Annotated in this window: 50 protein-coding genes, 1 tRNA gene and 1 pseudogene (2 of these 52 running past the window's edge); 29 read left to right on the top strand and 23 right to left on the bottom strand. The window is 42.9% G+C overall.

Annotated elements, in window-relative coordinates; all coding sequences use genetic code 11:
- A protein-coding gene (locus MKY99_RS01330) for a sugar isomerase (protein WP_339268240.1) crosses the window boundary here: on the top strand, nt 1-521 show its end. The gene continues 1,027 nt to the left of window position 1, outside the view; 521 of the gene's 1,548 nt are visible here — the last part of the coding sequence; the start codon falls outside the window, past its left edge; the stop codon is at nt 519-521.
- Nucleotides 522-540: 19 nt separating this feature from the next.
- Entirely contained in the window at nt 541-1,857 is a 1,317-nt protein-coding gene (locus MKY99_RS01325; protein ID WP_339268238.1) for a glycosyltransferase family A protein, read from the top strand.
- Here MKY99_RS01325 and MKY99_RS01320 read toward each other — a convergent pair.
- Nucleotides 1,831-2,943 carry a beta-eliminating lyase-related protein gene (locus tag MKY99_RS01320; RefSeq protein ID WP_339268237.1) on the bottom strand — a complete coding sequence of 371 codons (1,113 nt, stop codon included), beginning with the start codon at nt 2,941-2,943 and terminating at the stop codon, nt 1,831-1,833. The genes MKY99_RS01325 and MKY99_RS01320 overlap by 27 nt on opposite strands.
- Nucleotides 2,944-3,100: 157 nt before the next feature.
- Between MKY99_RS01320 and udk the strand changes: the two genes are divergently transcribed.
- The 5 genes from udk (at nt 3,101) to MKY99_RS01295 (ending at nt 8,072) form a co-directional block, all read left to right on the top strand.
- Nucleotides 3,101-3,727, top strand: a complete 627-nt coding sequence (udk, locus tag MKY99_RS01315) for a uridine kinase (RefSeq protein ID WP_042184138.1) — start codon at nt 3,101-3,103, stop codon at nt 3,725-3,727.
- A 160-nt stretch (nt 3,728-3,887) separates the two neighbouring features.
- Nucleotides 3,888-5,480: a spore germination protein gene (locus MKY99_RS01310; protein ID WP_339268235.1), complete on the top strand. Its 1,593-nt coding sequence runs from the start codon at nt 3,888-3,890 to the stop codon at nt 5,478-5,480.
- Nucleotides 5,481-5,483: 3 nt separating this feature from the next.
- Nucleotides 5,484-6,683, top strand: a complete 1,200-nt coding sequence (locus MKY99_RS01305; protein ID WP_042184136.1) for a Ger(x)C family spore germination protein — start codon at nt 5,484-5,486, stop codon at nt 6,681-6,683.
- Nucleotides 6,684-6,704: 21 nt separating this feature from the next.
- Entirely contained in the window at nt 6,705-7,817 is a 1,113-nt protein-coding gene (locus MKY99_RS01300) for an endospore germination permease (RefSeq protein WP_339268232.1), read from the top strand.
- Nucleotides 7,818-7,841: 24 nt separating this feature from the next.
- A complete protein-coding gene (locus MKY99_RS01295; protein ID WP_339268230.1) occupies nt 7,842-8,072 on the top strand; it encodes a hypothetical protein in 231 nt (76 codons plus the stop codon).
- Between the two features lie 164 nt (nt 8,073-8,236).
- Here MKY99_RS01295 and MKY99_RS01290 read toward each other — a convergent pair whose 3' ends face one another.
- The 4 genes from MKY99_RS01290 to MKY99_RS01275 all read right to left on the bottom strand — a co-directional run bounded on the left by MKY99_RS01290 (nt 8,237) and on the right by MKY99_RS01275 (nt 12,583).
- A complete protein-coding gene (locus tag MKY99_RS01290; protein WP_042184130.1) occupies nt 8,237-9,268 on the bottom strand; it encodes a LacI family DNA-binding transcriptional regulator in 1,032 nt (343 codons plus the stop codon).
- 100 nt (nt 9,269-9,368) lie between these two features.
- A complete protein-coding gene (locus MKY99_RS01285; RefSeq protein WP_042184128.1) occupies nt 9,369-10,202 on the bottom strand; it encodes a carbohydrate ABC transporter permease in 834 nt (277 codons plus the stop codon).
- Complete coding sequence (locus tag MKY99_RS01280; RefSeq protein WP_042184126.1) at nt 10,202-11,044, bottom strand: sugar ABC transporter permease; 843 nt, start codon at nt 11,042-11,044, stop codon at nt 10,202-10,204. The genes MKY99_RS01285 and MKY99_RS01280 overlap by 1 nt, the downstream gene beginning before the upstream one ends.
- Nucleotides 11,045-11,200: 156 nt before the next feature.
- Nucleotides 11,201-12,583, bottom strand: coding sequence for an ABC transporter substrate-binding protein (locus tag MKY99_RS01275; protein WP_339268228.1), 1,383 nt, complete (start codon nt 12,581-12,583; stop codon nt 11,201-11,203).
- Between the two features lie 286 nt (nt 12,584-12,869).
- Here MKY99_RS01275 and MKY99_RS01270 point away from each other — a divergent pair, with 286 nt between their 5' ends.
- Genes MKY99_RS01270 through MKY99_RS01260 form a run of 3 tightly spaced genes read left to right on the top strand, consistent with a single transcriptional unit; the run spans nt 12,870 to nt 15,998 of the window.
- Nucleotides 12,870-13,520: a hypothetical protein gene (locus tag MKY99_RS01270; protein WP_339268227.1), complete on the top strand. Its 651-nt coding sequence runs from the start codon at nt 12,870-12,872 to the stop codon at nt 13,518-13,520.
- Nucleotides 13,513-14,634 carry a hypothetical protein gene (locus MKY99_RS01265; protein ID WP_339268226.1) on the top strand — a complete coding sequence of 374 codons (1,122 nt, stop codon included), beginning with the start codon at nt 13,513-13,515 and terminating at the stop codon, nt 14,632-14,634. Before MKY99_RS01270 ends, MKY99_RS01265 begins: the two co-directional genes overlap by 8 nt.
- A gap of 14 nt (nt 14,635-14,648) precedes the next feature.
- A complete protein-coding gene (locus MKY99_RS01260; protein ID WP_339268225.1) occupies nt 14,649-15,998 on the top strand; it encodes a Mur ligase family protein in 1,350 nt (449 codons plus the stop codon).
- On the opposite strand, the gene MKY99_RS01255 is transcribed toward MKY99_RS01260, so the two are convergent.
- Nucleotides 15,993-16,790 (bottom strand): hypothetical protein, encoded by a 798-nt coding sequence (locus MKY99_RS01255; protein WP_339268223.1) that lies wholly within the window; start codon nt 16,788-16,790, stop codon nt 15,993-15,995. The two genes, MKY99_RS01260 and MKY99_RS01255, sit on opposite strands and share 6 nt — an antisense overlap.
- Nucleotides 16,791-17,150: 360 nt before the next feature.
- On the opposite strand from MKY99_RS01255, the gene MKY99_RS01250 reads away from it, so the two are divergent.
- The 8 genes from MKY99_RS01250 (at nt 17,151) to MKY99_RS01215 (ending at nt 26,137) form a co-directional block, all read left to right on the top strand.
- Nucleotides 17,151-18,044 (top strand): sugar ABC transporter permease, encoded by an 894-nt coding sequence (locus MKY99_RS01250; RefSeq protein ID WP_042184117.1) that lies wholly within the window; start codon nt 17,151-17,153, stop codon nt 18,042-18,044.
- On the top strand, nt 18,041-18,919 hold the full coding sequence (locus tag MKY99_RS01245; RefSeq protein ID WP_042184115.1) for a carbohydrate ABC transporter permease: 879 nt from the start codon (nt 18,041-18,043) through the stop codon (nt 18,917-18,919). The genes MKY99_RS01250 and MKY99_RS01245 overlap by 4 nt, the downstream gene beginning before the upstream one ends.
- 53 nt (nt 18,920-18,972) lie before the next feature.
- Nucleotides 18,973-20,358 carry a sugar ABC transporter substrate-binding protein gene (locus MKY99_RS01240; RefSeq protein ID WP_339268221.1) on the top strand — a complete coding sequence of 462 codons (1,386 nt, stop codon included), beginning with the start codon at nt 18,973-18,975 and terminating at the stop codon, nt 20,356-20,358.
- A 133-nt stretch (nt 20,359-20,491) separates the two neighbouring features.
- On the top strand, nt 20,492-21,481 hold the full coding sequence (locus MKY99_RS01235) for a LacI family DNA-binding transcriptional regulator (RefSeq protein ID WP_042184112.1): 990 nt from the start codon (nt 20,492-20,494) through the stop codon (nt 21,479-21,481).
- A gap of 30 nt (nt 21,482-21,511) precedes the next feature.
- Nucleotides 21,512-22,525, top strand: a complete 1,014-nt coding sequence (locus MKY99_RS01230; RefSeq protein ID WP_339268219.1) for a BadF/BadG/BcrA/BcrD ATPase family protein — start codon at nt 21,512-21,514, stop codon at nt 22,523-22,525.
- Nucleotides 22,473-23,819, top strand: a complete 1,347-nt coding sequence (locus tag MKY99_RS01225) for a 6-phospho-beta-glucosidase (RefSeq protein WP_339268217.1) — start codon at nt 22,473-22,475, stop codon at nt 23,817-23,819. The genes MKY99_RS01230 and MKY99_RS01225 overlap by 53 nt, the downstream gene beginning before the upstream one ends.
- A gap of 21 nt (nt 23,820-23,840) precedes the next feature.
- Nucleotides 23,841-24,938 (top strand): polysaccharide deacetylase family protein, encoded by a 1,098-nt coding sequence (locus tag MKY99_RS01220; RefSeq protein WP_339268216.1) that lies wholly within the window; start codon nt 23,841-23,843, stop codon nt 24,936-24,938.
- A gap of 224 nt (nt 24,939-25,162) precedes the next feature.
- Entirely contained in the window at nt 25,163-26,137 is a 975-nt protein-coding gene (locus MKY99_RS01215) for a MerR family transcriptional regulator (protein WP_256716338.1), read from the top strand.
- Here the strand turns inward: MKY99_RS01215 and MKY99_RS01210 are convergent.
- Complete coding sequence (locus MKY99_RS01210) at nt 26,119-27,597, bottom strand: acetylhydrolase (protein WP_339268214.1); 1,479 nt, start codon at nt 27,595-27,597, stop codon at nt 26,119-26,121. The two genes, MKY99_RS01215 and MKY99_RS01210, sit on opposite strands and share 19 nt — an antisense overlap.
- Before the next feature lie 230 nt (nt 27,598-27,827).
- Nucleotides 27,828-29,171 (bottom strand): PLP-dependent aminotransferase family protein, encoded by a 1,344-nt coding sequence (locus MKY99_RS01205; protein WP_339271447.1) that lies wholly within the window; start codon nt 29,169-29,171, stop codon nt 27,828-27,830.
- A 140-nt stretch (nt 29,172-29,311) separates the two neighbouring features.
- On the opposite strand from MKY99_RS01205, the gene MKY99_RS01200 reads away from it, so the two are divergent.
- A complete protein-coding gene (locus tag MKY99_RS01200) occupies nt 29,312-30,250 on the top strand; it encodes a DMT family transporter (RefSeq protein ID WP_042184104.1) in 939 nt (312 codons plus the stop codon).
- A 94-nt stretch (nt 30,251-30,344) separates the two neighbouring features.
- Here the strand turns inward: MKY99_RS01200 and MKY99_RS01195 are convergent, their stop codons facing one another.
- Nucleotides 30,345-31,007 carry a hypothetical protein gene (locus MKY99_RS01195; protein WP_076286669.1) on the bottom strand — a complete coding sequence of 221 codons (663 nt, stop codon included), beginning with the start codon at nt 31,005-31,007 and terminating at the stop codon, nt 30,345-30,347.
- A 158-nt stretch (nt 31,008-31,165) separates the two neighbouring features.
- Between MKY99_RS01195 and MKY99_RS01190 the strand changes: the two genes are divergently transcribed.
- The 3 genes from MKY99_RS01190 to MKY99_RS01180 all read left to right on the top strand — a co-directional run bounded on the left by MKY99_RS01190 (nt 31,166) and on the right by MKY99_RS01180 (nt 34,842).
- Nucleotides 31,166-31,906: a response regulator transcription factor gene (locus MKY99_RS01190; RefSeq protein ID WP_339244313.1), complete on the top strand. Its 741-nt coding sequence runs from the start codon at nt 31,166-31,168 to the stop codon at nt 31,904-31,906.
- Nucleotides 31,884-33,251 (top strand): HAMP domain-containing sensor histidine kinase, encoded by a 1,368-nt coding sequence (locus tag MKY99_RS01185; RefSeq protein WP_339268211.1) that lies wholly within the window; start codon nt 31,884-31,886, stop codon nt 33,249-33,251. Before MKY99_RS01190 ends, MKY99_RS01185 begins: the two co-directional genes overlap by 23 nt.
- Before the next feature lie 250 nt (nt 33,252-33,501).
- Nucleotides 33,502-34,842: an FAD-dependent oxidoreductase gene (locus tag MKY99_RS01180; protein WP_339268209.1), complete on the top strand. Its 1,341-nt coding sequence runs from the start codon at nt 33,502-33,504 to the stop codon at nt 34,840-34,842.
- A gap of 54 nt (nt 34,843-34,896) precedes the next feature.
- Here the strand turns inward: MKY99_RS01180 and MKY99_RS01175 are convergent, their stop codons facing one another.
- From MKY99_RS01175 to MKY99_RS01160, 4 genes are all read right to left on the bottom strand, one after another.
- Complete coding sequence (locus tag MKY99_RS01175) at nt 34,897-36,291, bottom strand: MATE family efflux transporter (RefSeq protein WP_042184093.1); 1,395 nt, start codon at nt 36,289-36,291, stop codon at nt 34,897-34,899.
- 120 nt (nt 36,292-36,411) lie between these two features.
- A tRNA-Leu gene (locus MKY99_RS01170) sits at nt 36,412-36,495 on the bottom strand.
- A 138-nt stretch (nt 36,496-36,633) separates the two neighbouring features.
- Nucleotides 36,634-40,956, bottom strand: coding sequence for a bifunctional 2',3'-cyclic-nucleotide 2'-phosphodiesterase/3'-nucleotidase (locus MKY99_RS01165; RefSeq protein WP_339268206.1), 4,323 nt, complete (start codon nt 40,954-40,956; stop codon nt 36,634-36,636).
- 263 nt (nt 40,957-41,219) lie between these two features.
- Nucleotides 41,220-41,597: a hypothetical protein gene (locus tag MKY99_RS01160; RefSeq protein WP_339268204.1), complete on the bottom strand. Its 378-nt coding sequence runs from the start codon at nt 41,595-41,597 to the stop codon at nt 41,220-41,222.
- A 227-nt stretch (nt 41,598-41,824) separates the two neighbouring features.
- Here MKY99_RS01160 and MKY99_RS01155 point away from each other — a divergent pair, with 227 nt between their 5' ends.
- Complete coding sequence (locus MKY99_RS01155) at nt 41,825-42,244, top strand: hypothetical protein (RefSeq protein WP_339244304.1); 420 nt, start codon at nt 41,825-41,827, stop codon at nt 42,242-42,244.
- 37 nt (nt 42,245-42,281) lie between these two features.
- On the opposite strand, the gene MKY99_RS01150 is transcribed toward MKY99_RS01155, so the two are convergent.
- From MKY99_RS01150 to MKY99_RS01130, 5 genes are all read right to left on the bottom strand, one after another.
- Entirely contained in the window at nt 42,282-43,196 is a 915-nt protein-coding gene (locus tag MKY99_RS01150) for a polysaccharide deacetylase family protein (RefSeq protein ID WP_042184085.1), read from the bottom strand.
- Nucleotides 43,168-44,490 carry an MFS transporter gene (locus tag MKY99_RS01145; protein ID WP_339268202.1) on the bottom strand — a complete coding sequence of 441 codons (1,323 nt, stop codon included), beginning with the start codon at nt 44,488-44,490 and terminating at the stop codon, nt 43,168-43,170. The genes MKY99_RS01150 and MKY99_RS01145 overlap by 29 nt, the downstream gene beginning before the upstream one ends.
- A 183-nt stretch (nt 44,491-44,673) precedes the next feature.
- The gene (locus tag MKY99_RS01140; protein WP_339268200.1) at nt 44,674-45,213 is read right to left on the bottom strand and encodes a DUF1854 domain-containing protein; all 540 of its coding nucleotides are present in this window, start codon (nt 45,211-45,213) and stop codon (nt 44,674-44,676) included.
- Nucleotides 45,206-47,401 (bottom strand): ABC transporter ATP-binding protein, encoded by a 2,196-nt coding sequence (locus MKY99_RS01135; RefSeq protein ID WP_339268198.1) that lies wholly within the window; start codon nt 47,399-47,401, stop codon nt 45,206-45,208. The genes MKY99_RS01140 and MKY99_RS01135 overlap by 8 nt, the downstream gene beginning before the upstream one ends.
- Before the next feature lie 275 nt (nt 47,402-47,676).
- Nucleotides 47,677-47,865, bottom strand: coding sequence for a hypothetical protein (locus MKY99_RS01130; protein WP_042184077.1), 189 nt, complete (start codon nt 47,863-47,865; stop codon nt 47,677-47,679).
- Between the two features lie 234 nt (nt 47,866-48,099).
- On the opposite strand from MKY99_RS01130, the gene guaD reads away from it, so the two are divergent.
- The gene (guaD, locus tag MKY99_RS01125; RefSeq protein WP_339268196.1) at nt 48,100-49,464 is read left to right on the top strand and encodes a guanine deaminase; all 1,365 of its coding nucleotides are present in this window, start codon (nt 48,100-48,102) and stop codon (nt 49,462-49,464) included.
- A 38-nt stretch (nt 49,465-49,502) separates the two neighbouring features.
- Nucleotides 49,503-50,855, top strand: coding sequence for a solute carrier family 23 protein (locus MKY99_RS01120; protein WP_339268193.1), 1,353 nt, complete (start codon nt 49,503-49,505; stop codon nt 50,853-50,855).
- A 52-nt stretch (nt 50,856-50,907) separates the two neighbouring features.
- Here the strand turns inward: MKY99_RS01120 and MKY99_RS01115 are convergent, their stop codons facing one another.
- Nucleotides 50,908-51,249, bottom strand: a complete 342-nt coding sequence (locus MKY99_RS01115) for a nitrous oxide-stimulated promoter family protein (protein WP_076299956.1) — start codon at nt 51,247-51,249, stop codon at nt 50,908-50,910.
- 196 nt (nt 51,250-51,445) lie between these two features.
- On the opposite strand from MKY99_RS01115, the gene MKY99_RS01110 reads away from it, so the two are divergent.
- Together MKY99_RS01110 and MKY99_RS01105 are read left to right on the top strand one after the other, a co-directional pair.
- On the top strand, nt 51,446-51,928 hold the full coding sequence (locus tag MKY99_RS01110; RefSeq protein ID WP_042184069.1) for a sigma-70 family RNA polymerase sigma factor: 483 nt from the start codon (nt 51,446-51,448) through the stop codon (nt 51,926-51,928).
- The gene (locus MKY99_RS01105) at nt 51,925-52,533 is read left to right on the top strand and encodes a zf-HC2 domain-containing protein (protein WP_076286684.1); all 609 of its coding nucleotides are present in this window, start codon (nt 51,925-51,927) and stop codon (nt 52,531-52,533) included. The genes MKY99_RS01110 and MKY99_RS01105 overlap by 4 nt, the downstream gene beginning before the upstream one ends.
- Before the next feature lie 81 nt (nt 52,534-52,614).
- Here MKY99_RS01105 and MKY99_RS01100 read toward each other — a convergent pair whose 3' ends face one another.
- The 3 genes from MKY99_RS01100 to MKY99_RS01090 form a co-directional block, all read right to left on the bottom strand.
- Nucleotides 52,615-53,274 (bottom strand): 2OG-Fe(II) oxygenase, encoded by a 660-nt coding sequence (locus MKY99_RS01100; RefSeq protein ID WP_042184065.1) that lies wholly within the window; start codon nt 53,272-53,274, stop codon nt 52,615-52,617.
- Nucleotides 53,275-53,374: 100 nt separating this feature from the next.
- Entirely contained in the window at nt 53,375-54,262 is an 888-nt protein-coding gene (locus MKY99_RS01095; RefSeq protein ID WP_339271445.1) for a DMT family transporter, read from the bottom strand.
- A gap of 213 nt (nt 54,263-54,475) precedes the next feature.
- Entirely contained in the window at nt 54,476-55,864 is a 1,389-nt protein-coding gene (locus tag MKY99_RS01090; RefSeq protein WP_339268191.1) for an MFS transporter, read from the bottom strand.
- Nucleotides 55,865-56,127: 263 nt separating this feature from the next.
- On the opposite strand from MKY99_RS01090, the gene MKY99_RS01085 reads away from it, so the two are divergent.
- Entirely contained in the window at nt 56,128-56,598 is a 471-nt protein-coding gene (locus MKY99_RS01085; RefSeq protein WP_076286808.1) for a MarR family transcriptional regulator, read from the top strand.
- Between the two features lie 32 nt (nt 56,599-56,630).
- Nucleotides 56,631-56,878 (top strand): annotated as a pseudogene (locus MKY99_RS01080) (hypothetical protein); the annotation flags it as partial.
- Nucleotides 56,879-56,944: 66 nt separating this feature from the next.
- Here the strand turns inward: MKY99_RS01080 and MKY99_RS01075 are convergent.
- On the bottom strand, nt 56,945-57,671 hold the 3' portion of the coding sequence (locus MKY99_RS01075; RefSeq protein WP_339268189.1) for a cyclic nucleotide-binding domain-containing protein. The gene runs 1,094 nt beyond the window's last position; only the last 727 of its 1,821 coding nucleotides appear in the window; its start codon lies off the right edge, out of view; the stop codon is at nt 56,945-56,947.

The following is a 57,671-nucleotide window of genomic DNA, read 5'->3' as shown; positions in this document are numbered from 1 at the left end:
TGTTCGTAGTCATCAAATTATTAACCAATGCCAGAGCTTCTTCTAATAATGTGATTACGATCGCCGGACATTTCAAGAACACACAGAACCGTTCCATTCTAGAATCCGCTATCAATCTAGTCGCTTCTATTGTCTTCGTTATCTTTATGGGGATTTACGGTGTATTGATGGGGACGATAGCCGCTCTCTTGTACCGTTCCATAGATATCGTGGTCTATGCTAGCAGACATCTGCTGGATCGGAGCCCTTGGGTCACTTTTAGAAGATGGCTAACGAATGCAGTAGTTTTTGTGGGCATTATTCTGGTCTCCAGCGCCATCGACATCCCTATCCATTCCTATGCAGGAATTATGTTGTGGGGTGTACTGTTAGGGCTTGTGATCCTGCCCGTATATTTCGTAATTGCCTCCTTAATGGAACGGGAAGTATTCCTATATACATGGGGGCATCTCAAAACGTATCGATATAAACTCAAAAGTAAAATTGCAGCTAGACCTAAGGTAAGTGGTTTATCCAAATAACACAGCAGGAGGCCCCCAAATGGATCATAGCGAGGTTTTGCAGCAAGCCTGTTACGTCTTTCTAAATGACCTTAATGATGAAATCAACCATTCATCTGCCCTTCAATTGGATGATCAAGAGATATTCCAACGATGCCGCATGATCATAGATAAAGAACAAAATCCGCAAGTTAAAACCTATCTAGAAATCTTATCTGAGGTGATCCGTGCTTATCTCACAGGGAGAGCTTCAGAAGATGCATTAAGGTTCTATCTGTCAGAGCAATTCAGTATTGTGAACGAAGAAATTGACGGGTTAATCCATGGGATCGTTGCAATCAAACATCAGTCCTCCCATACGGATACTTCACACTCAGCACTCCTTTCCTTTGCCGATTATCCCAAGGTTAGTGTCATTATCACTACTTACAATAGAAAGGCATTTCTATATCAAGCGATCCAAAGCATCTTAAAGCAAGACTATCCTTATATAGAGATCACAGTTATTGATGATTGCTCTACAGATGGCACGGAAGAGTTAATGCATCAAAGCTTCGGAGGCGAGTCACGGGTAATCTACATGCAGAACGAAAAGAATAGCGGGCCGGGAAATAATCGCCGTAAGGCTTTTGCTGCTCATGGTGATGGTGAGTATGTTCTTTTTCTCGATGATGATGACTATCTGATTGACATGAATTATTTAAGTAAGGCTGTGGACTTTCACAATCACCATCCCGAAATAGCATTCGTGGCTGCTAATGTGTTTCTTGAATTTTCAAAGGCCAAGCAACTGAAGATCAGTAGCCTACAGCTAAGCAGGATTATTAAGAAGCAGGATTATTTCATGAATTTCGAGAAAAAAGGATATCCGAAGCCCTCCTCCACCTTAACAACTGTCTTTAAGCGTGAGGCTTTAATGGCTATGGATATCCTGAATATGAACATGGTTAACGATGCTTCTATTTATCTGCGTTCCTTGCTCATCGGTGATGCTGGCTTCATAGATACCCTTGCCGGTGTGTACAGATTACACGGGGACAACATTACTTTTAATTTGAGTCAGCGATTCTTAATTGAGAATCTGGAGGAGAAGCTGTTAATTAAGAATATGGCCGTTCAGAAATATGGCTATCACGAGCAGGAAATGACGGAATGGTTTAACCATAATGCATATGATACGATCTCATACTATTTATTAAATTCTGCGAAAGACGCCACAGACTTTAAATTCATGTATCATTGGGCCCTTAACCATTGCCCGCCGATCTACAATCAATTAAGAAATGAATTCCGTACAAAGCTTATTAAAAAACAATTATTACGGATCTCATTACTTCGAACGCTGCTCGGAAGATGATTCACGCATTAGCTTATCGAGCAGCAGTAAAAATCCTTTTACCTCTTCTTTAGGGATGTCTGCGTACTTGTCTCCAATACTGATCTCGCAATAAGAACTATGTTCTCCCGTTGGTCTTATCGCTGCGCTTAAACCGATTCCTGTTGCCTCATATGCAGAAGACAGGATCGGTTCAATGCTCTCCCTAGACATTTGAAAATGCATATGAAACATGTTGGAGACAGGCTCAGCAGGTAACGTAGTCACCGCATGACATTGATTAACTAAAGCAGCAAGCTCTTTAGCCCCTTCATAATACTGCTGCATCTTATCTACTCTTTGCTGGTAGTAATAATCAGAGGAAATAATGTATGGATACAGACTGATTAGGTCGCCACCATGCCGCCGTTTCCATATCTTCGATTGCTTCGTAAACTCCTCACTGCCTGCAAGAATCGCGCCAGCAATTCCTCCGATTCCTTTATACAGTGAGATATAGACACTATCAAAGAGGGCGCAGATCTCAGCAGCTGTCTTTTCATAATAGGGAAGCGTCTCAAGCAATCTTGCGCCATCCAAATGCAGCTTAATTCCCCGAGCACGGCAATGTGCAGAAATCGCTTCAAGCTCCTGATACTCTGGTAACTGTCCGCCAATCTCACGCTGTGGCAATTCAAGCAGCAGACAAGCAATATCATCCTTCATTTGTAATACATCATCCAAGGTAATTAGTCGATTCTTATCCGCAAGTAGGACAGGCTCGATATGATGCAATTCCTTCAACCCATCCTGCTCATGGATCTCTAAATGACATAAAGGGTGATAGGCGACGCTCATGAGTCCTTTTTCATCACACCATATTCTTAAAGCGATTTGCTGTGCCATCGTTCCACTCGGAAAGAAGACTGCTGTTTCTTTTCCCAAAAGCTTCGCCATTTCCGACTGGAAATCCTCAATCACCTTTCCCGATCCATAAATATCAGATGGTGTACTATTCTCTACAGCTTCAAAGGCTTCCTTCAAGACTTGAACATCTCGATCCCCATGTCCTACGATTCGATAAGTCGTTTCATTAAACGCCTCTTGCACTGATTTTTTTCCGTTCATTGGTAGAATTGCCCCTTCCGTGTTTGCCTTGTCCCTAATATAGACGAATTTCAAAAAATCCCATCTTAATTTTACCCGATCTAAGGTGAAAAAACATGAGCGCTGTGCTACAATATTGGAATTGCAACGGCAATCTTAGGGAGGGTTATTGAATCACATGCTCATCATTGGTATCGCCGGCGGCACCGGCTCGGGAAAAACAACCGTAGCCCGCTCCGTCATTGACCGTCTTGGAACGGGAAAGGTAACTTTCATATCTCAAGATAACTACTATAAAGATCATTCACACCTCAGCTTCGCTGAACGTGAATCCATCAATTACGATCATCCTTTCGCTTTCGATAACGAGCTGCTTATTGAGCATCTTAAATGTCTGCGAGAAGATCAGACTGCATATGCACCGGTGTATGACTTTACAGTTCATGCCCGCTCCACTACGGAGACTGTAGAACTGAAACCCAACAATATTGTAATCATCGAGGGACTCCATGTTCTATCCGACGAAAACCTCCGCGATATGCTTGATATCAAAGTCTTTGTTGATGCTGATCCTGATGTACGCATCCTCCGCCGGGTACTCCGCGATATCGAGGAACGCGGTCGGAGCATTCAATCGATCCATCATCAATATTTGAGCACGGTTAAACCGATGCACGAAGCTTTTATTGAGCCATCCAAAAAATACGCCGATTTGATCATCCCTGAAGGTGGCCATAATGAGGTCGGTATCCAGTTGTTGTCCATCCTAACTGAGAAACATTTATATAACGACTGGACGTCCTAAAGTTCTTAAATACCTAGTTCTAACCCTAGCTGTCGAGATTCTCTCGACGGCTTTTTTGCATGTTCATCCCCAAACCTGCAGTTGACTATTCAAAGAATAATCCCACCGCATTTTGGTAATAGCTAATTTCACAGCAGTTTGCGGAAGAGGGATAACAACTATGGGATTTCTAAACAGAACAATAACTAAAATATTCAAAAACCCTACATTAGGGCACCCCAACCCCACTAGAGAATTACCTAAAGAACCTCTCAAAGAAAACCTTCAAGATAATATTGAACATATAAAAAAGACGCTCGGCAATAGCACAGACCTTGTGGTCAGAGATTTCTTCATTGGCTCCAAACATAAGATTAAAGCCGCTATTTTCTATACGGATGGACTTGCTGACAGTAAAGCTATTCAGGATTTCATTCTGGAGTCTCTTGTCTTAGAAATTCCAGATTTGAGCTTAGTACCTGAGAATGACAACTATTCCTTATTAAAAAATCACATGCTTACCGTAGGTGATATCAAAGATGCGACCGAGTTCCATTCTTTGTTAACCTCCTTATTATCCGGAGATGTGATCCTTTTACTAGATGGATACGCTAAGGGTTTCACGATTGGCATGCGTGGATGGAAAGATCGAGGTGTATCAGAAAGTGCCACCGAAACGGTGATCCGCGGACCTAAGGAAGCCTTCACAGAAAGCTTGCGTACCAACACTGCATTAATCCGGCGGAAAATAAAAGATCCAAATCTGTGGTTAGAAACACAACAAATCGGACGTATGACCCAAACCGATGTATCCATTATGTATATCAAAGGAATTGTAGATGATGGGATTGTACAAGAAGTACATACACGTTTAGATCGAATCGACATCGATGGCATCTTGGAGAGTGGTTATATCGAGGAATTAATCGAGGATGAAACCTATACTCCATTTCCAACGATCCATCATACCGAACGACCTGATGTTATTGCAGCTGCGCTAATGGAAGGAAAAGTAGCTATTTTAGTAGATGGAACGCCTATAGTCATGACGGTTCCTACTACATTCGTTTCCTTCATGCAGACCGCTGAGGATTACTACCAACGTGCAGATGTTGGTACCTTAGTTCGGATGCTCCGTTATTTCTGTATATTCATTTCTCTTCTAGCCCCATCCTTATATGTAGCTATTACTACTTTCCATCAAGAGATGTTGCCTACAACCCTACTTATTAGCTTAGCTGCTCAACGGGAAGGCGTACCGCTTCCAGCATTTATTGAAGCCCTCTTAATGGAGCTTGCTTTTGAGATTCTAAGAGAAGCTAGTGTACGCATGCCCCAAACCATAGCCCAATCTGTCTCTATAGTAGGAACGCTAGTCATTGGAACAGCTGCAGTAGATGCTGGCATTGTTTCTGCCGCCATGCTCATTGTCGTTGCTGTTACGGCGATCTCCAGCTTTGTTCTGCCGGCCTTTGATCTCGCCTTGACGGTCAGAATGCTTCGTTTCCCAATGATGTTTCTAGCGGCTTCCTTTGGATTGTTCGGTATCATCATTGGTGTTATCGCAATAGTGCTTCACATGTGTAGCTTGCGCTCCTTTGGAGTTCCTTATATGAGCCCCTTTGCTCCGTTTAATCTTGCTGATCAAAAGGACACCTTTTTCCGAATGCCCCGTTGGGCTATGTTTACCCGCCCTAAGCTGATCAATCAAAAAAATATGGTTCGGGTAAAGAGTACACCACCGGAAAAACCGGGAGATCTAACGGAGGAATAAACTATGAAACGAAGAGCACTTCTGCTGTGTGTAGTTATACTTATACAACTATTCGTAACAGGCTGCTGGAGTCGCCGGGAATTAAACGATCTTGCGATTGCTGTAGGAATCGGAATCGACAAAATCGGAGATCAATATCAAGTTTCTGCTCAAGTCGTATTACCCAGTCAAATCGCAGGCTCAAAGGGTGGTTCTCCTCAATCACCCGTAAACCTTTATAAGGCAACCGGAAATACCGTATATGAAGCTCTTAGGAAAATCACGACCCTTAGTCCACGTAAAATTTACATCTCTCATCTGCGAATCTTGGTCCTCGGCGAAGATTTGGCTAAAGAGGGAATCAGCAGTGTTCTTGATTTCATGTCAAGAGATACCGATACGCGAAACGATTACTTTATTGTGGTGGCAAAGGATACCAAAGCAGAAGACACTCTGAAAATATTAACCAGCCTTGAAAAGATTCCTGCTGTGCGATTGTTTTCTAGTCTGGAAACATCGGAGAAGCAATGGGCACCCACCTCTACTGTGACATTAGGAACACTAATTACAGAACTTGTGAGTAAGGGTAAGAATCCAGTCTTAACAGGGGTTGTCATCAATGGAAATGTAGATGTAGGACAAACCCAGAAGAATGTTGAAACGGTAGACTCTCCAACAGAATTGAAATACTCCGGATTGGCTGTATTCAAAGAGGACAAATTAATTGGTTGGCTAAATCCAGAGGAATCAAAAGTGTATAACTATTTAACCAATAAGGTAAAGAGCACCGTTTTCTATATCCAATGTCCCGAAGGAAAAAAGGTTTCGCTTGATGTATTTGAAGCCCATTCCAAAATAAAAGGCAGCATGCATAATGACAACCCAGAAATCAGTATTGAGCAACATATAGAATCAGATATAGGAGAGGTTCAATGTAGAAATCTAGACCTGACCAATCCAAAGACCATCACCGAATTAGAACAAATCGCTAACCAGAAAGTAGTACATTTATTCGAAACTACGATTAAAAAAGTACAACAAGAATTCAAATCCGATATTTTTGGCTTCGGTGAGGTCATACATCGCTCAAACCCACAGGCATGGAAGAAACTGAAAGACAATTGGGATCAAACCTTTGTAAACCTGCCTGTAAGCGTAAAGACGGACATTAAGATTCGCCAATTAGGGAAAGTGACTAACTCTTTCTTAGAAGAGATGAAGTGATACATTGGAGGGAACGAAGCTATGCTCGAAAAAGGTAAACTAAGTACTCGTCAGCTAACCATATTGGTTATGCTTCTTACCATCGGGGATTCCATTCTCGTAATCCCCCCTTCCACTACACACTACGCCAGACAAAATGCTTGGATTTCCACTTTAATTGGGATGGTAATAGGTTTGCTAGCCATCTATATGTACAGTAGGTTCATAAAGTTATATCCCAAATTAACGCTTATTGAGGCTATTCAAAAGGCTTTTGGAAAATGGCTAGGTACGGTTCTATCGCTTATGACTTTAATGTTTTTTCTTATCGTTACCGTTGGAAGTATGCGTGAGGTCAGTGATTTTGTGATTGCAGAAATGTTGCCAGGAACCCCTATTCCGCCCATTTTAACCCTATTTATACTTATCGTGATTATGGCAACACGACTTGGTATTGAGGTCTTAGGACGAACTGGTGAGATCTTTACTCCAATGATTATTATCCTATTCCTGATCCTGACGGTCGCAATTGTTCCTCAGATGAATATTGTCAGAATCCTGCCCATTTTGGAGGACGGAATAAAACCAGTACTGAGAGGATCTATCTCCATTACGGCTTACACCTTTTTAGAACCGGTTGTCTTTCTAATGGTACTCCCTTATGTAAGCCAACAACAGAAGATAACAAAAGGCTTACTACTGGGCTGTTTACTAGGTGGTACTATCATCTTCCTGACACTGACTGTTTCCATATTAGTGCTAGGTCCGGATCTGACGACCAGAGATATATATCCCAGCTACAACATAGCAAGACGTATATCCATTGGTGGGTTTTTCGAGCGGGTGGAAGCCCTGATAGCTCTACAGTGGATGTTAACCCTATTTATAAAAGTAACTTTGTTCTTCTATGCTTTCATTCTGGGTTTATCCCAATTATTAAAATTAAAAGAGTATCGCGTGTTAACCTTACCCACAGGGTTGATTTTGGTGTCACTAGCGCCTATTATTGCCCCCAATTTCACATATTACAACACAGTTTTCGATAATTATTGGGTGTATTATGTTATAACCTTCGGGTTAGTTCTACCCTTGGTGTTGTTAGGTGTGGCAATGTTTCGAAGAGCACTGAGTAAGGACTTGAAATCTCAAAACTAAAGATGGTTTGGGAGGTCGTAAATATTGGATTTAGTAGTGATCCTCATCGTTGTGGCTGTTATTATAGCTGTTGAAGTACCCCTTATGTGGAGGAAAAAATTATTCAAGGAGCTGTGGGTGTTCTCATTTCTTCTGTTGTTGGGAACCTTTTTTGGCGTAATTAACGCATTCCATATCCCAGTCTCTAACCCTTTAGGCTGGATGATATTTATCTATAAACCCGTAGCCGACATGGTAAATGCCTGGTTAACTTAACAATGAGACTAAACCCATTTAACATATCAATCCGAATCCGAGTAGGGTCACCGAATGCGGCGAGAAACCGTGTGATGTTGCTGATTCATTAAGTTTAATCTCTTGCGGCTCTATCTCCCCACCCCGATTCGTAAATAAACATAAACCTATAAAATTTTTTGACACTACAATATAGATCTCGTAGATTCTCTAACGATTAATTCTGCAGGGAAAATCTGATGCGCATGATTTACCTTCTTATTAATGAGATCAAACAAAATCTTAATCGACGCTTCCGCAATTTCTACTACTGGCTGTTTGATGGTAGTAATAGAAGGATTATAATAGAAGGAAATATCCAGTCCGTCATAACCTGCCACAGAGTAATCTTCAGGAACTCGCTTGCCTGCTTCAAATATGGCTTTACAAGCACCGATGGCCATACTATCCGACAAGGTGAAAATAGCAGTAAACTCTTCCCCTGACTCTAGCAACTCTTTTGTAACCGCATATCCATTTTCCATACTATAGCTGTCAATATTCTCTTTCATCCGCCGTACTAGCCGTTCATTATAAGCTATTCCATGATCAGAAAGAGCCTTTTTATATCCTTCATATCTTAATTTACCGATACTCACATCATCTTCAGGCGCGGTAATAACTGCTATTTTTTCATGTCCCAAATTACATAAATAGTCTACAATTTTATAGCTCTCATTAAAGTCATCTACAGATACGGAGGAATAGTTACTTAGATCAAACTCTTCCGTCATCCCAATCGTGCTGAGGACAAATGGAACCGTCAATTGCTGTAATTTTTCCTGAGAGTGTGAGAATAATCCCCCCAGGAACACAATTCCCTTCAGGCGCTTTTCTTTCTCCAGCTCAATTGCCACTTCGATCTCATCTTGATTCTCATCGACTCGCTGTAGGATAAAGGAGTATTTCTTTCGCTGGATCTCTTTTTCAAATACTTTAATCATCGGGCTGAAAAATGGATTTGATATCCCTTTGATCAATACTGCAATCGTTTTCGAATCGGAACGTTTTAAATTTCTGGCACTGTTATTCGGTACATAATGGTTTTCTTTGATGACCTTCATAACCATCGCTTTTGTTTCTTCATTAATATCCGGATGATTATTTATAGCTCTAGATACTGTAGTCACGCCAACCCCACATAATTTGGCGATATCTATGATAGTCAATCTCTCCATTTCTACCTTTCCTTTACACGTTAAATAAGAAAGTAGGGGATTCTTGAAGAGAAGACTCCACAAGAAAAGCACCCTACTCGCTTCTACATACATATTCTATTTAACCCTTAACGGCTCCTGCAACGACACCTTCGATAATATATTTTTGGCAGGTGAGGTAGAAAATGATGATGGGTACAATAGCTAGAACTAGCATCGCCATCATAGCTCCCATATCAATCGATCCGTATCCACCTTTTAGGTACTGTATCGCAATAGGAATGGTTTTGTATTCAGTACCGATCAAAAGGTCAGGCAACAGGAAGTCGTTCCATACCCACATTACATTAAGAATCGCTACGGTTACAGCTATAGGCTTAAGGATGGGCAATACCACTTTAAAGAACGCCTGCGGTGGATTACATCCATCAATCATAACCGCCTCTTCAACCTCCAGTGGGATGGACTTCACAAATCCACTAAACATAAATACCGATAGCCCTGATCCAAATCCCAGATAGATCAAGATAATCCCAATCGGATTGTCGAGATGCAGTACATTGGCTGTCTTAGTCATTGTGAACATAACCATTTGGAACGGTACGATCATCGAGAACACAAATGCGTAATACATCAAGTTCGTGAATTTTGATTTCACCCGAGTAATATACCATGCGGTCATGGAAGTGAATAACACGATTACAGCAACAGAACACACCGTGATAAACAAGGACATTCCAAAAGCACTGAAGAAATCAATCTTCGCTATACCGCTAGTATAGTTCTTCAAACCAACAAAAGTAGTTCCATTAGGGAATAAGAAAGGCGTATCACTAATGTAGAACTTCCCTTTAAAGGAGTTCATCAGAACAATAAAGATCGGAGATAAGAACGCAATGGCCAAGACCAACAAAATGGTGAATATGGAATAGTCTTTTGCTCTAGTCTGTTGCATTAGTTCTCAACCTCCTTTCTTCTAGTAATGACAAGTTGCACTAAGGCGATTAAGGCTACCAGTGCAAAGAATACGACGGCTTTCGCTTGACCGACACCTTCCCATCCTGTTTTTCCGTAGAAGGTATTGTAGATATCCAGTGCTAACATCGAGGTCTGCTTAGAAGGAGCACCAGCGGTCAACGCTAAGTTTTGGTCAAACAATTTGAATGAATTCGATAACGTTAAGAATAAACAAATGGTAATGGATGGCATTACGAGTGGAATCGTCACATTACGTAAAATCTTTGAACGTGAAGCTCCATCAATTCTTGCGGCTTCTACTATATCCTTAGGCACATTTTGAATACCTGCAACATAGATAATCATCATGTAACCTATCAATTGCCAATTCATAAGGATGATTAATCCCCAAAATCCATAAGTTGCGTCAGAGGTCAAAGTAACTCCAAATTTATACAGAATCCCATTAAAGATCAGCTGCCAGATATACCCTAATACGATACCGCCTATCAAGTTAGGCATGAAAAAAATAGTTCTAAATACGTTAGTCCCTTTTAGCTTTCTAGTTAACAACATCGCCAGTATGAAGGCGAATACATTAATCGTAAGAACAGATAGAACTGTAAACTTAACAGTAAAGCCTAGTGCATTTAGAAATTCTTGATTTGAAAATGCTTTAATGTAATTGCCAAACCCTATCCATTTTGCATCATTAACGGTAGTAAACTCTGTAAAGGATAAATATATACCTAGCAGAAAAGGTACAACAAATGCGATCCCAAAGGCTATTATGGTCGGTAATGCAAAAAGAGCAAAATATTTTCTTATCGATTTTTCCATGGAGTCTTCTCCTATCTCAGGATGGAAAATGATGAAACAGATGAATTCACTCGAATTGTTGCTTAGTGCCACTGAAATTCCAACGGGAATCCAGCAGCACTAAGCTTTTATCTTTATAACAACTGAGAGTTATTCAATCATTTTTCCATGCATTTATTATTTTGCCTTTTCAGCCTTCCAAGTGTCCTTAAAGATGGTTACAACTTCATCCCAGGTTTTATTGCCTTGAGCATACTGCAAGAGCGCATCACCAAAGACATTTTTGAACTCTTCACTTGGGAATGCCGCAAATGTCCAAGCTACGGAAGTCAGATCTTTTTCCATCCAAGCGGATACTTCTTTAGCCAGTGGATCTGCTGGTTTTTCGCTGTCTTCAAACGTGTTGAATGGAGCGATGAAACCTAAGTCGTTCGTTACATAAGCTTTACCTTTTTCACTGGAGAACAACCATTCCAAGAATGCGATAGAAGCTTGTTGGTTCTCAGCAGAGGCTTTGCTGTTGATTGCCAAATAGTTTTCTGTACCTACAGCCAGACCTTGTTTTTCTTCGCCTTCCATACCTGTGTAGATAGGCAAGAATTTGATGTCCTCAGCTTTAACTACGTTACCATCTACATCATTGATTTGTGACCAAGCCCAGTTACCGTTTTGAACCATTGCTGCGTTACCCAGTGCGAATTCAGCCATGGAGTCCGCTACAGATTTACTACCCAGAAGGGATTCTTTAGTCACAGAGTTTTTGATGTAAAGATCAAATATGTTTTTGAATTTATCGTTATATTTGAATTCAACTTCCTTAGAAGCTAGACCTGCAAGAACTGTGTTATCAAACTCAGTGTTGTCTTTGAATTCATAGTACAGTGGCAAGTTAGCCAAGTGAGTCTGCCATCTCCATTGTTCACCCGCAGCGAGGGAAGTCGAGGCGAATACACCTTTGATGCCCAGTTGATCTTTTTTAGCGGTCATATCTTCTACTACTGCTTTCAAAGTCTCGAAATTATTGATTTCAGTTGTGGACGAGATCGAAACAGCTTTGTCAGCTAAAGCAAAGTATTTCTTCATAATGGCGTCGTTGTAGATAATACCGTATCCTTCAACTACGTAAGGGATACCATACACGCCTTCGCCTTCAGTTACAGCCAAGCTTTTGTCGGACAAGTAGCTGTATAGCTTAGTATCCTTCAAATCCAAGGTGTAATCTTTCCAAGCTTGGAAACCAACAGGTCCATTAATTTGGAAGATCGTAGGTGCATCGGACTTAGAAATTTCGGATTTCAATTTGGTTTCGTACGTACCTGCTGCAGCTGTTACGACTTTTACTTTAACGCCTGTCTCCGCTTCGTAATCCTTAGCGATTTTTTCATATATCTCTGCAATTTCAGGCTTGAAGTTTAAAAAGTAAACCGATCCATTTTTACCAGATGAAGCGTTTCCATTATTGGTTGCTGTATTGTTCTCTTTATTCCCACACCCTGCTGCCAAGACTACAACCATAGACATTACCAACATGAGCCCTAGATATTTTTTAATATTCTTCATTTTTCTTCCCCCTCGAACTTTTTATTAAATTACTTCTCTTAAAGACGTCTCCGAGCTTGCTCACCGAGAATAATGTCAGCGTTTTCATTTCACTTAAATATTCTCCGCTTTTTTCCGGTATCCTTATCGGTAACGTTTTCAATTGAAATATTAGCACACCGTTTGGAACATTTCAATAACCATTTTATTGCAGAAACTCGCCATTACAAATCTTCAAACGTTATAATAGACAAGTATAAACGCCTTCGACTTTCTTATATTTTTTAAAATAACTATGAATAGGTGATTGCATATCTTATCTCTGATCGAAAAGTATGAGTTACAATTCTCTAATAATAATTATTTTGGCGATATCGGGGTAGAGCCCTCTTACTCCATTGTAAAAGGTACTCTTCCTGTCCTTGTGTCCGCTCCGCATACCATTAACCACTATAGAGAGCATGCAGTAAAACCTGCGGACATGTATACAGGTTCTCTTGCGCTGCTGTTACAAAAGCTCACCAATTGCTACTGTATCTATTCCAATAGCTTCTCCAAAGAAGACCCCAATTACATCCTTGGCGGAGAATATAAAGCTGCACTTGGAACAATTGTCAAAGAACATCAAATTAACTTTGTTATAGACTTGCATGGTGCCTCTAAGGATAGGGAATTTGATATTGATTTAGGTACATTACACGGAACTTCCATACAAGAAAATAACATAAATGAAGTCGTACGTATTTTTTTCAATAATGGTATTACCAATGTTCATCAAAACCATACATTTTCTGCATCTCATCTGGGAACGGTCACATCGTATTCCGCCAAAGAGCTGTTAGTTCAAAGTATTCAAATTGAAATTAATCGAAATTATCGTAACCCGAAATCATTTGATTTATTCCAAAAAACCATTCATTCCCTCGAACAAATCATCAATCAATTGGGAGGTGCCTAACATAAATATCGAGCAGACCTTCACCCTATTGGACAAACAAAGCTATACTGCCCGGGAAGAACTCACGATGAACCCCGATGAGCTGGCTGAATTAGGCTTAGTCCACCATATCTTTGTCGAGCTTAAAGCAGAGAATGATGCTCAGGTTAGCTGTTTGCTTTTATCTAAAAGTGATATCCCTAGAGGCAGTATTCAATTATCTAAAAGAGCAAAGGACAAGCTAGGAGATTGCCCCATAACAGGATTAACCATTACTAAACCTGAGTACAACACGATTTTTCGGGGAATTCCTAAAGTGGACGAGATTGCCAAACCTTATGTCAAAGCTTGTCCAACGCTCGTCCGCAAATATTCGAACCATGTAGAGCTGATTAATCCTAAGAATGGCTTTCGGGTAAACTTAACGTTAAAAGAGGATGACACAGCCAAGCCGAATGCACTATATTTCAACAGATATATCATGTTGTTACTTGAGACTCATGCCACTGAGGATGATCAACTAATTATTACCCGTGCAAGAACAAGTCCTCAGTCCAAGCCAGGCATACATAAACTTATACATATGGGAATCAAACATCCCTTAACCGCATTAGGAAATCTTTTTATTGGCAAAAGAGAGCTTACGCTAAGAGTAGGACATCCCTACCCTTTTGATGAGCACCAAAATCTATGCCGAATTCACCCCAATGTTAGAAAGCTACTGGGCATGGAAGAGACCGATAAAATCGTCATCACCTATAACAACAAAGAAATCACCGTCCCCATCTTAGATATAGACACTGAGCATATTGCCCAGTTGATCAAGCTAAATGAGGAGGATGATCAGCTCAAATTTATCGACAGCCACTTATTTATTGGAATCACCGCTTTGTCACGAAATGAACTAGAAATCCCCAGTATCGGCACATCGGTTACCGTAAAGAGAAGCATGAACTCCCTATTCTTAAAACACTTAAATAAGCTGGTCTTGCCTGTAATTGCTCTATTGTTTACAGTAGTACAGCTGTATAAGGATTTGAGCTGGAGCATCGCTCTGACCGTTGCTATTTCTCTGATGCTACTTCCGATAATCATCTACACGACGCTATCTGAAGAACGAGCAAAAATTAACTAAATGGAGCGATGATCGTGGAATTCACTTCACAAGCCCAGGTAGAAGATATGATCTACAGCTCTTATCTAAGAGCCATTAACAACATCACAGAAACTTTGGATGGACAAGTTAGACGACCGGAATTAACCAGAGAATTGCTGGATCTAGTCGGAAATCCGGATCGAGATCAACAATACATACTAGTCACAGGCAGTAAAGGTAAGGGCTCCACCTCAAGGTTTATCTCTTCTTTGTTAAGTCACCTAGGCTATAAAGTGGGCTTGTTTACCTCCCCTCATCTGGTTGATTTCAACGAAAGAATACGGATTGACGGGCGGGCCATATCCACAGAGGATTTTGTACGATTAGGAAATGTGGTTCGCGAGGGATTTCAAACGATTGAAGATCAGCTTGCCGCTGATGAGTATCAAGGTCCTGTTGGGGTGGGTCTGGCGATTGCGACGTTGTACTTCAAGGAGAATCATACCGATTTCAATGTAATTGAATGTGGAAGAGGCGGAAGGTTTGATGACACGAATGTCCTGAAGAATGATTGGGCTGTCATTACTCCGATTATGGAGGAACATGTAGCTAATTTGGGACCTGACCTGAACAGCATTACACTACATAAACTGGGTATCGTCAAAAACAAGGCTACTAACGTCTATATTAGCAAACAGAAATCGAGCGTACTTGCGACTATAAAAGCGAACCTCACTTCCAACGCTGTGCAGTATTATGAGGAGCAGTTCTGGGCTGACTCTATTGCAATAACACCCGTTGGAACTACTTTTAATGTTCAGACAAATCAAGCGGTTTACCCGTCCTTAACGATTCCGTTATTGGGGCAATTTCAAGCTCTAAATGCAGCCACTGCAGTCGCACTATGTGAGGATATTACAAGTGGTCCTCTGAATAGGGAACTCGTTCTCAAATGCTTTGCACAATTACAATGGCCGGGTCGCTGTGAAGTGATCTGCCATGATCCATTAACAATAATTGACGGAGCAATTCATAAAGAGTCGGCAGGCTATTTGGCTGAGCTTATTCAACTGGTGAATCCTGACCGCAGCCGAGCTGTAACTTCAATTATCGGTGTCCCTAAAGATAAAGATTACCCAGGGGTTATCGAAGTGATGAGTTCGGTCTCGGATCAATTAATCATCACAAAGCCCGATATTAGTCATCTTTCTTTTCCTACAGATGCACTCCATGTTGCCAAACGTTTTATCGAACAAAGTTACGAGTTCCCCTATTTAGAGGACGCTCTAACGCACATACAAACTGGCTCGTCTTCCGAGATTATTGTAATTGTCGGCACGCAAACCTTTATCGGAAATGCCAAAAGATTATTCGGGCAATCGCTGCTCGATATCGGCTTATAGCTTCTCAAAGCGCTGGAGAATGACTTCCTGATAAAGATCAGATAGAGCTGGCACTTCACTTGGATTCTGCTTACAATACTCATCTAGCATAACCTTATGATTCACTTCGATCACCCTGAGGCCTTGATCTGTCTCCAAAATATCCACGGAGCAGAAATCAAGGCCCATCGCTTTAGAGGTCTCGGAAGCAAGCGCCGCAAGCGCCGCTCGTTTGGCCTGATCGCTAACCTCAATAGCAACAGCCCCGTTAATCAAATTGTGCTTCCAAGAGCGAACTCTTTTTTTGCCAAGGAATACACGCGCCTGGTGATTAAAAGTTACGATTCTATACTCAATCTCCGCTTCATAATAGGGACCTATTGCCCCATTAAGCTGTAAAGAAAATAATAAATCCAGCTTTTCGTGCAGATCGGCTATCTCATTAATTTTGTACACATGATTTCCCTGCGCCCCGTTATCCTGCTTCATAACTACCACCCCATTAAGCGTTTGGAAATAACGTTCAGCGAATGAATAAGGATTCAAGTTGTTAAATTTGGAGTCAGGATGTGGCAAATAGATATGTTCTACCGCGGAGATATTCGCCTTATGCAAAACGTCATAAGTTAGAGATTTACTCATAGCAATGATCGTAGAAGCACTGTTGTTTAGTCCGATCTCAGCGTCTACCATCACAAATGATTTCAATCCATCCGTAGCTCTATATACGAAATTCGGTGTAACTTCCTCAAAGGTAATCCCTGAGGTTGTAACAGAATGCTGGATCATTTTTAAGTAAGGTCTAGTCGTCATTCAGTTTCCTCATTTCTAACAAAATATGACCAAACCTAATCATAGCATGAGAAATATCAATCGAAAATAACATTAACATGTTATAATTACTATCACAAAAACCTTAGAAATCTTGTTCGAGGGACTTTCCCAAAAAAATAACAGGGTTAATGTTATGTTTAATGACTGATAGCGCTTTTATAGTTAAAAATAAGTATTGATTATTTAGTGATCATCCTCTATGATAATCTTATCAAGCGAACCAAAAAGTTAAAGCGGTTAAACTTTAATACCAAGGTATCTATTATTATTGCTTCTTAATAGTATTAGCACGACCAAAAGTTAAAGCGCTTATACTTTAAAATGAGAGGTTGGTGTGTCATGATCAATCGCGAGAACAGGCGGCAGACTTTCTACATGTATCTGTTCATTTCTCCTTGGATTATCGGCTTCCTAGTATTCGCCCTTTATCCTATCTTATCATCGCTTTACTTCAGCTTTACTGATTATGACATCATACACCCGCCTAAGTTTATCGGGCTCGCTAACTACACAGAGATGTTTCACAATGACCTATTCTGGAAATCGGTGGTTGTCACGCTGAGATATACCTTCATCGGTGTACCTATCCAGCTTGTTCTCGGTCTTGGATTTGCGCTATTGCTTCACCAGACCATTCCTCTGCGCGGCTTTTTCCGAACGGCCATGTATTTTCCAAGCATGGTATCCGGCGTGGCCATGTCCCTCCTATGGTACTGGATCTTCAACCCGCAGATCGGGCTCTTCAATTACATCCTTTCCTGGTTCGGTATTCATGGACCGGCTTGGCTGATGAACCCGGACACTGCACTATATGCCTTGATCATCATGACCTTCTGGACAGCAGGCTCAGGAATGATTTTATTCCTCGCAGGTCTGCAAGGCGTACCGGCTAGCTTGATCGAAGCCGCTAACCTTGACGGTGCCGGACGCTTCAGAATTTTCTTGAACATTACCTTGCCGATGATCTCTCCCGTGCTGCTTTTTCAACTAATTATGGGACTGATTGATTCCTTCCAAGTCTTTACCCAAGCTTTTGTTATGACTCAAGGAGGTCCGAATTACTCTACCTGGTTCTATGTCTATAATCTCTACACCAGTGCTTTCAAAGAATATCGTGCCGGTTATTCCTCAGCCTTGGCATGGGTGCTCCTCATCGTAGTTATGCTGTGCACCGCACTAATTATGAAATTGTCTAACCGTTATGTTCACTACGAAGGAGGCGGACGCAAATGAGTACAGTCAGAGCGCTAAGCCCCCAGACTAAAGGAACCAAACGCCGCCGGAAAGTGGAGCCTGTTAAGATTTTTAGCTTTATTACTTTAGTAGTTACAACATTTCTGATGCTGCTTCCTTTGTTCTTCATGGTCTCCACTTCACTTAAGTCCAAACGTGAGATGCTGAAGTTCCCACCCACCTTTCTTCCAGAGAGCTGGCAGTGGAGCAATTACACAGAAATATTTGATACCCTGCAGTTCGGTACGCTTTACAAAAATAGTTTGATTATTGCCGGCCTCAGCGTTGTAGGCACCTTGATTTCTTCAGCACTGGTCGCCTATGGATTCGCCAGATTTAGAGGTAGAGGAAATCAGATATGGTTCATCCTATTGTTGAGCACAATGATGTTGCCTTATCCAGCCATTATGATTCCGCAATTCGTACTCTTTTCGCAAATGAACTGGATCGACACCTTCCTACCCTTGATTGTGCCTGCTTTTTTCGGCTCAGCTTATAACATTTTCCTGCTGCGCCAATTCTTCTCCACGTTGCCTGAAGAGCTGTTTGATGCCGGACGCATTGATGGATGCGGCGAAATACGGATGTGGGCTACTATAGCACTCCCACTCTCCAAACCCGCCCTTGCAACTGTAGCTATCTTTGCTTTTATCTACAACTGGAACGATCTGCTTACACCGGTGCTTTACCTAAGCTCGTCAGAGAAGTTCACGCTACCGGTCGGGATGGCTTCTCTCACCTCATCGAGATTCCGCATTCCACCTTGGCATTTGCTGATGGTCGCTTCGGTTCTAGCTATGGTTCCTATCGTTACGCTGTTTGCTGTAGCACAGAAACAGTTCGTCGAAGGGATTGTACTTACAGGGATTAAGTAATAATCCGCCACCCGGGCGGCCAAATATACTTGAAATCATGGAGGGTTTAGCTAATGAACAAGAACAGGAAAAGTAGTGCGCTTTTACTTGCAACAACCATGCTTGTTGTTCTGGCATTGTCAGGCTGTGGCGGCGGCAAATCGGCGGGTAACACTCTATCTGAAGGAACTGGTGGCTCGACTAATTCAGGAGGCAAAGCAGAAACGGTAACCATCACCCATTACACAATAGATTCAGAAGACCGGACATTTGTTGAGAAATTAATTCCCGATTTCGAAAAGCAGCACCCGAACATTAAAGTAAAAGTGGAAAAAGCACCTTATGAGCAGTTCGACAGCAAGCTGCAAACGCTAATTGCCGGTGGCAAATCACCCGATGTGACAAGTCACTGGGGTTATGGAGGTTTCGCAGAATACTACAACAAGGATATGCTGCTCGATTTGACCGACCTTTTAAAAGAGGATGGTTTCAAGGCAGCGGATTACAACATCCCGGAGAACCTGATGAACATTTATAAGGTTAAAGATCACACATATGGTATCCCAGTTAATATGTATGTCACCTTGATGCTCTATAACAAAGACATGTTTGATGCTGCCAAACTGACTTACCCAACAAGCGATTATGAAGATAAGAGCTGGACGTTTGAAAAGATGGTCGACCAGGCTAAACAAATGACTCTCGTCTCCGATGATATTGCCAAAACACAATATGGCGTAGACTTCACCTGGTCTGAACGCGATATGCGGCCATTATATTTTGGAGCGCAGCCTTATTCAGAGGATACATGGACGAATGGCGGCGTGCCTTCTGAGACTTATTTTGATTCCCCTGAAGTGATTGCTGCCTACAACAAACTCTTTGATCTCGTCTTCAAAGATAAAGTCTCTCCTTCCTCCGAGTGGAGCAAAAGCGTAGCCGGACAGAACGGCGATCCCTTTGTTGCAGGTAAAATCGGGATGTCTATCGGTGGCTCATGGAACCTTGCAGGTGCGAATGACTTTCCCTTCAAAATCGGTGTAGCCGCTGTGCCATGGGGAGGCAACGATAAGGTACGCAGCACACTTTACGTCGATCCGCTGCTGATCTTGAAGGACTCCAAACATCCGAAGGAAGCTTTGGAATGGATCAAATATTTGATCACTACCGAAGTGCAGGAGAAATCCATTGAGCTTAGTGGCGGTAACCCGCCAGTCAACACCGAAGCTGCTGAAGCTTACTATAAACATTTTGATGGCATCGATCCACAAGATATCAAAAATGTCTACGAGGGTGCTGTGAACTATGGCTTCGAATCCTACAACCATTTGATCACCAACTACTCGCAAATTAATGACATGTTCATTAATGAATTGCAACCAGTAGAAACTGGACATAAGACGGTGGAAGAGGTGATGACGACGATTCAGAAAAAAGTTACGGAGATCATTCATCGTTAATATTTGGCAGATATGCCGTCCCTTTAGGGACGGTATACCTGTTTGAAATCATACGTTTAGCGGACAGTCTGCCAACCCTGTATACTAAAGGTAGAAAACAGGATCGGAAAATCTGCCGCGAGGAGAACTAGAGATGAAAGTGAGTATTTTTGATGTAGCCAAAAAATCAGGATTATCGGTTGTAACCGTATCCCGGGTCTTAAATGGGGCCGAATCGGTACGCGAGAATAATCGCCAGAAGGTGCTGGAGGCCATTAAAGAGCTGGATTATCGCCCTAATGCAGCTGCACGCAGTCTGGCAAGCGGTAAGACGGGAATTATCGGGATTATTGTCACGACCCTGCAGGATTCTTTTTTTGACGCAGTGGTCAAAGAGCTGAATGAAGTCTTAGCGATGCATGGTTATTTTTTGGCCATCTCCATCTCAGCAGGCATCGAATCGGATGATAGCCATTATTTAATCCAGGAGGATCGTGTAGACGGTTTGTTTCTACTCTCTCCGATGGAAGAGGATAATTATATTGTGGAATTAAAACGGCGCGGCATTCCCTATGTGCTGATTGATAACCAAAAGCCCGAGAATGACACCTACTCTATCACGATTGACAACTTCAAAGGTGGCTACATGGCTACCAGTCATCTGTTAGCGCTCGGTCATACGTCAATTGCTCATCTATGTGGACAGGAGATGTTCCGTAGTACGCGGGAGCGGCGTGCCGGATTCCTACAAGCGCTTGAGGAAAAAGGTCTTACTCCATTTGAGATTGTACATGGTGATTTCGAAATTGGAATGGGATACGAAACCTGCAAGCGTTGGCTGAACGAAGGACAATTACCTACTGCGGTATTCGCTGGCGATGACAATATCGCCCTTGGCGTCATCAACGCGTTAATGGAAGCTGGCATTCGGGTACCCGAACAAGTAGCTGTAATTGGCTATGATGATCATTATATTGCTTCACAGCTTCATCCATATTTAACAACGATCCGTCAGCCTTCGGACAAAATTGGATTAGCAGCTGCCGAAATGCTCTTAAAGCGTATCTCTGGAAAGATGAAGCGCGGAGCTGGAGTAAAGATTGACCCAGAGTTAATTGTACGGGAATCTACTACTTCCAATTAATTAAATCATATAAACAAGGAGTGACAACCATTGACTTACTACTTGGGGATCGATGGTGGAGGCACCAAAACCTATGCTCTGCTATGCGATGAACATGGCAATGTTCTTGGTAAGGGCAGGAGCGGTAACGGCAACCACCAGACAGGCGCACTTGAGGCAGCCAACAGCATTCGAGAGGCCACATTCGGGGCACTAGATGAGGCTGGACTCCGATTGGAGGACATCCAACATACCTATCTTGGGCTTGCCGGTGCTGACCGAGAGGCCGATTATCTCATTCTCCATCCAATGATTCGCGAGATCGGATTTATCAATTACACCATTAACTGTGACACCATGATCGGATTACGTGCAGGGACGACTCGCCCTTATGGAGTTGCACTAATCTGCGGCACAGGCACCAATTCGGCAGGCAGAAACACGCAAGGAGAGCACTATCAGTGTGGTGGCTTTGACTACATGTACGGTGACTTCGGCGGTGGCGGTGCACTCAACATTGAAGTCTTTCGTTCTGTCATAAGAGCTTGGGATGGACGGGAGCAACCTACCCTCTTGACCGGACTTCTACTCAACTTGCTAGGTTATGAGGAAGTTGCAGATATGTTTAATGATTTCCTCAATCATTGGAAAAGGGTCCCTGTTCATGCTGCTCGTTTGCTTTTCGAAGCAGCAGCTGAAGGAGATGCTGTAGCCTTAGAGATTCTAAATCGGCAAGGCGTTGAGTTAGGGAAGTCCGCTGCTGCAGTCATCCACAAGCTTGGGATGGAGCAGGACACCTTCGATGTGGTTCTGGCGGGAAGTCTGCTAACCCGTGGGGATCGCGGCTGGATTCGCGGACCTATTGAGAAAGCTGTACAAGCCGCAGCTCCACAAGCAACTGTGGTGACTCTTGCCACAGAGCCTGTAGTAGGTGCCGTATGGTCCGCGATGGATCAAGATGGTTTGACCCTTAGTAATGAAGCGTATGAGACCATGCGGCAATTTCAAGATTATGAATCGATCCAACAAACAAAAAAGACAGGAGTGGTTGATCTTGGCAACTAATCAAGGATTAAAGATCGCAGTTATCGGTGGGGGTTCTTCGTATACACCCGAATTGGTAGAGGGATTTATTCTTCATTACAAGGAGCTTCCTGTTCGTGAACTATGGCTCGTAGACATCGAACCTGGACTTCGCAAGCTGAATATCGTTGGAAATCTCGCTAAACGCATGGTTGAGAAATCCGGGCTTCCGATTGAAGTTCATCTTACAACAGACCGCCGGAAGGCTATCGAAGGTGCAGACTTCGTCAGCACTCAGATGCGTGTCGGTATGCTTGACGCCCGCGCACGTGATGAATCGATTCCTCTTAAATATGGTGTCATTGGTCAAGAAACGACAGGTCCTGGCGGAATGATGAAAGCACTGCGTACGATCCCTGTCATTCTGGATGTATGCCGGGATATCGAAGAGCTGGCTCCTAACGCATGGCTGCTCAATTTCACCAATCCTGCAGGAATGGTCACTGAGGCTGTTCTGAAATACTCCAAAGTAAAGAGTATCGGTCTCTGTAATGCACCTATCGGTCTGATCAAACAAGTATCCTCCAAATATAACGTAGCTGCCGACCGTGTTTATGCCGAATTCGTTGGTCTGAATCACTTACACTGGATTACTCGAATCGACGTTGAAGGTGAAGATAAGCTGGATGATATGCTCACAGAGGGCTACAGTGCCAAGAACGTGCCAGCCCGAGAGTGGAATCCAGAATTCCTAAAATCTCTTCGCGCCGTGCCTTCCTACTATTTGAAATATTTCTATATGACGGATGCCATGCTCGAAGAGCAGATGGAATCGTTTAAGCAAGGTATCAACCGTGCTGAAGTCGTCAAACGCGTAGAAGAAGAGCTATTTGAGCTATACGCCAACTTAGAGCTGAGTGAGAAACCGAAACAGCTAGAACAACGCGGTGGTGCTTTCTATTCAGAAGCAGCAGTTAATCTCATGAGATCGCTCTATAACGGTTCAAACGACATCCAGACCTTGAATGTTGCTAACCGTGGCATACTGGACTTCTTGCCAGATGATGCAAGCATTGAAGTGAACTGTGTTGTCACCAAGAACGGACCACTACCTCTACCACTGACTAAGATTCCACCGATGGCCAAAGGGCTTATTCATGCTGTCAAAACCTACGAGCAGCTGGCCATTGATGCCGCTGTGACCGGTGACCGTGCGCTTGCCCTTCAGGCAATGGTGCATCATCCACTCGTTCCATCTGTAGATGTGGCGGTTCGTATGCTGGATGAAATGCTGGAAGCCAATAAAGAGTTCTTGCCGAACTTTTTTACTAAATAACCATAGAGATGAGGCGTCAATATGTCAGCTAAAGCGGTTTGGAAAGGCGATGTGAACCAAGCCATCTGCGCGTTTACATTTGATGATGGGCCTTCCCAGCTTCCCGTTGAATTATGGCTTGATGTTTTGGAGGAGGAAGGTGCTGTCGGCACCTTTTTCTTCACTGGGGAATGGATGGATCGCTATCCAGAGAAGGCGAGATTGATCCTGTCCCGTGGTCATGTGCTTGCTCCGCATACGTACCATCATCGGCGAATGGCCCAAGTGCCAAAGGCAGTATTCTTAGAGCAATTGAAGCTGACTGAGCTGGCCTATCAGGACGCAACGGGTCTCCCTTCTCCCAATTTCATGCGTTTTCCATATTGCTCATTCCGGGAAGAAAATTTCGAGTGGTTGACAGAATGGGGCGATTATCTAGATATTGAAGGCGTTGACTGCGGAGATTGGTCTGGTATTTCTGCTGAAGAGATCGTTGCCAGAGTTGAACCTACGCTTGAGAATGGAACCATTGTAGTCATGCATAGTAATGATGTTGCAAAAGGTTCACCGGATGCACTGAGAGCACTTATTCGGATCGCCAAGCAAAGAGGCTTGGAAAGTGTCGGCGTGCCTGAGATCCTTGGGTCCATTGGCGTAGAAGTAAACCACAGACCCTGGAAAATAGTCGTAGACGTTCCCGCAGAGTTAGATCATCCCTTGGAAAATTGGATCCCTTTAGAAAATAGTAAGCAGCTTGCCGACCTCGCGACCCAGACAACTGAGTGGAACATTCCGCAATATACACTACATTTCACTTCTGAAAAGGAGTGGCTGGAGCATCTGGAGAGTCCACTAGAAGAGGTTGGAGTGACAGAGGATCGCGAGTTGTTTACCGTACGGCAATTTGATGGCAGCTATTGGGGATATGTACGCGCCGGTGTCGTAGACAATACCCTTGTATTATTAGATTATGCGGCTAAAGAAGCGCAGGCTGATACATCGGTGTACTTACTTCGCTGGGCTGCGGATACTTCGATCAGATTGGGACTAACCAAGATTGAAGCCAGACTCAATATTCGTAAAATGAGCGAGATGGGCAGACAGTTAGGCTGGCAGTCAGAGATAGTAGAAGATCAATAAGAGACATCATCTATACTGATAAATAGTTGCGGTAAAAAACAGCGCTCCCCCGTTATTGGTGGATCGCTGTTTTGCGTTATGAGAATGGTAAACATCCCAGCAGTAAACGCCGTAATCCCAGTTTGCTCTACTATCATCCAAATGCAAGCGCTAATTGAAAGCTGTTGTTCCTTTCGGTACAATCAATTGCAACATCGTATTATTCCATCAGAAGGGGTGATTTCTTGCGTAAAGATACCAAAACCATCGGCGAGGTGGCTAAGCTGCTGGGCACAACCATTAAAACCATCCGCTATTATGACGACATTGATCTTTTGAAACCATCGAGTCACAGCGAAGGTGGACACCGGTTATATACTCCCGAAGATATTTCCCGCCTGCGGCTGATCACAACACTGCGTTATTTGGACTTTGGCATTGACGAGATCCGCCAAGTCATCGCTGGAGAGATTCAGCTCAATACAGCACTCAACTGGCAAATCGAAGCACTGGAGACGCAGGTTAATACGCTGACTAATATGATTTCGATTCTGCGCCAAGCCCAAGCGCATGATTCATCAGGCAATTCCATGGATTACATGAATGAGCTGGCTGACTCCTTGTCCATGAATACCGCTAAACGAAACGAGTTCATCTCCAGCAAAATAGAAGAAATACAACCGTTCAGTCAATTGCCATCCGAATGGCAGAATACTTTTTTATATTTGTTCAATAAATATATTATCAATGAAGTCAAAGTGACAGCTGGGCAAACCGTAGCTTGGAATGAGCTACAAGCGCTAATGAATGATGCGCAGTACATGGAGGAGCTTGTCCGATTCGAACTGCCCTTCCTCAATATGGTCAGACACCCTCGTGTTCCCGCTGCGTCCTGGATCAGAACGCTGGAGAGTATCCGAGTCCGGGTGGAAGCAGCCCTGCAACACAAATTATCAGCAGACAGCGCTGTTGTACAGGCTATTGTTGAAGATTTTGTGATGCTGTATGCAGATCCAGAGCAGTTCCGCGATAAAGCTGCCTTTTTCCGTCAATATGCTCAATGCATGCACACTGCTCCTACCGAACGGATAGAACGCTTTAATAAACTGTGCTTGCTTCTCAATCCCAAATGGGATGTTATTGTAGAAGGAAATACCTTGCTGATGCAAGGATTACAATGGAAACTCGGGCAGGAGAACTCTCACTCTGCGCCTTGTTGAAGTGTGAACTTCGGATGGTCTCCCAGGTTGATGTTCAAATATTGCAAGGGCTGCCCTTTTAAATAATGGTCAAAAAAATCAAGCGTGTACTCATTAATCAGCTCATGCGTTCCGCTCACATCCACACCCTCCATCCATTTAAACAACGGGGTGAGCAGATATAGATCGGAGAAGCTCATATGAGTGCTTTTTTTGAATGTCATCCAATAGTTTCCACCTGCGGTTACCGGCTCATAACGGGCAAACAGCTCATTATAGTAGGCTGTAATTTCTTCTCTGTTCGTCCCAAGCGCGGTGATTTCTGCATCATTGGTTTGGTCTACTCCTTTTAATGTGTCATCGGCACTCATGAGCAGAAAAGGCTTCTTTAGGCCGTCTGTAGGAATCCGCTTTTCACCGTAAAGTACCCCATCCATATCGATGCCTGCTTGTATTCTCTGATCATCCAGCAGCATTTGCACCGTCGTGGCTCCCCCAAAGGAATGCCCGAACATGCCCATATGTTCAAGATCGATCCGGTCAGTAAACAGACCACTAGGGTCGTTCGCAGACAAGGCCTCCATTCGATCAAGCACAAACTTCGCATCTTCTACCCAAACTTCATTACGCCGATCCATAAAAGAATACTTCATTTGCTCATAGCCCATTTTTCCTTCTGAATCAAACTTCACCACAGGCTTATCTGGAAATACCGAAGCCACGCTGCTATAAGCATGTTCAATCCCTACGACAATATAGCCGTGACTTGCCAATTGCTCGACTTGAAACATGTTCTGATTCTTGTAGCCCATAAATCCATGCGAAAATAGAAGCACAGGATATTTAGATTCTGTATCCGCTAATCCGGCATTCGCAATAGCATGGGTGTTGACCAGCTTAAACCCTGAGAATAAAAACTCCGGCAGGTGCAAAAATTCATGCAATCCCTCTATATAGGGAGCAGGATCAGATAAATAGGGCGCCTTTTTTCCAGTAGCCTCCGAACTTGCCGGATACCAGATTTGCACCGCTAATTCGCGGGAATCACCGGATGTTTTCGTAAATTTTTCTTCTCTTGCAGAATCGGTCCAATGGTAGGTAATGGTTCCTATCTTGTAAGGACCTGTGGGCTCCGCAAAAGAAAATACAGGGAATAGGAGCGGCAGCGCAATGGACACAGCAGCATAAACCACTCCAACTCCTCCAATAATTAGTGTCTTCCAGCGCTGTCGCGACTTTCTTTCTATCCTTGCTGTGGATCGGAAGAAAGGTCTTACCCCTCCTACAATCGCCCATAGTGTGACCAGATACATTGGGATCATCGGCCACCGCAATCCTTCCACGAAAGCGTGGACAAGCAGTAAAACAGTAGAAATTCCGCCGCCTATCAGCCACCCGCGTTGTGATTTAGGGCGTCCTAGCATTAACCCACCCAACATCCATACATTAAATAAGACAAGCATGATCTCAATCCATCTCATAATCTATAATCCTCCTTGGATTTCTCTTCTGGCCGCCGACCTGAACCAAGTATAAAACCTCCTGTTAGAGGAGAATCAAACACCTATTTAATTCACTGAATGGAGGATAGAGAAAAACTATGGGTTACGAGAAATGAGGATTGGGGCATAATTGAGGGGAAGATAACAGCTTGGAGGTCGCCTCTCAACTGATGGATCTTATTAAGATAGAACATTCATAAGATGCTACTTCAGCGTATTTCTCGAATCACCTGTGCAATGCCAGAAGAAATATCAGGCTCTTTTACACTAGATACATTGAGCTTTAGAATTCTCTCTTTTTTCGCAAAATAGGGAAGGTAACCGCTATCCGCCATCTCCACTCGAATGAACTTTTTTTGCAGCCGTTTGATCATCTGCTCTGCTCTAAAGTTATCCTCCAATTTCAGATACGTATGCACACCTAGCTGACTGGCAGGAACATAGGAATAATGCTCTTCAGATGCTGCATTTGCCTCCCTCATAATCGAATCATGGAGGAGCATGGATCTTTTTCCGTAGCAGGAACGCATCTTTTTTCGGTGGCGCTCGAACATTCCACTTTTCAAATACAACTCCAAGGCAGCTTGTGACAGCATAGAACTATCTATATCCATCAGTCTTTTGAATCGGTTAAAGGACTCACAGAGCACCTCAGGAAGTACAGCCACACCAACGCGCAGACCTGGGAATATAATCTTGGAGAAGCTTTTTAAATAGATAACGTGTGATGTATTGTCATAGGCATAAATCGGATCTTGCTTCGTATCCTGCTCCAGATCTGCCATGTAGTCATCCTCAACGATATACACATCGTATTTAGCTGCAAGCTGGGCAATCGCCTTCTTCTGGTTGCGGGTATAGGAAACGCCAAGCGGATTATGAAACCGTGGAACGGTATAGAAGAACTTGAACTGGCCCGTCTTAAATAACCGCTCTAATTCATTCAAGTCCACCCCGTCATCCGAACGCTGTATCCCCTCTGTCTCGATGTCGTACGTCTTCAAATACTCCATAAACAGTGGGTAACTCGGCTGTTCAATCAACACACGCTCCCTGCTATTTGGAAAAGGAATACGGGTTAAGAGTCCAAGTGCTTGCTGCACACCAGAGGTGATAAAAATCTGTTTGGAATCAGCAAATACCTGATAAGAGGCCAGTTGCCGCTGCATTTCACGGATCAGAGACGGCAGCCCTTGCGGCGTTCCATAGATAAACAAATCCTTACGGTACATATCGATCGCCTTATTAATACAATGTTGAAAATCTAGATACGGAAAAATATCCGGGTCCGGTGCAGATGCTGTAAAATCAATCCAGTGCGCCCCCTCTTCTTTTCGCTCCCCACTGCGTTTCATGACATAATATCCACTCTTTGACGCGGCATAGATTAGATGTTTGTCCTGAAGGTCTTGGAGTGCTCGAATAACCGTGCTCTTATTGCAATCATAACGTAGCGCTAGCTCTCGAATAGAAGGTAACTTGTCGCCCTCACGATATGTATCTTCAGCGATTTGTAATTCCAGATCGTTGATTAACTCCGAATACTTATATATGCCCTTCACCTACCTCCGAGTCTATTTTGTACCGGTACAGATGAACAATAATTACATTGTAGCATAGCTGTTCTAGCCTTAGAATAAAGAGCATAACAGGACCGGTCCTAAATGCGCGCAACACTTTGGAGGTCTTATAGATGAATACATCTTCTACTCAAAAAGCGATAGTAGCTGCTGTCTTGAATGCTATTATTGTCGGGTTTTCTTTTATATTTGTAAAAATGGCTTTAACCGTCTCGGACCCATTCGATACGTTAGCTCACCGCTTCACGTTATCTTTCCTTGCCGCTTCATTATTTACTTTTCCAGGATGGGGGCGGGTGAAGTTTGGTATTTCCAAGGCAGCAGTGGTAATCCCACTTGCTCTACTATACCCATCGTTGTACTTTACACTTCAAGCCTTTGGACTTCTGCATACAACATCTGCTGTAGCGGGTATTATTCAGGCGACCATGCCCATCTTTACCATCATTTTAGCAGCGATGTTCTTGAAAGAAACTACAAGCGGATTCCAGAAGATCTCCACCTTAATCTCGGTTGCAGGCATCATTCTTATCTTTGCCATTCCGGGCGTGAGTATTTCTTCCTCTAGTCTGTGGGGCGTCTTACTCATCCTTATCTCAGCGCTATCCCTTGCCGGCTATAATGTTGCGGCCCGAAAACTGACACGAACTTGGAGTCCTAAAGAGCTCACTTATATGATTACTTTATTTGGATTTATATTTTTTAATGGATTGTCGATCATTAAACATGGTTCGGCAGGAACCTTGAATCAATATTTCACACCTTTTCAGGAGCCAAAATTCATATTCTCCATGATTTATCTCGGTGTGCTATCTTCCCTCGTGACCTCCTTCCTCTCCAACTATGCTTTATCCCGAATGGAGGCTTCACGCGTGAGTATCTTCGGCAGTCTTTCGACGGTTGTCTCTATTCTTGGTGGTGTACTCCTACTGAATGAACAGCTGGAATGGTATCATTGGACCGGCACGGTGATGATCATTGCCGGGGTGATCGGAGTGAATTGGCGGAAAAGGGCAAGGGTTCAAGCAAAAAGCGAGATTGGGTTGGACTAGATACATTTACGTAACAAAAAGACACCCCTCGAGGTGTCTTTTTGCTTTTACCTTTTCATTCTCTCTATTCTGTATCAAGCTGCGGTTATCACTGTTACTTCGACGTTTCTAACGCCTTGATTTTCTCTTTATATTGATCCAATAGTTTAGTTAAAGCTTCCTTAATCACAGTGGAATCTTTGGTTTTAGCCGCGCTATTCAGATCCTCTTGGGCTTTGAAGAAGGCTTTATCAGCCTCACTAAGTTCTTGAATTGAAATCGTAGCTCCAGTCGCTTCTACAGCCGCAATTGCCGCTACACCTTTAATTGAAGTAGAGACAACACTCTCCATCTTCTGAGCTTCAGGTAATTGGATATCAACGCTGCGACCCGCTTCAATGTAACTCACGGGCAGAGCTTCAGCTGATCCAATCTCTTTCGATAATTGAACTCCCTCCGCCTGCTCAGAAGGTACAAGCTCAGAAACTGCGGTAATGCTAAATCCAGCAGCCTTATAATATTGATCCAAGGTCTTCTTCCAGTCTTCCAGGGTATTAGGTGCGTATGTTTTAGCCAGTTCCAGGGGATCTACCCAATCAAAGCTTATTAAGCTTGCAGAAAGTGATCCACTATTTGCTGGAGTAACCACGGCTGCTGCTGTTGTCTTCGCACTTTGATCGTTAGCTCCACTAGCTGCGTTCACTGCAGTCGGTGCGGCAACTGCGGACACTAGTAGGGCGGACAACGCTAACTTTTTAAATATCATCTGTTGATTCATAAATACAACACTCCTCGTCGATTTGAATGATCTTACAAGTCCAAGCTTACAAAATGAGTGTGGCATAACATTGGTTAATTTGTGGAAAAACGATGGCAGACCCCTATACCCACCTATGGATTGATATAATTGCAGAAGAATACTCTGGAGGTAACGAAATGAATACCAACTATCTCATTGCCGTAGTAGACGATGATCAGCATATACGTAATCTTGTAGAAGCCTATTTACAAAAAGAAAATTACCGCACGATCGGCCTTGGCAGCGCTGAGGAAGCGTGGACCTTATGGCAGACAAGCCCACCCGATATGTGGGTGCTCGACGTAATGTTGCCTGGCATGGACGGGTACGAGTTTTGTCGGCGGATTCGCAATGAAGCCGAGGTACCGATTATTATGATCTCTGCAAGAGATAATGAAGTGGATAAAATATTAGGCTTAGAGCTTGGCAGTGATGATTATCTGGTCAAGCCATTTAGCCCCCGGGAGCTAGTTGCTCGCATTAAACGCCAGTTACAACGCTGGTATAAAATGAGTAATCCCGTGGAACCCGCAATTAGTACCCCACACCCATCGACGCAAATTGAAGTTAGCCACCTACAGTTATTATTGGAGGAAAGACGTGTGTTCTGGCACGGAAATGAGATTGAACTTACCAGCAAAGAATTCACCCTTCTAAAAGTTTTTGCAGCTTCTCCAAACCGCGCATTTACAAGAGATGAGCTGTTAACCTATGTTTGGGGAGATGACTATTTCGGGAGCGACCGCGCCGTGGACCATTTAATTAAACGAATGCGGAAAAAACTAGACCTGCTGCCGATTGAAGCCGTTTGGGGACATGGCTATCGTATGCGAATTGAGGAGGGAATGGAGATCAATGAAGCTAGCACATCAGATTAATATAGCCTTTAGCATCGTATTGGTACTGCTCCTGTCTATTACCGCTGTCGTGATCCACTTTGTACTGCTCAATCATTTTGTCGGTACACAAAAGGCAGAATTGCGAACCATTAGCTCTGCCATGTCAGCCACTATGATTGAGGGAAGCACGTACAAGGGCGACATGGGGACTGAACTCCATGCGTTACCCGTGATCATGCCTTCTACTGTTGGTACTGCAGGCGTCGAGGCCATTCTTAGCGATGAGACAGGAAAAGTATTGTCCACCTCATCGAACATGAGTTCAATCGCGGTAAACTCCAATACGCAGTTTGTCGCAGGTCAAACCTCGGATCTCCAGAACATATGGAATGGAACAGATGCAAGATATATAACGGAAGTGAAGTCCACCCCGATAGGCACGCTAACTCTGCTTACACCTATGAGCGCAGTTACAACGATTGAACAAGCTCTGCTCAAAAGACTTCTAATCGTTTTCGGTGCAGCAGGGGCATTCATGCTCCTATTTGGCCTGTTTATCACGAAAAAGCTAATCCAACCTCTAATGAAGCTGCAGCAAGAGCTGAAAAAGGTAAAGGAACGCCACTTTTCGGATGTTAAGCTAATCAAAGCTGGCGGAGAGATTGGCGCTGTCGCTAAGTCGGTATATGACATGGCTGGCGAATTGAATCGTTTTAACCACGTACAGAAGCAATTTTTCCAGAATGCCTCACACGAATTAAAGACCCCACTAATGTCTATCTCTGGGTATGCTGAAGGGATTAAGGATGGTATCTTCGAGGGGGAAGGGATCGATAAAGGTCTGGATATTATCATGAGTGAGAGTAGTCGTCTGAAGAAGCTCGTTACTGAAATGACCCTGCTTGCGAAGCTGGATAGTGAGGAGGATATATTTAGAACTAGCGAGCTTTCTCTGGACGACTTAGTCGTAGAAACAATTGAACGCATGAACCCCCTTTTGATGAAAAAGGGACTGACCCTACATGTATCCTACGATGACTGCGAGCCACTTACGATCCGGGCCGATAGAGATAAGCTATTACAGGCGCTGCTTAATGTAGTTTCCAATGCAACTCGTTATGCCAACCAGCATATCTACATTCATGCTTCGGTTAAAGATGGTCAGGTTCTGCTCTCCGTTAGTGATGATGGCCCTGGCATATCAGAAGATCTGCTTCCATACCTGTTCCACCGATTTGTAAAAGGAAAAGATGGCGAATCAGGGCTAGGACTAGCCATATCCCGTGCGATCGTTGAGCGCTCCGGAGGTCTGATTTCGGCAGGGAACCGTAAGGATGGCGGTGCAGTGATCACCATGGGATTCCCTACACTCTACCCTACCTAGACAGTTTTATGTCGAGTGGAACACCAAAAAGCGATCCTCCTAAGCACCTCGAACTCAGTTCTTTCATTGTTAAAGAAGGTGACAGGGTAGCTATATTGACCATCAAGAGATTTCCTTTAGAGGAGATCTCTTTTTCGTCTTCAAATCTCTTTATCGTTCGTTTAATGGCCTTCGGATTTAGGGTAATAATAAAGCAACATGCTATTTAATGCATAATTTAAAACATCCTGTGTGACCCGGAGGTATTAAAATGAACAAGCTCGACGCTATTATTATTGGTTTCGGTAAAGGCGGAAAGACCCTTGCCACAGAACTAGCTAATCGAAAATGGAAAGTAGCCGTGATTGAACGCTCTAAGAAAATGTACGGTGGAACTTGCATTAACATCGCCTGTATCCCTACGAAATCCTTAGCTTATCAAGCCCATCAAGGGGAAGATTATATAGAAGCGGTCCATAATAAGGATCAGCTTATTTCAAGTCTACGCCAAAAAAATTACGATAATCTAAATCAGAACGAGAATATAGAAGTTATCAATGGTGAAGCTTCCTTCTTATCGGATCACGAAGTCCAAGTAAAGGATGCCGGTGAGACGAAAATCTTAACCGCGGATAAAATCTTCATTAATACGGGCGCTGAAACCATCATTCCTACTATTGATGGGATACAAGATAGTAAGTTCGTATATACCAGCACATCCATTATGGATCTTAAGGAGCTCCCAACTAAACTAGCCATCATTGGTGGTGGTTATATTGGATTGGAATTCGCATCGATCTACAGTCAATTCGGCGCACAGGTTACGGTGCTGGAGAGTTCCTCGAAATTCATTCCTAAAGAAGACCGCGATGTCGCGGACGCCGTCCTCCAAACCTTTACCAAGAAGAACATTGAGGTCAAACTGAATGCAAAGGTTATAGGACTGAAGGATGTTAAAGATGGAACAGTTATCTCCTTTTCGATAGATGGTGCTATTCAAGAATTGAAAGTCGATGGGGTTCTGGTTGCGACAGGTAGAAAACCAAACATTGAGGGATTAAATTTAGAAGCAGCCGGTGTAGAAGTTACAGATCGGGGTGCTATTAAGGTGGACCCTTCCCTAAAAACCACCGTTCCCCATATATGGGCCCTCGGAGATGTCAAAGGCGGATTACAGTTTACCTACATCTCATTAGATGATTATAGAATTGTAAGAAATGACCTTTTCGGGGATCATTCCCATACCACAAATGACCGTGACGTTGTTCCATACAGTGTATTTATTGATCCCCCACTATCCAGAGTAGGAATAAGTGAAGAATCAGCTGTCGAACAAGGACTTGAAATTAAAGTCGCTACGTTGCCTGCAGCAGCTATTCCACGTGCTCGCTTAATTAACGAAACCGAGGGCTTCCTAAAAGCAATTGTGGATGCAAAAACCAATAAAATCCTAGGAGCTACATTGTTCTGTGTGGAATCTAGCGAAGTGATTAATATCGTGAGCATGGCAATACAAACAGGGCAAGATTTTACCTTTTTGAGAGATCATATCTTTACTCACCCTACAATAAGTGAAGCTTTGAATGATTTGTTCTCACAGATCAAAGAATAATACTACATGCATGGCAAACAAAAAGACACCCACATGGGGTGTCTTTTACTTTTACTATATAACACGATGCTGAACCCACTTCTTACCCATGAAGCGCCGTAGAAATATGAATCCTCTTATTCCCCACTCACAGTTCATAGCTAACCAAACCCCAAGCAGACCGAAATCGAGAACAATACCTAAGATGTATCCGAGTACTACACGGAACAACCACATACTTAACATAGACACCATGGATGTGAACTTGGAATCACCCGCCGCTCTAAGCGCTGACGGTGTTATGAAGCTAACAGACCACAGCGGTATTTGTACGATTGTATTGATAAGTACAATTATGAAGATATCCCTCACAATCTCCGCAGGTGGATGGAACATCGACACTAGCGGATGGAAGAAAGGCATAACTAACAATCCCATCACCACAAAGGAAAGGGAAGATGCTACGAGAAACGATTTAATAAATTTCCGAGCATCCTTAACATTATTGCTTCCCATACATTGTCCGACCACTGTAATAATCGTCAAAGACAGCGCATTCCCCGGAATTTGCATAATCCCCGCAAAGGAAGAGGCGATAGCATTTGTAGCAAGCGCGTAAGTACCGAGACTGACGATAAAGACTTGCGTCAGAATCTTACCACCATTAAAGAACATCTGCTCCGCCGCAAACGGCATACCGATGAACATTATTTTTTTGAGCATGGAGAATTGAACCACCAGTAAGTCACGAATTCGAATATGCAGTTCATTGTCCATCCGGAACAGATAATACAGAGCACATATCGCGCCCAAATATCGAGCTATATTTATAGAAATGGTCATCCCTAGAACGCCCATATGCAAAAGGTTAATAAATACGAGATTCAAGAGGACGTAAACTAAATTCATAATGAGCGATAGCGCAAGCGAGGCTCTCGTCCTTCCGATTCCCCGAAGAGCACCACACACCGCCTCTACCACAGCTATACCAAGATAGGAGATACAGCTCCCAATCAAATAGATTCGGGCGTTGTGCATTACCTCGGGTGAAGCTGCTCCAAATAGTAAGTTCAACAGCGGATTATGAAAAAGAATACCAAACATACCAATAACAAAAGCCATAAGGGAAACCGATGAAGTGGCGCCTGCGGTAGCTTTTGATACCATAAGACTATTACCGCTTCCTTTGTACTGCGCTACGACAACCGTACCACCTGTTGATACCGCGATAAACACACTAATGAGAAAAAGATTAAGAGAATCAATCATGTTCACCGCACTGATAGCTGCCACACCGGACGAACTGATCATAGCCGTATTCACTAGATTTAGCCCCACTATAAAGGCTTGATCTACCAGAATAGGGATAAATAAAGCAATCATATGGCGATAATCTAACGATTCTCCTGAAAAATATTTTTCAAGAAACCGCACACTTCGCTTCGTATTGACATTTACATTAGGTTCCATCTTCGCTTCACTTCTTTTACATTAGAGTTATCCAGATCTGAAATATCCTTATAAATAGAAAAAGGCTCTTCAGGTTGAAGAGCAATTCAAAAGTACAGCTAATTTATAAGCACTTAGGTATGCGGTCGAGAGGACTCGAACCTCCACGGGGATTAACCCACACGGACCTGAACCGTGCGCGTCTGCCAATTCCGCCACGACCGCACAAAATATAAAAGAATCATGCAGTGCAGAACTAAATTATCATATATTAGCGCAAAGGGCAATACCTAATGTAAAAAGAAAAAGTGTACCGAGTCCCTATTAGGGATCATCGATACACTTTTTAGAAGAACTATCGGATTATGAAGCTTGTTCAAGCATACGGTAGATAATGACTGCCGCTTGAGCGCGGTTAGCTATGCCCTTAGGTGCAAATTTACCACCCTCAACACCGTTAACAATCCCCAATTGGGTCAGTTGTGCTATAGCGTCCTGTGCGTAAGGAGCAATACTGGACTTGTCTGCAAACTTGCCCAGCGCTGCATTCTTATCAATCGGCTGTAGTTTATCTTTCAATGCATTAGCAATCATAATAGCCATTTCTTCACGAGTCACTTCACGACCCGGTTCGAATTTACCATTTCCAGAGCCTTGTACAAGTCCGGCCTTCACCGCAAGGGCGATAGAATCCGTGTACCAAACTCCTTGCTTAACATCGCTGAATGAACTGGTTGTTGCCGAACCCGTCAGATTCAGTGCGCGTACCAGCATTGTAATAAATTCTGCTCTAGTCACTGTTTTAGTTGGCGCAAAAGTATTTGCATCCAATCCTTTTATAATGCCCTTAGCAGCCAATGCTTGAATAGCTTCTTGCGCCCAAGCTACCTTACCCAGATCTTTGAAGCTTGCTGCTGGAGTAGTAGTTGGCGCTGGTGTCGCTGTTGGTGCTGGTGATGCTGTTGGTTTCACGGTTGGAGTAGGTGTTGGAGTTACAACATTTGGACCTCCATCGCCACTGCCCGATCCCGTATCATCAGCCTTCTCTTTGTTAGTAATACGACCTTCAATGGCTGCCTTGATCTCTTTGCGATCAAACGTCTTCACAATGTAATCGTAGAATACATCCAAATCAATCGGACCAGCCAATGAATTCTTACCTTCAGTCAGAACCTTGTAGTTATCCCCACCAGCAGCCATAAAGTTATTCACGACTGCCGTATATTCCTGCTTAGGATTAATTGGTGTTCCGTTAGTCAGCGTAAGATTGGCTACGCGATCCTCTACTGGAAGATACATATTCGCTGTATATTTCAGTCCAGAAATTTGCAGTGTTTTGATATCTGGTGATTTGTCAGCTTTCACGCCCCATTGCTGCTGAAGCAACGTTTTGATCTGATCTCCAGTTAGTGTCAGCTTCACAAGTGTGTTGCCGAACGGCTGAACTTTAGCCAAATCGCCAAAGGTTACATCACCCTTCGGAAGATCCGCACGGATACCGCCCGGATTCATAAAGGCAAAATCAGCAGCCTTTGCGCCATCACCAAAATCAGCAGCACGCATAGAATCAGCAATCAGGTTACCGAGGGCAGCTTCTTTGGTATAAGCATCCGTACGAGTTACGGTTCCATCAGTTGTACCCACTGGTTGGGTCAGTTCAGGATGCTTCTCAAGGTATGCATTTACCAGTGCCACACTTTCCGGATCTGGTGTTACACCTTCATGGAAGGTGGACGTTACTACAGCAGACTTGTCCTTCACATCTCCTGTTTCATGGTCAATGATCAGCTTGATATCTTCAAATGCTGTACCGTAAGAGTATGCTTGTACAAGCAACTTACCGTTGACCAATCCGTTTGCCAGAGCATGGTTATCACCAGCAACGATAACGTCAACAGGGGAGTTCGCAGGAAGCGCATTGGCTAGGTCAGCTGCTTCACCTGTGGTTTTGCCATCTTTAGTTGTGGCAGGATCATGCGCAAGTACGATGATCGTTTCTACACCTTTAGATTGAAGCTCCTTCGCATATTTCTCAACAGCCGCTACTTCCTCCTCTGGAGAGAGGAAGTGTACGCCCACTGTTCCAGAAGGTGCAACCTTGCTTGGTGTGGATTTGGTTACAAGACCTATAAAGCCGATCTTCACACCACCGACTTCTTTGATTACATAAGGATTGATAATGGGTTCGCCGTTTTTGGCATACACTGCATTAGCATTCACATAATCAAAATCAGAACCAGCATGGATAATTTTTTTGTTCTTTGGATCAGCACCACCATAAAGCTGTGTCATTAGCGCATCAACACCTTGGTCGAACTCATGGTTACCCAAGGAACCTACATCAAATTTCATCATATTCATCCAAGCATGAGTCGGCTCATCGCGTTCAAGCGAGGATACAGGTGCCGATGCTCCTACGGAGTCACCGTTATGGAAGAGCAAGGAGTTCTCGTACTTTGCACGAGCCTGTTTCAAGTAAGTCGCGAGGTAAGCTGCTGTGCCTACAGACTTATTGCTCACTGTAGAAACTGTGTCTAGTTGACCATGGAAGTCATTAATTCCAATAAGGTGAACTTCAACATCTGCAGTTGGCGTAGGAGTTTTCACACTTAGATCCAGTTCGAAAATTCCGAAGCCTTTATCATTTTGCTGACGCGTATCGGATATGTTCGCCGGAAGTACACTTGCTGCTTTAGGCGTTGTAGTGAACGTTACTTTCACACTACCCTTAATAGGTGCCAAGGACCAGTTGCCATCAGCAGTAGGATCAATCGTTCCAGCTTCACTGATATAGTCCATCAAGACCTGACGATTCTCATCTTGAGAGTCCACTACCAACTCTGATCCTTTAACACCCGGGAAGTTACCGCCACCGCTTGCACGGTAATTGTTAGTGACAACAATGAAATCCTGATCAAGATCTAAAGGCTGATCATTGTAAGTCACTTCCGTCACACGACTCGACGAAGCATCATTAATGGAGCCATCCGGATTGTACTTCGCGTTTTTTGTTACATCAATTTTATATTGAATCCCATCGATGACATCAAAGTTAAAGACTTGGAATTTCGGGTTCAACAGAGGCTGCGGAGTCGAGATTCCAAGTTTGATGCGGTTAAATGCACCTGCACTCATTTCCAGCCATTCCTTTACAACAGAACCATTAACCTTGATTGCTTTAAGCGTGTTGTCGTATAGATAGAGGTCGCTTGCACTACGAATAGTCAAGTTCCCTTTATCAATACTAGTGTATTCTTCCGGACCGTTACGTCCTGCTTTAAAAGGAGCACCAACACTCAGAATTGGAAGGTCCTTATATTGAGGAACATTGACATCAATATACTTCTGAACATACCACTTCTGTGCATACGTCACGAGCTGAACTGTAGGATCATCCTGAACCATTGCAAAATAGCTGTTCATCGGAGCTGTTGTAACACCCAGCTTCTGTTCAGTATAAGCAATTGTAGCGTTATGCGCTGCCGCAACAGCAGCATCTACAGCCGGATCAGGCTCGACCGTTGGAATGTTTACTTTATCCTCTGTCTTATAGATAGAACGAGCTAAAGCTTTCGAGCTTTGCTTATCTACATCCCAGCCGTTACTACCGTATACAATATCCAGATCAATTAGACCTAGATAAGCACCGCCATAGCCAGCTTGTACAGCAGGCGTACCGTTAATGTGACCATTCACATTATCGATCTTAGCTTTTTCATTCGCATAAGGCTGTTTAGTTTCCGGGTCTATGAACGAAGCATCCAGTGTACTGTCATTTCCCGTTGGGAATACTTTATGGGTATGTGAGAACGTGATCGCATCAATGCCCGGAACCTTGCTCAAGGCATTAATATCATTCTCCGAACCATCACCTATAACAGCATTGACGTCAAACCCAGTATGGGCCATAGCGACAATGACATCTGCTCCCTCATCTTGCATTTGAGGAACAAACTTCGCAGCCGTTGCGGCAATATCTTCTACGGTGACTTTGCCCTCCAGATTAACCTTGTCCCACTCCATAATCTGTGGAGTGACCAGACCGATCAGACCGACTTTAATTGTTTGTTCTTGACCATTACTATCTTTTACTTTTTTATTAAGAATAACATAAGGAGTAAAGGCATTAGTGCCATCTGGTTTATATATGTTCGCATTCACATAATCAAAATTGGCACCGGTAGTCGACTTATTACCAACGCTACCATTTATAGTACGATCTAAAAATTGCAATCCATAATTGAATTCATGATTTCCAAAAGTCGCAGCGTTATATCCCATAGCATTCATAGCCGCAATCATCGGATGAATCTCATTCGGATCTTTCAGTTCCGATTTCTTCGCCACGTACGTACCAAGAGGGGTTCCTTGGATCAAATCCCCATTATCAAGAAGGAGGTTGTTCGGTTGTTCACCTCTCGCTTGTTTCACCAGAGTTGCTGTGCGGTCAAGACCGACGGTTACAGATGGTGCACCCTTAAAATAATCCCAACCATACACATTAGTGTGCACATCCGTTGTGCTCATCAAACGGAGCTCAACCTTGGCTCCAGAAGCAGGTGCAGCAGCTACTTTATCCGGACTCCAAACCGTACCCAAAACGACTCCACCTAGTACCTGTGCTGAAAGCACTGCAGCTGCTAGTACAGAAGCGAGAGGCTTGTTCCATCGTGTCTTCCATCCCATAAAGATTTATTCCCCCTAGTAGTTTTTACATAATTTCGGTGATATTATATCACACAAACATGACGAAAAAGTATAGGATTGTAAAATTAATATAAATTCGTGTCAAATATATTAACGTGTGAAGAAAGACCCAGGTCACATTTTTATTTTATTAGATCAAGAGTCTCTAGACATACAAAAAAACACACCTTATACAGATGCGTCCCAAGAAAGCGCATACATAAGATCAAAACACGTCGAATCTTTATCTGATAATAACTCTCTCAAGACCCACTCATGATGGCAGTAAACCCAAAGCAAATTGCCGTGATTAAAGACAAAGGTGTCATCACAAGTCTTTCTTTTTTACTCTTCGATAATATATTCATTACGGTATTGAGAATTAGATAGACTGTAAAAAAGTAACATACGCCTCTATCAAAAGGTAATCCAATAGAAATCACGTTGCCTGCCTGCAACAAGTACAAGATTGCAATCAGTTGTATAACAACTGAGATCGCACACGCAATCCTCATCTGTGAGGGCATGATTCTATGTTTGCCACCCATTGCGAACTCTCCATAAGGTAATCCTAAAGACAGTAATATGTAAAGAATCGCTGCTCCCGCAAAAGTAATACTCCCAATCCATGCAGATAACATCCTACCACCCCCTTCACTAATTGTTATTCGAATCTTATAAGCGGAAGAACACCTTTATAAATGCAATGGGCTTTCACGAGAGATACTTGGAAATCGATATTTATGTATAACGTCGTTTCCTCATCCATTTTTTGGACTTTCTTTTCATATTAATGATGAACCCGCACAAGCAACACCGGAATATCTGAGTAATATAGAATTAAATAGACCAATGAGGTGATCCACAAATGTCAAACAGAGCAAAAATTCGCAAGCGAGCTGAACAGCTCAAGGGTAGACCTGTGTGCGTTACGCTTCATGATGGACGTACGTATGTAGGATGGATAACTGGCCTCGATAAGGATGGATTGACCCTCTCCAAACCACGTAAAAATAAAAATAAAAACAAAAAATCAAAAAAACACTCTTCTTCCCGCTCCCGGAAAGCGAACGTATCAGGACTCATGCCATTATTCGGCTCACTTTTCGGAATGGGAGGAGGAGCTGCAGGGGCTACCGAGGCTGCAAGTTCAGGCGCTTCAGGATTCGGTGGAATTATGGGCTTCGTAGGGATGATCCAAAGAACCATGCCGGTTGTGAAAATGGGCTACAATATGATTAAATCTATTTCCCCATTCTTGAATGGACTGAAGGGTTTAATGGGATAGTCAAAAGACACCCCTCAAGGTGTCTTTTTATTTTTCCTCATGAACTTATCAGTTTCTTCAACAGTCTCCCCGCAGATTTTACTCGTGGGCGCTTTAAATGCTCCTGTACATAGCGATAGTCCGTTAATTCAACACTAGCATCACGAATCGCATAGGTAAAATCATCATCAAAGGGTAGACGGTATTCCCAGACTCGCTTCTCCCAATGTGGTATATTTGCAAGCATCCACGGATCGTCGATTCCGGGATGAATATAGGTTTCACTAACACCATCAGGTAGCGAATACATCTTGGCGATAATGGATTGTTTGAAACGATCGTACGTCTCACCCTCTTCCACACCAAAAGGATGCGACAACAAGTAATCAGGAATCGGGACTCCAAGTGTATCGGCCAGCCCGGATCCAAGTGCAACAGGACGTTCAATATTTTTCAACGATCCCAGAAGAGGATCCTCTGGATGGATGTATCGAAAGAACCGTGATGGCAATCCCCAGCGCGAAATTCTCCACAACGTCTGCGGGAGCAAGCTACGTCCCGTTTCCATGCCATATAAACTTCCCATATGGTTGTCTACATGACTAATCACTATTCCCGATTGTTTCACTCTCTCATACTGCGCAACAATCTCCTTCAGCACAGCTTTTGTCTGCGCCCCCTGCTCAAACTCTTTTACCGTCTTATATTGATGCCCGCCATCGTCATGTAGTGAAGAGTCCCCCGTCAGGCTGCTCCAGCGTAAAGCCTCAAACTCACTAGTCATCGTCAAATGAAGGCCCACATTTTGTTGTTGCCTACGGCTACACCATCTAGCTGCCTCCTCGAATCCAGGGGCCACCGCCATGATCGTCGCTGAAGATACTTTTCCCTCTTCTAATAGATGCATAATCGCCTGATTCATGGCAGGACTTTGCCCAAAATCATCACAATTGATGATTAATTTTCTGATCATAGTCAGCATCACCTCTCAATTGCCCCGTAAATGTAAATTTAATAGTAAAAGATATGACAACAGATATCGCTAGCAGAAATAACGGCACCACGCTTATTAAATACCGGAACGTTGCTTCTGGATCAGACCCTGGGTCATCGCCACCCTTGTAACCAAAGATCATCCCTACAATGAAAAAAGCCAGCGCCGAGATTAATCCGCTCGAGCGAGTGATGAATCCACTTACCGCGGTATAGATGCCTTCTCTTCTCAGACCTGTCTTCTCCGCATCCTCATCAATAATTTTGCCACCTACGATTGCCGGGGTTACTAGAAATCCTGCTAGTCCGAAACCGACAACAATGCCAGCGGCCACACCACTTACAAGATCATACCCGAACCATAGCGGAATGACAGATAAAGCATATAGGATAAGCGATAGCCGCCATGCCTTGACCCCATCCATCTTACGAATAATCCAATACCACACGAACACTAATGGAATGACCGAGACAAAGACAGCCGCGAGCATAATAGACACCTGTGCTTCTGAAATATGTAGAACATATTTTGCATAAAAGGGAATCATCGAGCTTACAAGTCCATTAACCGTTTGGGCAAAAGAGTTCGAAATATTAAACACCCAGAACTTCTTATTCCGAATCGTTTCCCGAAAAGCCGGGATGAGCTTCAACGGTTCAGTCTTAGTGGTCTCTTTCTTCTCTTGGACATTCATCATACATAAAAACATAAACACGCCGAAGACACAGGCATACACAATAGCCATATTAGAGAAGTTAATTGCTGCGAAAAGTTTTGGCGTTAGAGCCGTACCGATTAACAGAGCAACCACTTGATACCCTTGCTGAATCACCGAGGCTTTTGCCCGAATACGATCTCCACGGAAGAGCTCCGGAAGCAGTGCGCCATAGTTCACCCACAAGACCGTAGCGACAGCCTCATAGAAAATAAGTGTCACTAGAAACCAAGTGAAGAGTCCATTTTCAGATAATCCGCCGGGTGGAGAGAACACCAGCACAAACGCCAGCATAAATAGCGGAATCGAGCCGAACACCCAGGGTCTACGCCGACCATAGCGGGTATTTGTGCGGTCTGACCAGTATCCAAACAGCGGATTATTCACCGCATCCCAGATCAGAAAGATTGTTCTGGCCAGTGTAGCAAGTCCAATGCCCAAGCCCAATTTCTCCACATAAAAATAACTGTAAAAAGAACTAAAAGCCTGACTGGGAACCATCATCGCAAACATCCCTAATGCAAAGGTGTACGGCGAGTTCATCCATTTATGCTTCACTCACATACCTCCCATATAGTAATCATCTAGTTGTAATATATTACCACATATACTGGAAGTTTAGTGACAAATTTGCTCCAATCTAATGCGTTTCCTCATCATAAAGAAGGGATAACCGCGGATGTTTACACAGTTCAAAAAAGTGCTCAGTAGTATAAACTACCAAGCACTTTGCTTCTTCCACTATAAAACGTCTTTCAGCTTTTTCCGACTCTGAATATCCAAAGTGGAATAATCACGAATTTCGCATCTTTTTCCGTTGACGTCAGTAAGAATGATGCGGTAAAGACTCGGGTATTGCATATGCTCATGCAGGTTACGCATAACGATACGGGTCTGCCCCAGATTCGTTTGTAGCTCCCAAATCCACATATCTGCCTTCTGTTTGATGGAATCAATTCGGGTCACAACGGGAAGAAAATATCGCAGCTGCAATTCTTTGTCCACTTCCCCCCGACTTTCCTCATCCAGCTGATCAATGTCACGAATGACACCAATCTCCTCACTCTTAGAATTTCTCACAGAAATATACTGGGTGTTGTATTGAAAAGGAAATATACGAAAAAGGATTAGTTCTTCATAAACCTTACCCTCTATTACCCCTTGAAACACCCCACCTTGGCTACGACTAAAGGAAATCAGACCCGGTTCAAAAATGTTAATTTCATAGGGATCTTTATCTTGAGCTTTCAATTCATCTCTGACGCTGATTGGATCACTCATGCACTTCTACCCCCTTGATCTGGGACATTTCTTTCTGTGCTTCGACCAGTTTGAAGTAAGCCCCTTCTACTGCTAGCAATTCTTCATGCGTACCCACCTCAATAATCTTACCGCGTTCCAGCACGACGAGCCGATTGGCATTTCTTAAAGTGGACAATCGATGAGCAATGGCGAATGTCGTTCTACCTTTGACCAGACGCGAGATCGCTTCTTGGATTTGCCGCTCAGTCACTGTATCCACAGAAGCCGTTGCTTCGTCCAGAATTAGAATCCGCGGATCGTGAATTATTGCTCGGGCAATAGACACTCGCTGCTTCTCCCCTCCGGATAACTTATGCCCACGTTCACCTACCCTTGTGTCATAGCCATCAGGTAGCTGAACGATGAAGTCATGTGCATTGGCAATTTTAGCAGCACGCATAATTTCCAGCTCTGTAGCGTCCGGTTTAGAATAAGCGATATTCTCAGCAATCGTGCCGTCGAACAGGAATGTCTCCTGCAGCACTACACCGATCTGACTCCGAAGGTCAGACTGGCTAATATTTCGGATATCCACCCCGTCGATGGTGATGGTACCCTCATCTGTGTCATAGAATCGGCAAATCATGTTGATGAAGGTCGACTTCCCAGCACCTGAATGTCCGACCAGACCAATCATCTCTCCTGCAGCTACTTTTAAATCCACGTTCTTGAGCACAGGGTGATGCTTTTCGTATCCATAAGTGACCTGTTTAAACTCTACCTCACCATTAACACGACCAATATCAGCTGGGTTCATAGTATCAGGCACATCGGATGGTGTATCCATAATTTCAAAAACCCGATCTGCAGCTGAAATCGCATGACTGGCCCAATTGATCATTTGACTTACCCACTGCAAAGGTCCGAGGAGCATCCCGAGGTAAGTCACCAAAGCGATTAGTGTACCAATAGATAACTGTCCATCAAGCACCGTTCTGCCGCCATAATACCAAATTAATAGCGTACCTACGCCAGCAACTAACGCAAAGGCGGGAAACATTCCCTGCCACAAGCCTTCAATCCGGATATTGTGCCGCACCAATTCCTTATTAGCGACAGTATAACGTGACATTTCCGTAGTTTCCTGACCAAATGCTTTAACCACACGAATCCCCTGCAAAGAATCGCCAACCAGAGCGTTTAGTCTAAAAATAGATCTCCACTGCTGGTACCACCGTCTGCCAATCATCGGCCATAATACAGTCGATAGTACTACCATAAGCGGCATAGGCAGCATGGCTAGCAGTGTTAGCTTCCAATCCATACTAAACATAATGGCGAAGATTGCGATCACCCTTAATGATTCACCTGAGACCCATATTACGCCATCTGTCATGAATTGCCGCATCGCCTCAGAGTCATTATTTACCCGTCCAATGAATTGCGAAGACTGTCTTCGATCGAAGAAAGATAACGACAATTTCATCAAGGAATGATACACATCATGACGCAGATCACCCATAATTTTTGAGCCAATCCATACTCCGATAAGTCCACGTACAGTCTGCATTAGAGTAACCACCAGAGAGGTGGCTGCAAGCCCAATTACAATCCATAGCAACGTTGAACCCATGTCCTTTTTTGTTAGCACGTTATCTACAATCATTTTCGTCAAAAAAGGTGGAACAAGCTCTATCAATGTAGTGAAAATCAGCATAATCGCTGCTGCGATCATTTGGATTTTATACGGCTTAGCGTAACCTAACATTCGAAATAGAACCTTGCCGTTACTTTTACACACCGGACAGGTCTGAGAATCGTCAGGTAGCGGATTGCGGCATTTCGGACAATGTCTTGGAAATTCTTTTTCAGAAGCCGTTGGCCGCTCCTCCCCTTTAGCTACAGCAGCAATTAATTTAGACGCATATCCAAATATAGAGGTAAGCGATGCGGTATAACGTATAAGAATGATTGGACCCTCTTTAGTATCTACAAGTAACGAACCGCCTCCTACCCCACCTACTACTCGAGCATCGGTTATGCTCGAAACAAAAAACTTCGAAACCATTCTCCCGTCCGTTCCCCAAACGGACACTTCCTTCTCTGTCAATACAAGCCATTGCTCACCGAACTGTCCATCTTTCATTAAATCAGATCCAAAGTGGAATAACGGTTGTTCCGTAAGCTGCATTTCTATAGACTTGGGAAGTTTATCAACATATGGCATTCTTTTTCTCCCCTTTCTTTACCCACCTATTTACTCACATATATTTACAGTGGTAAAGATGAAAGAATGACTATAATTATTTTGTATAGTTACTTGAACAACCCAAAAAAGACACCCTTAAAGTGTCCTTTTCATTATTTTCTATGATACTGGCTATGTCCTAAAAACAAATCCCGATGGATTCATTTTTATGTATAACGGGTCAGCAAATGCTCCTGCGCTAATTTCATATCTTATTAATTAACCAAATAGATCGGATTCTAGAAATCTGTTCGTTATTTTCGACGACGAATGTTCATGCGATTATACATCACTAAACCGGCTATGACCATGCCCAGCGTACCTATACTACTCGCTACTTCAGTCTGCATACCAAACAAAATACATACGTTAGTCACCAGGCTTCTCGTAAGCAATGCGACAATAATTAGCATGATCGGACGCCAAAAGTTATATCTTCTCATTTCAGTAACACTCCTAATCCATTTTTCTTAAGCGCTTAACCTAATTTATCTATATGTATTATAGCATAAGTAAGTAACCGCATACATTTTACGTAATCCTAACAATTATGATCTAATCAGGGTATAATTCAGCACCCACTCTCCTTCTTTGTTCGACTTTAGGTATAGACTTATCATTTTTTACGGATTATAATAACAAACGAACACCAAAAGACGAACATTAAGGCGGAAATCATGACTGAATATATGCAAATATTCCTAGGCACTTCATTTTCAAGCAAATCACCAAAGGAAATTCAAATTTTAAAAGACCATCTCTACTGCATTAATACAGATGGAATGATAGAAAAGATCGTTTCACCAGAAGAACCCGACTATCAAACTTTACTAGCTACTTATCAAGACCAAGACAACTTCCATCGATTAGCTGAAGGTCAGTATTTTTTGCCTGGCTTTATCGACTTGCATGTTCACGCCCCGCAGTGGGCTCAATCTGGAACTGCATTAGATATTCCACTCTATGATTGGTTAAATACGTACACCTTCCCACTGGAGTCTAAGTTTTCGGACCTGGATTTTGCTAAAAAGGTCTACTCTGATGTGGTTGATACTTTACTCGCGAACGGAACTACTACAGCCCTTTATTTTGCAACGGTGCATAAAGAAGCCAGTTTACTATTAGCCCAAATATGTGCGGATAAAGGACAACGCGGACTCGTTGGAAAAGTGGTAATGGACGACCCTCAAGGAAATCCAGAATACTATCGCGACACTGACACCGACACCGCAATTAAAGATACAGAAGAATTTATACTAGCGGTAAAAGAACTAGCCAAATCTACTAAGCAAGGCGTTTATCCAGTAGTGACACCTAGGTTCATTCCTAGCTGTACGAATGAGGCTTTGCAAGGTTTAGGAGACTTAGCCGCCAAATATGATACTCATATTCAATCGCACTGTAGTGAAAGTGATTGGGCACATGGTTATGTACAAGAACGATTCCAGAAGAACGATGCTTTTGCCTTGCATGATTTCGGTCTACTCCGTGATAAATCTGTAATGGCACATTGTAATTTTTTAGAAGAAGAAGATGTAGAGTTATTTGCGGAGACAGGAACGGCTATTGCGCATTGTCCAATATCAAACGCTTATTTTGCCAATAGTGTCATCCCTATCGCTCATTTCCACTCCAAAGGTGTAGAGATTGGTTTAGGGTCTGATATTTCTGGCGGTTTTTCACCTAGTCTCTTCGATAACATAAGACAAGCTGTAATGTCTTCAAGAATGCTAGAGGATGGCGTTAATCCTTCCCTTCCTGCACAAGAGCGTGGATTACTAGGATCACGGATTAAGATTGATGAAGCTTTCTATCTTGCTACTGCTGGCGGTGGTAAAAGTTTAAGCTTACCTATCGGTCGGATACTAGAAGGCTATACATGGGATGTTCAAATTATTGATACGAAATTACCATCGGCTAGATTGCCTATTTTTGATGGGAATGAAGATTTAGAGGACGTGTTTCAAAAGATGATGTATTTAGCTCGACCTGAGAATATCCGTGAAGTCTGGGTACAGGGTGAAAAGGTTCATTCACGTTAAGGATCGATAAAACTAGAAAATATAAGGTGGGCATCTGAGTGGAAACACAAGCAAACGTACAAGATCAAGCGCCATTGAAGTCACAACTATTAACCGTTCTACCCGATGAAAAAGTTTCCTTCGGTAAATCCATCATCCTAGGCTTTCAACATGTATTGGCAATGGACGTTTATGTAGTTCCTTTCCTGATTGCAATGTTAATCGGCTTGCAACCGAATCAGTCAAGCGCGTTGATTCAATCTACCTTTATTGCTGCTGGACTTGCAACGATTGTGCAGACTTATTTCTGTATGAAGCTTCCTATCGCGCAAGGTCCATCTTATGTTCCGCTTGGTGCGATCGTCAGTATTTATGCCGCTAGTGGCGGCGGGGAGCTGGGTTGGAGTTCCGTATTAGGTGCCAGCTTAATCGGTGCGGTTCTAGTTATTATTTTGGGCTATGTCGGGATCTTTAATAAAATCGTTAAGAACTTTATCCCACCCATTGTAGGTGGTACGATCATATTCATAGTTGGTCTTTCTTTATTACCTGTTGCTATAAGAGACAATATCTATGGAGCTTCAGGCGCTTCAATCAATCAGAACGTTTTGTTAGCCCTTATTTCAGCAGGTACACTCCTTTTATTCGTGATTCTCGGTTCTATGTTCCGTAATAAAGGATCGATCTTCCGAATTATTTCCGTCATGATGGCGTTAGTAGTTGGATGTATCTCTGCTAACTTGATGGGTGTGTTAGATTTCTCAGCGATTAGCAAAGCGAACTGGTTTAGCATGCCTCGTATCGCTTTTGTAGATTTCGGATTCTCGTTCAACTTTTCGGCTATTATCACCATGGTTATTATTTATCTCGTACTGCTAGCTGAAACAACAGGTACCTGGTTTGCTGTCAGCAACGTAATCAATAAACCTTTAACAGACGAACATATTAATAAAGGGGTTATCGGTGAGGGGATTGGCTGTCTTATTGCTTCTGCACTCGGTTCAACACCTGTAACAGGATATTCTACCAATGCGGGCATTATCTCCATCACAGGTGTTGCCTCCCGCCGTGTTTTCCTCGCAGTAGGAGGATGGTTTGTCCTCTTCGGTTGTTCTGGTAAATTAGCTGCTCTGATCTCTTCCATTCCATCCGCTGTAATCGGCGGCGTCTTCGCTATCGTCTGCGGGATCATTGCAATTAATGGTGTACAGGTGATGAAGAACGTAACGATTGGCGAGAAAGAAATGTATATTATCGCAATACCGATGATTATCACGTTAGCTTTGGTACTCATTCCTGGCGACTACTTACATTCCTTACCTTCATTCGTGCAATATTTATTGGGCTCACCTATCCTAGCGGCTTCATTGGCAGCGATCTTATTGAATAAACTACTGCCAGGTGGAAAATAGAACGTAAAATGCTAGATCTTAAAACGGGCATCAAACGATGTCCGTTTTTTACTTATTTCCTCAGCTTATTGGGTAATGGAATATGCCTAATTGACTCAATGGGATGATACAGTAACATCCATGGACCTGAAAAACGCATAACCCCTTTTATTCTTTGACGATACTCCGGTTTATAACAATGAATAGGGCATTTAGCACAAGCCGTTTTCACTTCCCCGAACTTACAATAAGCTAACCTCTTCAGAGCATAATCGTTTAAATCCTGACATTCGTTGCAAAGCCCCTTATGGTGATGTTTTTTCTTACAATATATACGAATCATTTTCGTGACAATATCTTGTTCTTTTTGAATTTTAGGACCTTCATTTAACTGTCGGTTCACCTTTATTGTCATTTATGAGCCCCCTTGTAACTTGTACAATAAGATCTCATCTAATTATAGAGGAAAAGCAGTCCTTCTTTTTTTACATTTCTAAGGATTTTTATCATACTACACACCCAAGGCGTTATTTCGTTATACTCATAATTATTTTAGAAAGGCTGTAACGTTTATAGCTTTTTACGGATATATAAAGTGAGGAGGTGAACGGATGCAGGACAACGAGGAATTATACAGGGAATATTCAACCCAAGTATATAAATTCGTATTTAGTTTTTGTCATAATCACTTACTGGCAGAAGAAATCACCCAAGAAACCTTTTATAGAGCTATAAAGTCCATACACAAATACGATGGAACCTGCAAAGTATATGTATGGCTTTGTCAGATTGCTAAGCATGTGTGGTATCAGGAACTGGACAAGCAGAACAAAAGAAAGACTTGTGAATTAGAAGACCCTCCTTTTTCTAACGCAAATTCAACAGAAACTGAGTTCATTTTAGCTCAAGACAAAATGGAGTTATTTAAACAGCTTCATTTACTTGATCCAAATACCAAGGAAGTATTGTATCTGCGTTTGACCGGAGAATTCAGCTTTCGGGAAATTGGCGAAATTCTCGGAAGGGATGAAACCTGGGCAAGAGTTACCTTTTACCGTGGAAAACAAAAATTAATGAAAGGAAGATCTTCATGAAATGCGAGATCATTCAGGATTTATTGCCCTCCTATATCGAAAAGCTAACCTCTTTACATAGCAACGAAGAGATTGAAAAACATCTGCAAACCTGCGAAAGCTGCCTTCAGTCATATAACGAAATGACTGCAACAGCAAATCTAAACGTGCCTATTGTTGATAAAGAAGAGGTTAACAAACTTAATTATTTTAAAAAGGTGAAATCAAAAAACATAAAGGTAATCGTCCTTTCCATCTTATCGGTAATCATACTGGCTGCAGCTCTTATTGGACTTTTTGTGATTGGCTTCCCTGTGTCCTCTAAAGATGTGACCATCGATTATCAGAAGACAAAGACTCATTTGGAGGTTCATCTGACTTTGGAAAACGGCAAGGACTTGGTGTTCTCAGGAAAAACTAAATTTATCCGCGATGAAAATAATAATGTGATCGGTTCCGAAACTAGGTATACCCCTAGAGGCTTGATTCACAATCCCTTTGATGATGTAGGAAAAAAAGTTATGTTGGGGACGGAGATTCAAACCGATCTGGATTTCCCAAACAAATTTATCCTTGAATTCAAAGATAAAACTATGACGTTTATTAATGGCGTTTTGGTGGAGTAGACATTGCCGTTAAACGAAAAAGACACCTTTTAAGGTGTCTTTACTGATACTCCATATGGAACTTAGTATCTGTTCATACCTCTATGATGAGCGAAGGACTTGTCTTCTCATCCACATCGTTGCAACCCACTTTTCGCCTTTGATCACTGGCGTACCTGCATGCAAGGTGGACTCGTTTAATTCATGATTATCGTAAAAATATTCGAAGTAGACCGCCATACCTTTGTTAGGACTCACTGTTAAATTAAGCATAGGGAAAGCTGTTTCTCCACCTTCCTCCACATCATTCAAATACATCACGAGCGTACTAATTCGATTATTGCTACTTGCTCGACTCGTTTGAGTGAAGAAATCATGATGGGGTAAATACTCTTGGCCAGGGATATACAGCAGAACTTGCAAGCCATCACCATGCTCGATAGGAATATTCATAATTTGAGAGAATCGTTTCTCGATTCTTGTAACCGTCTCATTCTCCTCACAGAACACACCACTGCTCGTTCTAATCGGATTGACCGCATGGTCTTCACCAATTCTTGAACGTTGCAATCGTTGCCTAGAATATTCAATTAACTCATTACACTCCTCATCGCTAAGCACATTTCCTAACAAGACAACCAACGGTTCCTCATACTTGGCAAGAATTCGAATCTCTCGATCTTCTGTCTTAATCGTATTTCCAGCATGATCAAATATCGTCCGTTCTTTGTCTGTCGCATTCCCTGTCGTATTCCCTATCATCCTTATGCAGCTCCCAAGTTATAACATCCATCGCAAAAAACATACCATAAAATGGTTTTATTTGCTTGATTAACTTCAGAACATCTAAAGACTCAGAAAATCAGGCTATTGTTTGCTTATATCGCATTTTTCGTTGATACGTAGATAGCATAACTCCTGCTAGAATGAACAAAGACCCTAATATTTCTACACCTGTGATAGGTTTATGCAGTAATATCAACCCCATGATCATAGCTACAAAAGGCTCTAAATTAGATAATACAGACGCTTTTGAAGCATCAACATGGCGAATATTGTTATTCCAAACCAGTGTAGCTACACCATGTACAACAACAGCGGTTCCAATCAGCAGAGCCCAATCCGTAATATTCGAGCTCATTCGTAAAGGTGTATCTAGCGAGAAGGCAAACGGGATCGATACAATAAAGCCCACCAGATTCGAATATAAAGTAATCGTGAACGGATCTATTCTTTGTGAGAGTACCCTAGTCATAATAATCATAATGGCGAAGGTTATCATCGTTACAACAATCCACAGTAGTCCTTTATCAAAATGCAAAGAGGAGGATCCCCCTTTTACAACGACAAAATAAATGCCTATGATCGCTAGAATAGACCCCATCAACATACGGATCGTTAATCTTTCCTTTAAAAAAATTGCCGCTAATAAACCCGTTAAAATAGGAGTCATAGCTAAAATGATTGCAGATGTTGTTGGATCAGCTGTTTGCAGCCCTTTAAAAAAGGACCATTGATTAATAAACACACCAATAACACCTAGCGATAAAATTAGGAATACATCCGATTTACTCACCAGCTTAAAATTCTTTTTGTAAGCCGTTATTCCTACTAGACATAACACTATAAATAAAAGTCTCAGTGAAGTTAATAGACCGGGGGAGAAGTCCTCAACTAAGATCTTTCCAAACACAAAATTACTGCCCCATACGACTACACAAAAAGTGAGCCAACCATAAGCTTTTAACATTTGAATCACCTTTCAATAATACCGACTCCACAATTTTCCCATTACAGCCTTACGCCAAAAAAAATAGACCCCACCCATCGTAAGATACGGGGTCTATTGTACTGTTGGTTAGCAAACATCGGTTCTTCTTTGTATCTATTATAACCTCCATGGGTTTTTCATGCGCTGAATTTATAGAGGGAATAATATCCATAGGGCGCTGAATGCGGCATATTAAACCTCCATTTTTTTCTTAATACTCATCGACCCGGGAGCACCCGTACCAAACTGATAACGGTAAATCACAACTACCGCAATAATCACTAGGGACATGACGAGAAAAATATTACTATACACATGAGCAGTAGCGTTAGTATTCAAAGGATTGAACTGTACAACAGCAGTACCCTTGTCGAGCATTTTCCCGACTACACTCATGGCCATCGCGCCAGAGATAAAATTGATCATGGAGAGTAGTCCCATACCCACTCCTGTTTCCTCTTTTGGCAGCGATCGTGAAATCGTATTGGACATCGAGATTTGCATGAAAGTCTGTCCCACGTTCCCTAATATTAAAATGATGGCAATGAAATATGCCGATAATCCAATAAAAGTAGAGAGTAGGGAGAAAGCAAGAAATAACAATACCGAAGCGACGAACACAAGTACGAAATTACCACGATCATCAGCCAACCTGCCTCCCTTGCGTCCCATGATAGCCGAAGCAATAGCAGCTGGTACTAACACGAACCCAATGGTCGAAGGGGACAAACCATTCACTGTCGCTAGAAATTGTGGTGTCATGAATGTCATGCTAAAGCTCATAGCTGTCGTCGTAAAAGCAAGCAACAACCCAATCGAATAGGTTTTGTTACGGAACAAAACGGGTTTAATAAAGGGTTCCTCAGCTTTCCGAATCCGAATGATAAATAAGGCTAGCAAGACAAGGCCCCCGAGGAACAACCACAGTTGCATCTGTGTGATGGCAAGCAAGAAGATTGCGACTGCTGCAGCTAGTAACCCGCCACCAAGGACATCAATACTTCCTGCCTTCCCTCTCGCATTATCTAAATACTTTCGGAAGAAAGGAAGCGTCAGTAGCGGAAGCAAGGAAAGGACGAACATGAGTCTCCAGTTCCCAAAGCTGGTGATGAGGCCTGCAGCGACCGGCCCCAAAGCATTACCAAGCGCTAACCCAACCGCAGAAGTTCCAAGCGCTCTCCCCCTCTTCTCGGGAGCAAAATAACGGATTGGAATGATCATTGCTGTTGCAGGAAGGACGGAAGCACCGGCAGCTTGAATTACACGGCCCAGAATAATAATCCAAAACTCACTAGCAAGCAGACCTATTAATGAACCGAGAGCGAATATAAGCAGTCCATACGTTAACAAATCTTTCAACCGATATTTATCCGCCAATTTCCCCATGACGATGGAACCTACCGCGTAAACCACCATATAACTGGTCATAATCCAACTAACCTGCGATGGAACGAGATTAAACTCTTTGCCGATCTCAGGGAGAGCTACATTGAACATTGTACCGTTCATAACCGAGAATATTAAGGTAACTACAAGTATTTTCAGCAGCTTATCTGCATTTTGTGATGATGTATCCGTCATGATCTAAACCTCTTTTCTGATTAAATTCATAATGAACTATAAGTAAAAAGATAAATAATGAGTATCCTCAGTATTATATATTACTGAGGATACTCATTATTTTCTTGCGTGTCAAGTTATATCATTTACATGGAAGAATAGCTGGATGCGCCTTATAAGAGTATAATATAAAGAGTGTACTCATTAAGAGTGCACACATATTCACCGTTTCCATGAAATTTAGTATGAAAAATTGACAATAAAGTCAAGGAGGCACTACATCCATGAACACAGATCATCCCAAGGCGATAGACGTCATTCACATATTAATGAGATCAACCAACTACATTAAAACAGAATTTCAATCCCAGTTATTAGCGCTTAATACGCCTTATCATCTCTCCGGTCCCAGGTTACGCCTGCTTTCAGTCGTTGCCGAAACAGGCAATATCCGTATGAATGAGTTAGCTGTTAAGTTAGGGATCAAAGCACGCACCGTTACTGATTTTGTTGATGCACTTGAGCAGGATAAGCTCCTCGTTCGAATTCCTGATCCAACCGACCGACGAGCTACACTGATCCAGCTTACGGAACTTGCACAATCCACGATTGAGGAAGTTCTTACTTTCCAGGATACAGTCGCTGACAACATGCTGGAGAATCTTTCAATGGAGCAAAGAAAGCAATTCTATGACCTTCTATTGCAACTAACCAAAAACAAAGCAATCTCCGATTTATGTGAAGAAGCTAAGTGAGTCGCAGCCACATCGAGGAATAGGAACTCACGGCACCCAGCTCACCTCCCCCGGAATTCATCCCTCAGCAATCTGCGGTTTCACCCTTGGCTGTCGATCTGGGAGCAATCGCTGGTTGTTTGTTTCGGAATACGTACGTTTGGCTCGTGAATAGAAATCAATGCTGGTTTTACCCGGTTTCGTAGGACGCACCTCGGTTGCGGGGTTTCAGTGAAATGGAAGATTTTGGGTCTACACTGGATTGAGCTTACAATCCATCCAATCCTTCACATGCTTCTAAATAAACACGTAAAAAAGCTCCGTTCCTCTAGGAATGGAGCTTTTGGATCTACGTCAGAGTTAATTATCATTTAACCCTTAATGCTTGGCCACAGCGTGCACAATAGCGGGTACCCTGAGGAGACAATGACCCGCAGCCTTCACAGTAAAGCTCCTGCGTCATGGGCTTCACTTGATCGTCATGCCTTATCGCCTCATGGGTGGTTGGATTCAACATATTCAATGCATGGAACTCCTCTTTTCTTCCCCTACGAATAAGTGAGAATAATAAATAGAGTCCTATAAACCCGACTACAGCCATAGCTCCCGCCTTCATCAGACCCGATTCAAAGTGATAATTCCATAGTGCATGCATCACGACTGCTGCCAAAAACATCCCCATTGCACGTAGCCCTCTCGTCCACGGTCTACCGTCCCCCAAATTCGAGTGCTTATGCATACTGCTTGCATACCAGAAACCCACAGTTGCAATCGCAGTCCATGTTCCATGACCGAATGGCGATAATAATGCTCTCATCCATAGGACGGCGAGCATCCCAAGTGAAGAGGCTTCGTCTATATGCACCCATCCATAAATAATACTTTCCACTGCAGCGAATCCCATTCCTGCTGCGGCACCAAACACCACTGCATCCATCAGAAAATGGATTTTTCGCGTTCGAACGAGCATCACACAGACTAATAATTTTGCAGTTTCTTCTATTAGAGCTACAGACAAAGGCACGTAAAACTGCGAAAAGTCAAAGGAACTTGCTTTGACTTCAAAAAGCCAAATCCGCTCTAAATACCAAGCC

The organism is Paenibacillus sp. FSL R5-0470 (assembly GCF_037975205.1).
Taxonomy (GTDB): Bacteria; Bacillota; Bacilli; order Paenibacillales; family Paenibacillaceae; genus Paenibacillus_AQ.
This window is presented reverse-complemented; position numbering and strand designations above follow the sequence as displayed.

Bases quoted from the DNA above. Each gene is read 5' to 3' on its own strand.
- MKY99_RS01325 (WP_339268238.1), top strand. From the start codon at position 541: ATGGATCATAGCGAGGTTTTGCAGCAAGCCTGTTACGTCTTTCTAAAT.
- MKY99_RS01320 (WP_339268237.1), bottom strand. From the start codon at position 2,943: ATGAACGGAAAAAAATCAGTGCAAGAGGCGTTTAATGAAACGACTTAT.
- udk (WP_042184138.1), top strand. From the start codon at position 3,101: ATGCTCATCATTGGTATCGCCGGCGGCACCGGCTCGGGAAAAACAACC.
- MKY99_RS01310 (WP_339268235.1), top strand. From the start codon at position 3,888: ATGGGATTTCTAAACAGAACAATAACTAAAATATTCAAAAACCCTACA.
- MKY99_RS01305 (WP_042184136.1), top strand. From the start codon at position 5,484: ATGAAACGAAGAGCACTTCTGCTGTGTGTAGTTATACTTATACAACTA.
- MKY99_RS01300 (WP_339268232.1), top strand. From the start codon at position 6,705: ATGCTCGAAAAAGGTAAACTAAGTACTCGTCAGCTAACCATATTGGTT.
- MKY99_RS01290 (WP_042184130.1), bottom strand. From the start codon at position 9,268: ATGGAGAGATTGACTATCATAGATATCGCCAAATTATGTGGGGTTGGC.
- MKY99_RS01285 (WP_042184128.1), bottom strand. From the start codon at position 10,202: ATGCAACAGACTAGAGCAAAAGACTATTCCATATTCACCATTTTGTTG.
- MKY99_RS01280 (WP_042184126.1), bottom strand. From the start codon at position 11,044: ATGGAAAAATCGATAAGAAAATATTTTGCTCTTTTTGCATTACCGACC.
- MKY99_RS01275 (WP_339268228.1), bottom strand. From the start codon at position 12,583: ATGAAGAATATTAAAAAATATCTAGGGCTCATGTTGGTAATGTCTATG.
- MKY99_RS01255 (WP_339268223.1), bottom strand. From the start codon at position 16,790: ATGACGACTAGACCTTACTTAAAAATGATCCAGCATTCTGTTACAACC.
- MKY99_RS01250 (WP_042184117.1), top strand. From the start codon at position 17,151: ATGATCAATCGCGAGAACAGGCGGCAGACTTTCTACATGTATCTGTTC.
- MKY99_RS01245 (WP_042184115.1), top strand. From the start codon at position 18,041: ATGAGTACAGTCAGAGCGCTAAGCCCCCAGACTAAAGGAACCAAACGC.
- MKY99_RS01240 (WP_339268221.1), top strand. From the start codon at position 18,973: ATGAACAAGAACAGGAAAAGTAGTGCGCTTTTACTTGCAACAACCATG.
- MKY99_RS01235 (WP_042184112.1), top strand. From the start codon at position 20,492: ATGAAAGTGAGTATTTTTGATGTAGCCAAAAAATCAGGATTATCGGTT.
- MKY99_RS01225 (WP_339268217.1), top strand. From the start codon at position 22,473: ATGAATCGATCCAACAAACAAAAAAGACAGGAGTGGTTGATCTTGGCA.
- MKY99_RS01220 (WP_339268216.1), top strand. From the start codon at position 23,841: ATGTCAGCTAAAGCGGTTTGGAAAGGCGATGTGAACCAAGCCATCTGC.
- MKY99_RS01210 (WP_339268214.1), bottom strand. From the start codon at position 27,597: ATGAGATGGATTGAGATCATGCTTGTCTTATTTAATGTATGGATGTTG.
- MKY99_RS01200 (WP_042184104.1), top strand. From the start codon at position 29,312: ATGAATACATCTTCTACTCAAAAAGCGATAGTAGCTGCTGTCTTGAAT.
- MKY99_RS01195 (WP_076286669.1), bottom strand. From the start codon at position 31,007: ATGAATCAACAGATGATATTTAAAAAGTTAGCGTTGTCCGCCCTACTA.
- MKY99_RS01190 (WP_339244313.1), top strand. From the start codon at position 31,166: ATGAATACCAACTATCTCATTGCCGTAGTAGACGATGATCAGCATATA.
- MKY99_RS01185 (WP_339268211.1), top strand. From the start codon at position 31,884: ATGAAGCTAGCACATCAGATTAATATAGCCTTTAGCATCGTATTGGTA.
- MKY99_RS01180 (WP_339268209.1), top strand. From the start codon at position 33,502: ATGAACAAGCTCGACGCTATTATTATTGGTTTCGGTAAAGGCGGAAAG.
- MKY99_RS01175 (WP_042184093.1), bottom strand. From the start codon at position 36,291: ATGGAACCTAATGTAAATGTCAATACGAAGCGAAGTGTGCGGTTTCTT.
- MKY99_RS01165 (WP_339268206.1), bottom strand. From the start codon at position 40,956: ATGGGATGGAAGACACGATGGAACAAGCCTCTCGCTTCTGTACTAGCA.
- MKY99_RS01160 (WP_339268204.1), bottom strand. From the start codon at position 41,597: ATGTTATCTGCATGGATTGGGAGTATTACTTTTGCGGGAGCAGCGATT.
- MKY99_RS01155 (WP_339244304.1), top strand. From the start codon at position 41,825: ATGTCAAACAGAGCAAAAATTCGCAAGCGAGCTGAACAGCTCAAGGGT.
- MKY99_RS01150 (WP_042184085.1), bottom strand. From the start codon at position 43,196: ATGATCAGAAAATTAATCATCAATTGTGATGATTTTGGGCAAAGTCCT.
- MKY99_RS01140 (WP_339268200.1), bottom strand. From the start codon at position 45,213: ATGAGTGATCCAATCAGCGTCAGAGATGAATTGAAAGCTCAAGATAAA.
- MKY99_RS01135 (WP_339268198.1), bottom strand. From the start codon at position 47,401: ATGCCATATGTTGATAAACTTCCCAAGTCTATAGAAATGCAGCTTACG.
- MKY99_RS01130 (WP_042184077.1), bottom strand. From the start codon at position 47,865: ATGAGAAGATATAACTTTTGGCGTCCGATCATGCTAATTATTGTCGCA.
- guaD (WP_339268196.1), top strand. From the start codon at position 48,100: ATGACTGAATATATGCAAATATTCCTAGGCACTTCATTTTCAAGCAAA.
- MKY99_RS01115 (WP_076299956.1), bottom strand. From the start codon at position 51,249: ATGACAATAAAGGTGAACCGACAGTTAAATGAAGGTCCTAAAATTCAA.
- MKY99_RS01110 (WP_042184069.1), top strand. From the start codon at position 51,446: ATGCAGGACAACGAGGAATTATACAGGGAATATTCAACCCAAGTATAT.
- MKY99_RS01105 (WP_076286684.1), top strand. From the start codon at position 51,925: ATGAAATGCGAGATCATTCAGGATTTATTGCCCTCCTATATCGAAAAG.
- MKY99_RS01100 (WP_042184065.1), bottom strand. From the start codon at position 53,274: ATGATAGGGAATACGACAGGGAATGCGACAGACAAAGAACGGACGATA.
- MKY99_RS01095 (WP_339271445.1), bottom strand. From the start codon at position 54,262: ATGTTAAAAGCTTATGGTTGGCTCACTTTTTGTGTAGTCGTATGGGGC.
- MKY99_RS01090 (WP_339268191.1), bottom strand. From the start codon at position 55,864: ATGACGGATACATCATCACAAAATGCAGATAAGCTGCTGAAAATACTT.
- MKY99_RS01085 (WP_076286808.1), top strand. From the start codon at position 56,128: ATGAACACAGATCATCCCAAGGCGATAGACGTCATTCACATATTAATG.